A 41,794-nucleotide genomic window follows, 5' to 3' on the forward strand; every position below is an offset into this window, starting at 1 on the left:
CAGGGAAGTATGGCGGAGCGGGGCTTGGCCTGTCCGTCTGTAAACAATTCGCTGAATTAATGGGGGCATTTTATGGCTTAAAGAGTTCAGTCCCATGGGCAGACGGTTTGTCTTTAATATTTCCAGCGTTGCACCCTCCGTCCATGCGAAAATTTGAATGATGAATATATTATTCTATCTGAAAAAGATAGGAGGTATATACGTTGACACAATTTCTGGATGCAAGATCATCGCAAAATGCTGCGTTGTTTAATTCTATTTCCATACCGATTCCAGTGATTAACACGCCTCAATTATTCGGCCAGATTGGTCTGCAAACGGCTGGAGCCGGAACCAATCTGAGGGTCTCCCTAAAAGGAACCATAACAGTACAATTACCTCTTGCTCTATTTCAAGTGAGAATTATTATTGTAAGAGGCACCGTTGCTACTGATCCGATCGTTTACTCTGCTAACTTCACGTATGGTTTAAGTGGTCTCCTTAACCCCGAAGTTATCATGTTCTCTGCCAACGACTATAATCCACCGATCTCTGCTCAAATAACGTACACTGCATTTATCAGTAGCAACCTGCTCGGAACGGTTCGGGTCGGCCCTGAGAGTTTCGACGGATTTATCGTTTCGAATTAGAATGAATACGTCCACCCCCGTATTTTATCCTGTTTTTACATAGGATTAAGGTAAGGGGGTGTTTCATTTAATTTAAATTAGTTTCCAAAATAAACATCCAGCTTACCCGTGGGTGGCGTTGTCGCCATCCAGACAGCTGCCAGATTATCTGGACTAACTGTAGCCGCAGTAATATAGTCTCCAATGAGTACTGTGGGCATCGGAGAGTTGCCATTCGGATTAAAAGATGTAGTTGTGATGCGACGATTAGTGAAGCTCGCACCTCCATTAAACGATTCTGCAACAAAAACGTCCAGCAGGAACCCGTTAATTTGATTGCTGTAATATATGACGCGGATCGTCCCGGCAAACGGCGATACGCTTATCGACGGGAAAAAATTCTGTGTACCCGTTGGCGCGCCTGTGATACTGATGGGGTCTGACCATAAAAGGCCATCCGGAGATTCGCAGAGTAAAACATCGGTATATCCGGCACGTGCATCATTCCAGACGGCATATAACGTACCACTGTTGGTTCCATTTGATATATCCGCCCCCATGCTTAAGTTAGTCTGTACTCGAAAGGCATAGTTTGGTACAGGTAAAGGCGAAGGTGCCGGTACAACGGATGAAATAAACGTTGCTTGTCTCTCCAGAGGAGGTTGATAGGTAATGCCCCCATCGTACGAAATACGCAATAACGCAGATGGACTGGCAGGGCCCGTAATGATATAACCCGCATAGACTTGACCTGAGAATCCAACAGCCAGCGCAGCCCGATCGTGTATTCCTCGGGGATTGGACTGCCGATCAGGAGGCTCCCAGGAGATCCCTTGGGTGAGCGACCTTTGCGTAAATATAGCGGAAGAAGCAGTAGCAAGCGGAGTATATCCTACATATGCATTGCCTCGATAAGGGCTACCTGGAGAACGATCAACAGCTATGTAAGGCTCATCATTATGAACAATAGTACCGAACCCCGCTTGGACGATAACCGGTGGCTGCCACGTGAGTCCATCATCAAAAGAAGTATAACTCGCAATCGTCCCATCATTGATCCCGTTAAACAAATGTACGGTAACGATAAAGGTATTCGGAAACGTATAGTCTATCGTAGGCGCCTCTGCTCCTGCATACCCTGCCGGTTGAGGAAGCACAGTGGTGGTCCAGGTACTGCCTCCATTAATGGAACGATAGAAACCAGTCAATGTTGGCCCGGTACTGGTATCCACAGCTACCACGCACATAATATTCGGGTTCAGCGTATTAACTGCAATTGAAGGTTCAAATTGACTGCCTGCCAAAGCCCCGGTAATATTCACAACTACCATCTGCTCACCTCGATTCCTTTAAGGGATATTTGTGAATCGGTCAATTAATGTCATCTCCGATTGAAGCACACGCTGGATGATCTGACCTGTAGAATTAACACCGTATACATGGATGACCGTACTTGTAGCACTAAAATAATCGCTCTGCACCTCGTAAAAAGCAGCATTGATCAATGGATAGATTAAGCTTCTGGTCGCTTGAGGTAGTAATTCAAATAGATCATGAGCAATGGGTATACGTGCAGCCTGGGTAGTGTCCCATCTGAATACCTCAAGCTCAACATTGACAGGCACATTAAGGGAATCATTAATGCAAGTCACGATAAGCTGAGTGGATTGGGTCTCACCCGAAGTTGGATTGTAAATAAAGCCTGTAGAGTTTGGCAAAAAGGACACTCCTTCCGCAATATATAGTAAAGTATATTACGATTCCTGCTGCCAGTATGACTAAACTTCGACTCTTATATTGGTACTATATTAAATTTTTTTGTGATACATATGCTAGATTACTAGATATAGTTATAAAACATGATTCTATTATTATTTTTAAGCGTAACATACGCCTCTGCTAGCCGACTTGGCCTAAAAGATTATTGGATGTATGATAGTCATCCGATAGTTAACGGAACAAGCTACACCAATTTGGGTACGGGGAACAACTTCTAGCAAGAATAAGTTGAAGTTGAATTTGCAGCAGTTTGCCCGAAGTATGAATACTAAAGAAGCTACAGCTGCGGCAAAAGAACTTGGATACACTAAGACAAAATTTACATCTCATGAACACCTGTCTTTAAAAAGGGGAATAAATACATTACCCCTGATGTTGATGGTCATAACGGGGGGATTTGGAAAATGGCTAGTTCAGTGAAGAATCTAGGCAGTAAGGGTACCAGAACGGGTACTTATGATAAAAATTTAAAAAGGATTGGAGATTAAAAAGAATGCATTGTTGGAGAGTTACAAAGTATAACCCCGTTTATCGCGATAATGAAGGAAACTTTAAAAAAGAAGATTGGACATCATATTATGATATCGGGAAAGTTTATGAAGGAAAAGAATTCACACTGTCAGACTATCTATCTTTTGAGAGTAGATATATTGATGCAATAGTAACTCTAATGCAATGTATGAACGTTTCTTCGTTTAAAATTACAAACGTAGAAAAATACGATGATAATGTTACTCAGAATCTTTCTATCTCGAGTAAAATGGCTGATTTGTTTGCAACCGTAAAAGATGGTGATACCATTGATAATTCAAATTTATCCGATATATGTAAACTAATTCTCCGAGAACATTTATGGGGGAAACTGTCCGTGTCATCCATGTTTGTTCATTTCGGTAATGACTACTATATGTACATTGGACTACAAGAAGAATGTGTGGGAAATCTAAATGAAATCAGGAATTCAGGGTTGTTTGTTGAAACATATACTTCTCCGTATCAAAGCTAGATTGATAATGTCTAAGTCGATATGACGCGGGACAAGAACATTGTTCCATTCAAAGTCGCAATTTTAGAGGTTTTTCGAATTATCAGGTCAGCCATTAAATACTGGTTGGCCTTTTTTTATATTCGTTTAACGGTTGGGTTAGCAGAAAGATCGTAGCGGTTTAATGGGTCAGTGCCTCGAAACAAAACAGTTCTCTCACGACCTCCAAAAGACTACGTTTAGGCTATAGAATTTAATGTATACGTTTTTGTATTAAAGCTTATGCTAAGAATGGGAAACTCAAGCACAGGAGGGTACACATGAAAAAGAAAATGCTTCTAGTTCTAAGTATTATATGGTTATTGGCCACTATGTCTCCAGTAAGTGCAGGGCCATTAAATGTGGAAGAAATAAATCCCAAGATTAAATCAAAGGAAATTAGCCCACTGTATGCCACTATTCCTGGAAACTTTGAAGTTGTTACTAAAAAGATTAATGGTTCATTTGTAATTTTCTACTTGTCAGAGAATGACTCCGTACTGAGTATTTCTGAGAGCTATTATCAGGGACAAGAAATCAATCAATCGGATAAAACCGAGATCATAATTAAAGGGGATGTTAAGTACTTTTATAGCCCATTCATTAACAGATCTGGAGGAAGCATAGCTTGGATTAAAGACGATATCCTGTTTGAAATGAATAGTGTGTACTTTGATAAAAACACAATGTTAAATTATGCAACCACACTTAAGTTGTCGAGGGACAAGAACATGGTCCCATTGAAGTCGCTATTTTAGCGGCTTTTTTATTTTATCGGTACAAGTTCTTGTCCCGAGCCAAGGACAAGAACTTGTACCGATTGCCGGAATGGACAAGAACATAGTCCGATTACCGATTATATGTATATCTAAACATTGATAACATGCACTTAGAGCTTTATTAAGTACCATAACACATGAAAATGTTCACAATGTTGTGTGACAACTGACAAGATGGGAGGTTAAACACGTTTGCTAGGTATTAAAAAAGCGAAATATCAGACTGAAACTGGCAGTTGAGGACAAGAACTTGTACCGATTGCCGAGAGGGACAAGAACATGTTCCTATTTCCGATTAGGCGTTTTTGCATATAATTTTCTCCAGACGGAATTGTGTCTGTGCCACTGCACGTTCCACCTTAGCTTTGTGCATGAGCAAAAATTGTTTTCTGGCATCGAGAGGAGGATATCCTTGTCGAATCAGTTCTGTGTAAGCCTTAATATCCTCAATAGACATGCCCGTATCTTTCAAAGCGATAACCAACTCCAGCCACTCTAGGACTTCGTTCGAATATTCTCTTCTACCTGAAGCATTACGTTCCACATGAGGTAAGCTGTCTTCTTGCTCATAATAGCGCAGGGTGGAGGGACGTAAACCTGTAATTTTCTCAATTTCACTAATACTGTACATGCCAAACGATCCTTTCATAGTTAAAGTTAACTCGAAGTGAATTGCACACTAGTAACGTGTTATATGCCGAATCAAAGACTGGTCACAGTCAGCAGTAAAATATAAACGACAACGAAATGACTTATGCATGCTGATGTTATGAAGTTTTAAAGCATAGAATCCTCATTTTAGATAGTTACTTACATTGTTCTTAAAATCTCGTGGTGTCATGCCGTAAATAGCCTGGAACACCCGATTGAACGTACGCTGGCTATCGAATCCTGCATTCATCCACACCGTTGTTAGAGACGCATCTGTGGTACGAATTAACATGGAAGCATACTCAACCCGAAGCATCGATAGATAGTTTCGCAGGTTCATTTTGAATCGCTTGGAGAAGATGCGAGAAATATAATATTTACTTACGTTAAACTCGGAGGCAAGAGTGTCTAAGGTGATGGGCTCGGTGAAATGTGTTGCTAAGTATTCCATCAGCTTCTTGGATAAATCCTGTACTGGAAGTTGCTGTACTTGTTCAAATTCAATTTCGCGCAATAGATGCGCGATGATGATGTGAATCCAACCAAGCTTAATGGCATAATCATCATCCCGTTTCACTTTCTCAAATGCAACTGCAACGTCTTCATGAACATATGGTTTAGTAATAGTTGGATTCTTAAGATGGAAGCGAGTCAGATCAGGAAACAGACCGCCTAAGAGCTTGGGATGGATAATAATTAACACCTCCCTCGTATAGGAATCCCCAGTTGTTTCGTAACGGTGAACCATATCAGGGAATATCATTGCTGCGTCACCTTCGTGCAAATCATACGTTTGATCATTCACTTCAATCCGTTGAGACCCTGAAATGACATATAGAATTTCAAGATATCCATGCATATGTGGAGGGAAAGAAATCTCCTTCAAATTCCGGATAACCGATAATTCATCCTTACGAATCTCATAAAAAGGTAACATCCGTCTTAACCTCCAGTGCAATTTTTGGCTAGTTTTATATTCTTTATGTCTATATTCTTGTTCATTGCCATGATAAACTCTAGTGTGACGAGATCTACAACGGCTCAACATTTTTATAGTACGGCAAAATGCAAGCGATTACATGACTGCCGTGAAGGGTTTCATGACAAATGGACTCAAGATGTACCAATTCAAACAGATGGAGGAGCAGGACATGCGAAAGAGTAAAACGTTTACGAATATCTTTGTCTCGATCCTACTCCTTAGCATTGGACTCGTTGTAGGTTTTGGGAGTTATATCTATGTTTCAACTACAAAATCGGTAATAGAGCGTGTAAGCGAGGGGCACCAAAGCTTAATTCTGCAGGTGAGAAATACACTGGAACAAAAAATTCAAACCATTGAATATGCTTTTGCCACGTACAGTACGACGCCATCGTTTCGTAAGGTCATTAACAGTCCATTAAGCGGGCAAGATTATGAAGCATATCGCGAACTGAATTCCCAGCTAGGTTATATTGCAACGATGGGGCTTGATGGCGTGCAGTATTCGCTTGTGAGTCTGAAGCAGAATTGGAGCCTGTCTAACGGATCGTTATCACGAATTACAGATGAAGAGAAGCAACAGATGCAAGCCTTATTCGCTGATCCGGAAGGCAATAACCTCTATTGGACCAAAACAAAGGAAGGTCTTCGATTACTGCATGCGTTACCGATGTATTCGAAGGACAAAGAAGCCATTGCGATGTCGGACATTTCTTTGCGAACACTGAATCAATCCCTACAGACGCAATCCGATGCTCCTATCTACATTTTGAACAAACAGGGTGAATTGCTTTATGCAGCTCTAACCGAACAAAGCCCTATATCTGCTGAGCAAATGAACTTAATCAGCAAACAAATAGTTAATGAGCCTCCTTCAGGACAGATTACAATTCCTGCTGCATCGGGTGATTCAATTATGTGCTTGTACGCCCGTTCTACTTATAATGGATGGACTTATATCACACTTCCGAATCAAAAAGAAGTCAGCCAAGCCCTATCATCGACCCGTTTGGGTTTAATTGTAATGGGTGCCGTCATTATGGCTCTGATGATCATTCTTGCATACATTATAGCTTTACGGCTTGCTAGGCCTGTTCTTCAAATTCAGCATAGTCTTGGCGGACGTGCTGAGAGAACGGTCAGGGACGAGGTCGGTTGGATCATTCAGTCGATCCATTCTATTGTTTCAGAAAAACAACATCTCGAACAGCTTATCCATCTTGAAAAGCCCAAACTTGAAACACAATTTGTTCTAAATGTACTACAGAATAGGTTAACCAGGGAAGAGATCCATAGCTATCTTGAACGATTCGCATATACGAAGATGCACAACGAGATGTATGCAACGATGTTGATTCAGATTGACCGTCCCGGGAAAGGCTCGCTGGCTGATAAAGATACACTGCTGTTGGCCGTTAATCAGTTAGTGCAAGAGATCATTCCTCCGTCCCAACGGATGTTACCCGTCGTTTTAAATGAACGGACACAAGCAACGATATTATCCTTTGCTGGCAGTTCTTCAAACAATCGAGAAGTGATGTTGCAATATGCCAAAAGGGTTATTCAATTGTCTCGCGAATATTGGTCCGCTTCAGTCAGTGTGGGCTTCAGTGGTCAATATGAAGACCTGACGAATACCCGGGAAGCCTGTGATATGAGTCTTGAAGCATTGTACCAGCGTCTTAAGCTAGGCAAAGAGTCCGTTATTTTCTATGAGGATATCATACGCGGTAGCAGCGGACCTACCTTACTTCACTACCCTACAGAATTGGAGAGTCGGCTGTTCGATGCCATACGTCTTGGTGACAAAGAAGAGGTGACACGTACGTTATACCCGCTGTTAGCAGATATGATGAAGCACAACCTTAATCCAATGAATCTGGAGATCACATTGATTCGATTCGTGAACAATTTGATTCAGTTGGAGCAGCTCATTGGTACGGACGTGTTGCTTACACAGAGTAACGGCACATTGTATCATCGACTGCTGCATACGCTGAATCCGGAAGAAGTTGAACACATTCTTGTTCACGAAGTCATCTATCCTATGGTAGATAGTATGCAGGAGAGAGCGAGCCAACAGTTTCGCACACTTGCAGATCGTATGGCCTCTATTGTACGCACAGAATACGATCAGGACTTGTCACTGGAATCCATAAGTGAACGATTGCATTATACGCCGAACTATCTAAGTAGCATTTTCCGTAAAGAGTACAATATGACCTTTAGCGAGTACTTAATGAATATCAGACTAGATGTAGCAAGGAAATGGTTGGTGGACACGAACATGCCCATTAAAGATATAGCCGAACGGCTGGGATACCAGAATTCCCAGAACTTTATACGTACTTTTCGAAAAAAAGAGAACCTCACCCCTGGTGCATATCGAAGGTTGCGAATGGATAGCTGAGCATCCCAGTATATGTTAGCAGTATCCGATAATCCGTAAGCACCTTCGAAATTCAACTCCACTCCATGTAAGCGTAAATCCCCTCAGGTTGATCCCGAGGGGATTGTTATTTTCCATATGTGCCTCATCTCAACCTTTCACTGAACCAAGTAAAGCGCCTTTGGTAAAGTGCTTCTGCACGAAAGGATACGCGAGCAGCATCGGTACAGTAGCCACAACGATGACACTCATCTTAATGGTCTGTGATGGAGGGACAATGTCTACAACCGAGCTGTTGCCATCCATGCCACTGGAGACAATGACAATCTGGCGGAGCAATACTTGTAGTGGCCACATCGTGGACTCGTTGAGATATAGGATCGCATTCATATACGTGTTCCAATAGGATACGCCATAGAACAGGGATAAGGTAGCAATGGAAGGAAGAGCCAGTGGGATCATAATTTGTAGCAGAATCCGAAAGTCGTTGGCACCATCAATTTTGGCAGATTCCTCTAGACTATCCGGTAGCGCCTGGAAGAAATTGCGCATGATGATCAGATTGAATGCATTGATCGCAGTAGGGATAATCATGGACCAGTACGAGTCGATTAATCCAACCGCTTTCACAACTAGGAAGGTAGGAATCATACCCCCGCTGAACAACATCGAGAAGACGACCAAGAAATTGATAAAGTTCCGTCCTAAGAGATATCTTCTGGATAACCCGTAAGCCATAAGTGCCGTCAGCGTCATACTGACAATGGTTCCTGCCAGCGTGATGAAGATGGATACGCCGAGTCCTTTGAAGATGGTAGGTGTAGAGAAGATGTAACGATAGGCATCAAGCGAGAAGGATGTCGGAAACAGAATAAACTTCTTCTGTACAATCTCCTGCGTGGAAGCGAAGGAACTGGCAACGACGTTTACGAAGGGTAATAGGCAGGCCAGGGAGAAAAGAAGCAAGAACGTATAATTTATTACATTGAATATGACGCCACCAAGTTGTTCCTTTTTAACATTGTGTTTGGACATCTGATATGTTCCTCCTTGTTAAGTAGTGATTCTCCCTTACCATAACAAGCGAAGAATATTACGTACATAATCCTGACCTACTGACTTAAAATGGAACGTTAAAGTGATGCAAAAGCATTGAAATACCATGATAATCCATAGTACCAATAATAATCATGATCTACGATCTACATCTGTTCATCTGGCCTTAAGCCGCGCTGGACGTGGAATCCTTCAACTACAATAGCTAATGATTATGTACGGAATCGCTTACATCTCATATGCTTAGGAAGCATTCAACTACACCATCCCAAACAAGGAGGTCAGCAAGCAGTGAGAGAATCTGAGCCATCAGTCGTTTCGTTGCAACACAAAGCATATCGGAATACAGGATTAGGTCACTTTTTGAGAAACGCTGCATCCAACAAGCTTCTTTATTTAATGATTCTTCCCGGTTTTATCTACTTTGTGATCTTCAAGTATTTTCCGATGGGCGGACTTATTATTTCATTTCAGGATTATCAGCCGTATCTAGGAATTAAAGATAGTCCATGGGTGGGCTTCAAACATTTTGTCCGTCTGTTCACGGAACCAACCTTCGCCATGCTACTTAGTAATACATTGATCTTGTTCGCGCTTGAATTAGTGATTTTCTTCCCGATTCCGATCATCCTTGCACTCATGATGAATGAAGTACGACACAGATTATTCCGAAACTCCATTCAAACGATCGTATATATCCCACATTTCATGTCATGGGTGATTATCGTCTCCATTACGTACGTGTTTCTTAGTGTGGATGGGGGCGTCGTCAATGAAATTATAGCTGCATTGGGTGGTAGCAAGATCAGCTTCTTAACCTCACCTGAATGGCTTCGTCCGATGTATATTTTGCAGATTATATGGAAGGAAGCCGGTTGGTCAACGATCATCTACCTCGCAGCAATTACCGTTGTAGATACCCAGCTGTATGAAGCTGCCGAGATGGACGGTGCGTCTAGATTGCGCAAAATGTGGCACGTAACTTTACCCGCAATTCGCCCGGTCATTATTACATTGTTGATTCTCAAAATCGGAAACACGCTGGAACTAGGCTTTGAACATATGTACTTGTTACTGAATTCGCTTAACCGGGAGGTCGGTGAGATATTTGATACGTATATCTTCACGGCAGGTTTGAAGAATGGACAATTGAGCTTTAGTACAACGGTTGGGTTGTTCAAAGGTCTGGTAGGTTTGGTGCTGGTTATGTTCGCTAATCGTCTCGCCAAAAAATTAGGAGAAGACGGCGTATACTAGTAGCAATCCCGAATGACAACAAGGATGTACTGGTAGAATCTAATATTGCTGAAAAGGGGATTGAACGATGAGATATAGAACTGCCAAATTGTTAGCGCTTACGTTAAGTGGAGCCTTAATGTTATCTGCCTGTGCGGGAGGAAGTGGGGATTCAGGAACCAATGCTGATGGCAAAACAACGATTAGTTGGTTGAATATTATGCATACCGCTTCACCACCTACGGATACCGTACTTAATAAAATCGAAGAGATTACGGATGTGGATATACAGTTTTCCTGGATTCCGGATGCTTCTAAAGAAGAACGGCTTAATACTTCACTTGCTTCCGGTTCTCTCGCTGACATCGTATCCTTGACGATTCTGGAGAATTCTTCGGTTCGCAATGCGCTCAAAGCAGGCGTCTTCTGGGAGGTTGGTCCGTATCTTGATGAATTCCCGAACCTGAAAGGCATATCTCAGGATATGCGTAATTCCGCATCCATTGAGGGGAAGTTGTACGGTATACCCATGCAAAAACAGGTTGCACGTAACGGTGTCATTCTTCGCAAAGACTGGCTCGATCATGTTGGATTACCTGTACCCAAAACAACTGCCGAATTAATGGAAGTTGCCAAAGCCTTCACGGAACAAGACCCTGATGGCAATGGAACTAACGATACGACAGGATTCATTGATCGAAGCGACTTGGTATTTGGTGCGTTTAAGACCCTGGGATCATACTTTGGTACACCCAGTGGTTGGGCGATTAGTGAGGATGGCAAAGTGACACCTGAGTTTGAGTCCGAAGGTTACATTCAGGCGATGGATTATATGAAAGAGCTGTACACCAATGGATACATTAATCAGGATTTTGCAGTAACAGCCAAGAAGGATCAGCAGGAAGGCTTCGCACAGGGCAAGGCAGGGATCTATGTGGGTGCTCTATTTGATAGTAAGGGGCTGTTCAATCTTGCCCAAGGTGTTCAAGATGATATGGAGCTTGTCATGGTCAATGACATTACATCCACAGGCAATGAAAGTGATCGAGCGATCTGGTCCACATCCAATGGCGTAGGTGGGTTGCTTGCTTTTCCTAAATCGGAGGTTAAGGACGAAGCTGAATTGAAACGTAATCTGAAGTTTATGGATGATCTAATGAGTGAAGAGGTATTTACCTTGATGACATATGGAATCAAAGATGTGCACTATAGCCTCGACGAGAACAATGGTGCCACCATAATTAATACCAAGTTATGGGAGCAAGAGGTACAGCCATTTTCATCTTCCCGCCCTAACGAGAACGGATATGCCATTGTGGATGCTGACCCACTCCGTATTGAATCCACACGGTTAATTGAGGAAAACACAACCTTTGCCGTGCTGAACCCAGTGTATTCACTGGAATCACCAACGTTCTCAGAACAAGGCTCTGAGTTGCAGAAGATCATCACGGATGCAACATACAAGTATATGCTGGGCAAGATGGATCGTGTCGGCTTCCAGAATGCTATTGATACTTGGAGAAAATCAGGTGGAGACAAAATCATTACCGAATATGAGGCAGCGCACCAAGCCGTATTAAACAATAAATAAATAGCAAATATGTACCGAGGAGGAACTCTACAGATGCTTGAAACAAAATCTGCTATGGATCTATGGGCAGCCAAAACAGCCGCATCCATCATGGAGCGAACCCCTGAGTTGTATGAAGAGAACGGGCATCACGGCAAGTGGTCTTATGATTATGGCGTAGTGCTAAAAGGGTTTGAACGATTATGGCAAGCGACAGGTGATGAGCAATATGCACAATATATCCAGCATAATATGGATTATTTTATTCAAGGTGATGGATCGATTCGGGGATACCGGATGGAAGAACATAATATTGATCATTTGAATAACGGCAAGTTGATGTTCGGCCTGTATGACAGGACAGGGCAAATAAAATATAAGCTTGCGGCTGGATTGCTACGTGAACAACTTGTTACTCACCCACGCACATCAGAGGGAGCTTTCTGGCACAAGCAAGTATATCCTTATCAGATCTGGTTGGACGGTCTCTATATGGGCGCGCCGTTCTATCTGGAATACTTGCTTCGTTGGGAGCCAGAAGAGGGCTTGTTGAACGATGTGACTAAGCAATTTATATTGTGTGCCCAACATACCCGAGACGATGCTACAGGACTGCTCTATCACGCTTGGGATGAACAACGCGTTCAGCCTTGGAGCCATTCAGTAACAGGACAATCACCAAACTTCTGGGGCAGATCTATCGGCTGGTTTGTTATGGCTTTAGTGGATGTTCTGGAGTTATTACCAAGCCATCATCCCGATTATAGCAAGTTGGTTGATATTTTCACAGATACGATGACTGCGCTGCGCACCTATCAGGATACAGCTAGCGGGGTATGGTATCAAGTGGTGAATGAGGGAGATCGCAAAGGAAATTATCTGGAAGCTTCAGCATCCAGCATGATTGTCTATGCCATGGCCAAAGGGATTCGGCTAGGATGGTTACCGCGGGAATGGGAACTGATATTGAACCATGCTTATGCAGGATTAATCTCTGAATTCGTAATGGAGACCAATCAGGGTTGGGTGAATCTCTACAAAAACTGCCAGGTTGCAGGGCTCGGTGGAGATGCAAGGCGTGACGGAAGTTACGCGTATTATATAAGTGAACCGATTATAACGAATGATCAAAAAGGAATGGGAGCTTTCTTGCTCGCATGTACCGAATACGAGTACTTGCTACATGCCAAAGTTTAACGATCTATGACGAGACCCGTTGGATAGGAAACCTAGAACGTGATCGCAGAAGTGTACGGATAGGTTTCAGATTACAACGGGTTTTCGTATCCTTTTACTGATAACGCTTACATTATGTTGAGGAGGTGATGCCAGATTAGAGAAAGGTTTATCGCATGAGCATCTGGCTCTCAGTGAGGTAACATTCTGTACAATTACATGTAAACCGGAGGAGGAAGATTCGTTGAAAAGAATGGTATCATTCGTATTGGTCGTTGCGATGTTATTCAGTTTGCTACCAGGTATGGTTGCTGCAGAAGATGAAGCTACTCCATTATTGCCCGCATTTCCCGGTGCTGAAGGCGGCGGTAAGTACGTGACAGGTGGTAGGGGAGGGTCAGTGTATGAAGTGACCACCCTCGCCGATTCCGGCCCTGGATCACTTCGAGATGCTGTTAGTCAGAGTGATACCACCGTAGTATTCAGAGTGGGAGGAACGATTCATCTAGAATCCCCTCTGGCGATTACCGGTTCTAATATCACGATTGCTGGACAGACAGCTCCAGGAGAAGGAATCACTGTATCCGATTATTGGACCACATTCCAAGCGGACAACATTATCGTCAGGCATATGCGCTTCCGGCTTGGGGATAAGCACCCTAGTGAGGATGACGTATTTGGTGGACGATACCACAAAAACATTATGATCGACCACTCGTCGTTTACCTGGTCAGTTGACGAAGTACTGAGTATGTACGCCAACGAGAATACAACTGTGCAGTGGTCTGTTATCGCTGAGAGCATGCTGATGACTACGCATCAGAAGGGGCGGCATGGATATGCAGGTATCTGGGGAGGGAACAACACCTCCTTCCATCACAACATCATTGCTCATAACGTGAGCCGTAACCCGAGATTTGCAGGGGCTCCTGGTTTTAATACCGAGTCTTACAACAATATTGTCTACAATTGGGGGTTCTTCTCTGCTTATGGCGGTGAGGAGGGCAACTATAACCTCATGAATAACTACTATAAATACGGACCGAATACGTATCGAAATGCCCGGGATCAGATTTTCCTTGATGTTGCACCTGATACACGATTACATGTGAGTGGCAATGTCGTGGACAGTTATCCCGATGTCACAGCGGACAACTGGTTAGGTGTGGGAGAACTTGCGAATCCAGATTCCAAACTACTCGCTCCTGTGCAGATGGCTAATCCCACATCCATGGACGATGCAGAAACAGCCTATGAGCAAGTTCTTGCAAAAGCAGGTGCAAGTCTGCCTAGACGGGACGCCATCGATGCTCGAATTGTAAATGATGTGAGAAACCGCACCGGACAACATATTAATTCACAAAAGGAAGTTGGCGGTTACCTTGAGTTCGAGGAGACAGCTTCAGCTCTGGTTGACTCTGATCATGACGGTATGCCCGACGAATGGGAGATCAGTATGGGACTCGATCCGAATGATCCTGCTGACCGTAACGAGATACATGAATCAGGTTATACCTATCTGGAGACATACCTGAACGGCATTGCTGGCAACGGATCTATGAATCCTACGGTTACAATTCAATCACCTGCCAACCATACCGTTCAGACTGAAGGGTCTTCCGTTGAGATCACGGCTTCTGCGTCAGATATAGACGGCAGCATTGCCAAAGTGGAATTTTATCAAAATGATGTGAAACTGGGGGAAGATGATACAGCGCCTTACACGTTTACATGGGAAGATGTGCAGGATGGCACTCATTATCTCACCGTCCGAGCGATTGATGACTCAGGTACTTCAACGCAGTCCAACAATGTCACGGTACATGTTCACAAGCAGAACAGTATTGCCCCTTGGTCATCAACCGATATTGGAGAACCGGGCATTACGGGTCATACCCAATTGGGAGCTAGTGATACTGACGTTACGGTAAAATCAGCTGGAGATATCCATGGAGAGACGGATCATTTCCACTATGCTTACCAAATCTTAGAAGGAAATGGTGAGATTGTAGCTAGAGTTGATCAGGTGACAGCTACCGACGATGGAGCCGAAGCAGGTGTTATGATTCGTAAAAGTCTGGATGCGTCATCCCCGTTTATTGCGGCCATGGTCACTTATGTAAAGGGTGGACAACAAGCGGTTAGCCTTGTTCGTGATGGAGCGGGCACCGAAGTTGTGCATCAGGAAAAAGGCAGCATGGTCACACTCCCGTATTGGGTTAAGCTTGTACGACTTGGGGATCAAGTGACTTCACTTGTATCCAAAGACGGTAACGATTGGTTTGTTATCGATTCACAATCATTCCCAGCAGACGAAACGGTCTACATCGGATTGGCAGCCGATGCTTCCAAACCGGATGATGAAGTTGATAAGCTCAATGCATCTGTTTTCTCCAATGCATCCGTTCAGGAGTTGTCTGCTGATTTCCCGACAGCACCTACTGAACTTGAAGCTGAGCCGGACCTCAAGTCCATTCACTTACATTGGGATGAAGTGCAAAGCGCTGACTCTTATTCAATGTATAGAGCAGATATACCTGGTAGGCCATACACGTTGCAGCAAGAGGGGATTACGACCACGAGCTACACAGATCCCAATCTTACTGTAGGTAAAACCTATTATTACGCAGTGAAGGCTACGAATGATCATGGCACAAGCTTCTATTCCAATGAGGCTAGTGCTGCAGCGGAAGGAGAGCCCGAGACCATCTATTACGTGAATGATGACTTTGAGGATATCGAGATCAATACGACACCAGCAAGTTATACTGTACTACCTGATCCACAGACGAACGATCTTAAAGTTGTTGTTACCCAGATTCCCACAGGAACAACAGAAAACGCTTCTACTAAAGCGCTCATGCTATATGACAATGGGGCTGGGATCGCCCAATTCGTAAGATCATTTCCACCACAACAGGGAAGTTTTGTGTTTGAGGCTGATATCATGTCTCAAGGCTGGCCTGGCACATCAACCGTTCTGCAATTGCAAAATGGCACCGGCAGTCGTGCTGCACTCTCCATCGAGCTACGCAAACCTTCTGCTCCGGCAGCGGAGGATCAGTATACGCTAATATACAAAAAAGACGGCAAAGATCACAAATTAATGGATGCACCGGTCAATAATCAATGGTACAACTTCAAGATTGTTGGCAATGTAGCCTCGCAAAAAGCGGATATATACGTTGATGATGTGCGCGTCGCAGATGATATACCGTTCCAGGCCGATGTGACTGCCGATGGTGTTGCACGAATGTTTGCCAGAACACCAGGCACGGGTAAAGGCACGTTGTTCTATGACAATGTCAAACTTTATGTTGAACCGGTTAGTTCTCCTAAAGGGCTTCGTACCGAACCAGGCAATGGTATGGTGAGATTACATTGGGAGGAAGCGGACGGGGCTTCTACGTACAATGTAAAGCGTAGTATTCAGTCCGCGAACGACTATGAGTTGATTTCTTCTGAGTTAACTGAGACAACTTACATTGACGAAGAGGTCACCAATGCAACGACTTACACATATGTCGTCACGGCCGTTGGTCCATTGGGCGAGAGCGGCAATTCCAACACGTCTTCAGTGACACCCTCGGAGGATGCTGTACTACCAGAAATGCCTGAGAATCTGAAGGCTGTTGCGAGAAACGCACAAGCAGATTTAACGTGGGATGAAGTCGAAGCAACTAACTACTACACTGTAAAACGTAGTTTGCAGGCTGAAGGCCCGTATACAACTGTGGCGTCTCGTACGTCTGTTCCTACGTTTCGGGATGGGGGACTGGATAATGGAACGACCTACTATTACGTCGTATCTGCCACTGGTATTGGAGGAGAGGGAGGAGATTCTGCCCCTGTTGCTGTAACACCGACCATGGCTCTATCTACTCCCAAAGTTACAGTAGAGTCTCTTCCCGAATCCGTTTCTATTACGTGGGAAGCGATAGAAGGCGCTTCGACTTATGTGATCAAGCGTGCAATGTCCGTGACTGGAACTTATGATGTCATTGCTGATCAGGAATCAGGAACTTCCTATGTGGATACAGGACTCTTAAACGGTAAGCCCTATTATTACAAAGTGACCGCACTGGCTCAAGGTACACGAAGCCTTGACTCCGCAGCCGTTGGTACACGGCCAGCAGTGGATGATGGTAGACCTCAAGCTCCATCAGAGATTCGTGCTGAGCCAGGTGAAAGTACAATCACTCTTACTTGGCAAGAAGCCGAGGGGGCTGAGGAATATGCAGTGAAACGAGGTGAATCACCCGAAGGGCTATTCGTTACTGTAGCCTCCAATGTAAATGATACTTCGTTCTCTGATACACAGTTAATCAATGGCACAGCCTATTATTATGTCATTACGGCATTGAATGAAGTTGGCGAGAGTATGTCGTCCGCTCCAATATCTGAAATTCCTGCACCAATTCTAACCGTCTCATCTGATGGAAGTGCACAATATGAACAGGTTCAGGAAGCTATACATGCTGTTCCGGACAATAGCACGCTCCCTACCATCATACGAATTAAGGATGGAATTTACCGTGAGAAGCTGGACGTACCGTCCAGCAAAAAGCATCTGCGAATTATTGGAGAGAGCCGGGAGGGCACTGTGCTGATCTATGGTGATTCTGCCAGCACATTGGATTCATCCGGCAATGCACTCGGTACCTCAGGTAGCTATAGCTTCCGGGTGCAGACAAACGATTTTACGGCTGAGCATCTGACGATACAAAATGATGCGGGCGACAATGCAGGTCAAGCGGTTGCTCTGCTCGCTCGTGGTGATCGTCTGGTATTCCGTGACGTTAGCCTGAAGGGGTGGCAGGACACGCTTTATGTGAATGATGGAAGGCAATATTATGTGGACAGTTATATTGAAGGTGATGTCGACTTTATCTTTGGCAATGCAACGGCATTGTTTGAGAACAGCGTCATTCACAGTTTAAGCAATGGTTACGTTACTGCAGCATCCACCGCGGAGGAGAAGTCTGGTTATGTATTCCTGAATAGCCGCATTACTGGCGATTCTAGTCTTGCTGGAACTATACCTCTTGGCAGACCGTGGAGACCTTATGCCAATGTAGTCTATATCAACAGCTATATGGATAATCACATTAGTGCATCTGGATGGAATAACTGGAGTAACCCGGATAATGAACGTACAGCACGTTTTGCCGAATTTGCCAGTTACGGGCCTGGAGCGAATCCCAAAGCACGTTTTAACTGGACGACTCAGTTGACGACGGAAGAGGCAGAGAAATATTTGCCTGCCCAGCTCTTTGCCGGAGCGGATAATTGGAATCCGGCCGCAGAACTTTCACTCGTGCAAGAGAGCGCTGATTAATAATCCATAACATTTGAATGAAGGAGAACTTCACGTGAAAACATTTCGCAACCCCGTGTTGCCGGGATTCCATCCAGATCCGTCGGCCATTCGTGTAGGAGAAGACTATTATCTCGTTACGTCCAGTTTCGAATATTTTCCCGGCGTACCGTTATTCCACAGTAAAGATCTGGTTCATTGGCAGCAGCTAGGTCATGTTCTTGACCGTGCTTCACAGCTTAATTTGGATGGGATTATGCCTTCTCGGGGCATTTGGGCTCCAACAATTCGGTATCATAAGGGCACTTTCTATATGATTACTACATTCGTTGATAACGAAAAGAAGGAACATAACTTCTATGTAACCACTACTGATCCGTCAGGTGATTGGTCTGATCCGGTGTGGCTGGATGATGCGCCAGGTATTGATCCGTCCCTTTTCTTTGACGAAGACGGGCGAACCTATTACACCGGGAATCGAATCCCACCGGCAGGACAGGACTATCCCAAACATATGGATATCTGGCTCCAGGAAATTGATTTGAAACAGGGCAAGCTTGTTAATGAAAAATTGAGCATATGGCAGGGGGCGCTCAAAGTTGCCCATGCTCAGGAAGGACCTCACATCTATAGAAAAGATGACTGGTATTACCTGTTAATTGCAGAAGGAGGAACCGGCCATACACATGCGGTAACGATTGCACGAAGCCGCAACATCACAGGTCCCTTTGAAGGTCACCGTGCCAACCCAATTCTCACACATCGGCATCTCGGTAGAGATTATCCGATCGTGAATGTAGGCCATGCCGAATTAATTGAGACCCAGCAAGGAGACTGGTGGTTGTTTTGCCTTGCTTCCAGAACAGCTGGTGGATATTATCGGAACCTGGGTCGGGAAACATTCCTGACTCCTGTTCGATGGGAAGAGGAGTGGCCTGTTGTCAGTCCGGGTGTTGGCAGACTGGAACTGGAAACAATATCGCCTGACTTGCCTGAAATGAAGTGGCCAAGTACGCCTGTTAGAGAGGATTTCGACGAGGACCGTCTGTCTCCAGAGTGGAATTTCCTGCGAACTCCACGCGGCGAGTTTTGGAGCTTAACTCAGCGACCGGGACATTTGCGATTAAGATTGAAATGCGACCATCTGACGGATTCAGGAAACCCGGCATTTGTGGGACGCCGTCAACAACATTTGTGCTTTTACGCAGCAACACAAATGGAATTCAAACCGCAACATGAAGGAGAAGTAGCCGGTCTTACTCTTTTTCATAATGCGGATCATCATTTTCGATTAGAATTGACTTTAAAACAAGGAGAGCTTGTGATTCAACTTGTGGAGCGCGAAGATGGTGAGGAAAGGCTGCTCGGTTCAATACCTTGGAACACCAGTAGCATCCAGTTAAAAGTAGAGGCGCAACAACAGCAATACAGTTTTTATTATCGTTTAGCCGATATGCATGAATGGGAAGTATTAGTCGAATATGTGGATGGTCGGTTGCTCAGTACGGATCGTGCTGGTGGATTTACGGGAACATACATCGGCATGTATGCGTGCAGACAAACTACTATAAATTCAGTAAACAGCATTGATAAATTATACTATGATATCAAAAATTCTTCTTTTGTTGATTTTGATTGGTTTGATTACAAAGGAGATTGAGGTTTTAACTGAATGCTATTTTAAAAATAACAAAGTCCAGCAATGATTCTGCTGGACTTTAAGTTATATATAAATACTTTTCAACTACGTCAGATTGTTACACTGAATCAGATCGTTACTCATATTCCAAACTCGTTCATTTTTTATTATTGGTGTATTTGTTTATAAATTCCACCATTGCTTCATAGCTATCTTTAGCAGCCTCAGGATCGTTCTTCAAGTTTGACATATAACCATGTTTTGTTTTTCCGTATTTATTAATGTCTGGATAAAAGTACAGATTATCAACGCCAGCTTCTGTCAGTTTATCAGACATGTGCTGCATATCCTTAGGAAAACCATCATCAGTCCCTGCCGTAAGAAATGTCGCTGGATAATCGCTGTTAATATAGTTAATTGCATTATACTGATTGGCTATCTCTTTATTATTAAAGAACACAGAATCATCCAAATAATTTCCTATGAGTACTTTAATTGAAAAATTATCAAAAGAAGGAATATCAAGCGGTGCATCATCAACAACAAGCGCTTTAACATCATCTGTAGTTAATTTAGGCGATTCTGCGAAGTTAAAAGTTTTCGCGTAGTCAGAATTAGATAGGATGGCACCATACTGTGCTGTCATAATTGCCCCAGCAGAACCTCCCATGATGACAACATTATGCATATTGAGTCCAAATTCTTCAGCATGGTCGACTAGATAATTGATTGCCTGATTCATTTGAATGACTGGCACAGGAAAATTGTGATCTGGAACTAGTGCATAATCTACATTCACCAAATTATATCCTTCTAATACAAGCTTATCATATAGATAATTAGAATCATTGTTCGCTGCCAATGGATCTCCCATTGATTTTGAACCTGCAAAATATCCTCCGCCGTGGAAATAAATAAGGGTTGGTCGATCTATGGTCTTATCCTCATTTGGATAAGATATATCAAGAAAACTATTGGGATATACATCAGCATATTTCAAATCACTTACATAATACACTCCATTTTCTTTAGTTGTTTCAATAGGTTCCTGCAATGGTTCAAAGGAATTAATTGGAGAATTTCCATACCATAATTTCTGTATGCCGCCAACTATAATTCCTGGATTATAACTAACATACAGAAACAAGGATCCAAATAGTACAACTATAGTAAGTAGAGTTATACCCATAATCTTAAATAAATTTTTCCTTTTTCTTTTCTTAGGTTTAATCATCTTTCTGTTCATTTCATTTGACACGCTATCAATTGGATTTTTCATGTTAATTCCTCCTGTAAATCTTGTTAGTTTTGACGCATATTCAGCTACTAGAATCACGATACACTTGACCAGAAACGTTCCTTATGTTTTGCATGACCTGAGTATAGCTGTATAAAATAAACTCAAAATCAACTAGAGTTGTTTTTATCTCTCAGTTTACGATCTCATCAGAATAGACAACTGTGGGGGCTTTCGCATGATAAACATTATTGGTTTTTCAGAAACAATACAAATCAAAAAAAATGCTAAAAAAACCATCAGTTTTTACCGATGGTTTTCTTGTATTATGAGGTTCGCATTCATAGAAGCCCCATTTTAAGGGGATTTTTTATTTTATCGAAACACGTTCTTCTCCCAAACGAAGGACAATAAACGTTTTCGGATTTCCGTTTTCACAGTATGAAACGCTCATTAAATTATAGAACTTTTAATCTTGGTAATCCGCATCAAGTGTTGTTTCTTTCCATTCTTCCATGCTTTCAAGCAGGGTAGTAAATTTGTGTTTGGCAGCTTGATAAGCTTGTTGCCCAAGGAGCAAACGGAGAGGGGGCGCGGGAGTTTCAACAATTTTAATGAGTGCCTCAGCTAATTTAACAGGATCGCCGGCTTCATGACCTGCCCCAAGTTGAATCCCTTGCAACATTTGACCGACCATGGATTCTTTGTATTCAGGTATGGTTGTCTCGGTCTTCGTAGAAGAGCGACCGCCCCAATCTGTACGGAAGCCACTTGGCTCAATCAAAGACACATGAATATTAAAAGGAGCAAGTTCTTGCGCAAGACTCTCCGAAATCCCTTCGACTGCGTATTTTGTAGCGTGATAATAGCCAAGGGTAGGGAATGAAGTCAGACCGCCGATAGAAGAAAAGTTGATAATATGTCCGCTTTTTTGATTGCGCATGTAAGGAAGTACGGCATTTGTTACATGCATGAGTCCCCAAAAGTTGATTTCGAACATGCGGCGAGTCTCCGCTTCCACACTTTCTTCTACTGAACTGAAATATCCGATGCCCGCGTTGTTCACCAAGACATCAATACGATTAAACTTTTCAATCGTTTGATCTATAGCCGTACGAATCTGATCTGGAATGGTCACATCCAACGGGAGCGTGAGCGTACTTTCTTCATGACCTTCAGTAATATCTGTGATCTGCTCCACATTACGAGCAGTTACGACCACTTTATATCCAGCACGAATCGCTTGTTCAGCGATCTGACGTCCAAACCCTGTTGAGCATCCAGTAATAAACCAAACCTTATCTTGTTGAGACAATAAAATCACTCCTTCAAGTTGATAACCATACTTTAAATGTTAAAGTTAACTTGAAGTCAATACTTTTTTTACAAAGCTTCTATTTCATCTTTTTAAACATTAATACATCGTAGATCGCGATCTTGCGAATGATCTTTTCCAAATGGAATTGCGTCTGTGCTACAGACCGTTCGACCTTGGCCTTGTGCTCCAACAAGAAATACTTTCTGGCATCCAGCGATACATCACCTTGCCGAATCAACTCTGTGTAAGCCTTGATATCATCGATCGACATTCCAGTGTCTTTCAGAGCAATGACCAACTCAAGCCATTCGAGTACCTCATCCGAATATTCTCTCCTACCTGAAGTACCTCTCTTTACATGAGGCAATATACCTTCCTGTTCATAATAGCGAAGAGTAGAAGGCCGAAGGCCAGTAATTCTTTCGATCTCGCTGATACTATACATGATTGAATATCCTTTCGTTTTTAGAGTTCCCTTTATATTTAGCTCACCAAAAATCCCGTTAAAGAAAAAAAGTCTAATAAGAAGAAATACTCCCTCTTCAGAAGAAAGGAGTATTTGGAAGCGTGATGCTTTATGAAAGACAGCGTAGACTTATTATCCTAATGTTTCACAAAATGGGACTATTGTCTAGTGTCAAATAAAGTTTTTGAAATTTTTTGGGTTAAATATTCGATATGAGGAACGATGAGATTATCATCCACCAAATCGAGCTTTTCGGGTTTAAATAACTGTACCTTTTTTAATTTGTAAAAATCATAAAGTACTTGTTCGATAGTCAAACCATTCATTAACAGATATTTAGTATCTAACATCGTATTTAATAATTGATCCTGCAGAATTAGTACTTGTCCATTTAATTCATTGAATACACTATTTCTCATACCTTCTTGATAAAAGGTGAGCAATTGTTTTTCCCTTTCTTGTGTGACGACTAACAATTGTTCGTAAATTTCTGGATAAACACTAAAAAGATCATGTTTATACTCCTCAGTAACAAACATCGTTAACGAAACAGATTGTTCAAATAGCTGCTGAAAGCGCACAGCATATAAACTTTCTTCTTCTGGTGGTTCCCCAATGACCACCTCTTTAAAGTAATCAATAATGGTATTGGTAACGATCTGAATAATCTCTTCTTTTGTTGAGAAATACTTATATAAAGTAACTCTACTAATATTCATGATCTTTGCTATCTCATCCATACTCAAAGAATGAAATCCACTCTTTCGTATAAATGGTAATAATCTGAAAAGTAATTTTTCCTGGGTTTGAAGAAACTTCTGCATTTTTTTTTGCTCATCCTTCAAATTAGTCACCCCCTTATTTGAATAGTATAACTGAAAATAAACATTTTATAAACATTACTTAGTTAACACTAAATATAAAAGTTGTAAAGTTTGTTTGATGGTGATATGCTTATCTCGATTCCACACACAAAGGAGAGAGTGCATTGAAAACAAGAAAATTAGGCAATAGTGATATTACAGTTTCTTCCATAGGTTTAGGTCTTATGGGTATGTCCGGAGTATATGGTCAGAGTAATGATGATCAATCAATCAAAACGATTGAAAGAGCATTGGATCTGGGTGTTACATTGTTAGACACTGCGGATGTATATGGAAATGGGCACAATGAGGAATTGCTCGGAAGAGCACTAAAAGGTCGTCGAGATCAAGCGGTTGTTGCTACTAAGTTCGCAATTGGCCCTAATTTTCAAGGAGTGAATGGGCATCCCGACTATGTAAGAAAAGCGGTAGAGGATAGTCTGCAAAGACTTGATCTCGATTATATTGATCTCTACTATCAACATCGCGTGGATCCGAATGTTCCAATCGAAGAAACAGTTGGAGCTATGGCAGAGTTAGTTAAGGAAGGGAAAGTTCGTTCTCTCGGGTTATCCGAAGCATCAGCACAAACGATAAGACGTGCTCATTCAGTCCATCCTATTTCTGCTCTACAGACGGAATACTCTTTATGGAGCAGAGAAGTAGAGAACGAAATTCTGCCAGTTGTCAATGAACTAGGTATTACGTTTGTTGCTTACAGCCCTTTAAGTCGTGGATTTATTTCAGGAGACTTACGTAAATTTGAGGATCTCGCTGCCGACGATGTTCGTAGATATTTACCGAGGTTTCAACCAGATAATTTTCAGAAGAATGTTGACATTGTAGATGAGATTATAACAATTGCTAAGGAAAAAGGGTGTACTCCTTCACAGCTGGCATTGGCTTGGTCAATCGCTAAAGGTGCACTGCCTATTCCGGGTACAAGACGTGTCCATTATTTAGAGGAGAATGCCGGTGCTGCGGATATCACGTTGACATCAGATGACTTGGCACGAATTGAAGCTGTTAGCCCTGAATCAGCCGTTCAAGGGGGAAGATACGATGTGGATAGTATGAAAGGTATTAATCTTTAATATTTGAAATTTCGTATTAGACGAGAACATAATGAACTTTAAATAGAGTTTTGCTATCCAAGTTAAATAAAATGAATGAACAACATTTAGCCGTTTCCCAGTTAATCTGGGAACGGTTATTTAATTTCTACCCATAATAACAATGGCTTGATTCATTTGAATGATAAGGCACCGGAAACTTATACTCAGGCACTAAATATAACTGAGTTTAATCAGATCGCATCCATTTTCCACAACTATCGAATAGCATATTGGCATCATCTTTTACTGCCATTGGGTTTTCATTGTCTTGCCTACTGCAAAATAACCCCCACCATGAAAGGGAACGATCGTCGGTCTTTTTAATTGAGCTATCTATATTAGGATATTCCTCAGCATACTTGTGTAATACACATTGAGTATGCTAATGATTTTTATTCTTCTTCAAGGTGGATTAAAAGGTTCATAGGAATTAATCGGTTGCTCGTTGTATAATGCATCTTGAATGAAGCCTATAATAATTTCTGGATGTGAACGTACATAAAAAAACATGCTGCTACATATTAACGCTACGATAATAGAACGATACCCATTATTCTCAGTGTCTTGTGCTTTTTTCTGGTAGAATTTAAATCATTTGATTTTTTCATTTGCTTCCTCCTGTTTTCTTGTCAGTAAACGCTACAATGGCTCTAATGTACCTTTACAAAATAAACTGAAAATCAATTGATTTAAACGATATTGTTTATGTTCAATTTACCTTTTAACGATAAAATGAGATAACTTATTAGTAATTGAAGGAGATATTTATATGTTAAATATATTAGTGGTAGAGGATGACGAAAGTACCAGAAAGTTAATGTGTGTGGTCTTACAAACGAGAGGATTCAAAACATACTGGGCCGAAGACGGGATAAAAGCGCTTGAGATCATTGAGAGGCAACATATAGATTTAGTGGTACTTGATTTAATGATGCCGAAGATGGACGGTTACGAATTGACACGGCAACTTCGGGTATTATCGGAACACCTCCCGATCTTGATGGTTACAGCCAAACAGGAACCGAAAGATAAAAGGCAGGGATTTCTTGCTGGCACCGATGACTATATGACAAAACCGGTAGATGAAGAGGAACTGGTTCTCCGGATTAAAGCCCTCCTTCGCAGAGCGCGGATTGCCAGTGAACACAAGCTAACCATCGGGAACGTTGTACTCGACTATGATACGCTGGCAGTAACACGCGAAGAAGAAGTTAACATCCTTCCAGCAAAAGAATTTTACCTGTTATTTAAATTACTTTCATATCCAAACATGATATTCACCCGTTTGCAGCTTATGGATGAAATTTGGGGTATGGAATCGGAAACAGATGACCACACACTAACAGTCCATATCAATCGCTTGCGTAACCGTTTTCGAGAATGGAGAGAGTTTGAGATTATCGCGGTTAGAGGACTCGGTTATAAGGCGGTGCTCCAAACCAAATGAAAGAATTTTTTCGCAAACGAATAAGTCTTACGATCACGTTGGTCATGTTTGTTTTCGGTGTGTTGGTGGCTACATTGCTACTGTTAATCGGCTTTAGCATTCTCCTGCAAAATCTGGATATTATTTCGCTTGCTCCTTCTCCGAGCCAAGGATTAGGTGAACGTCTGTTTTCAATTCTTTTCCTTTTCGGCCTATGCGTATTGATAGGAACTTCACTTACTGCATTTCTCAGCAAAAAAGCATTGAATCCTATACGCAAGGTCATTGACTCCATCCATAGGGTTGCAGATGGCGACTTTAGCGTAAAGGTGAATTTGAAAGGAATTGGAGAATTAGAAGAATTGTCAGAAAGCTTTAATAAAATGACGAAAGAACTTGCGAGTATTGAGACGCTAAGAAGTGATTTCATCAATAACTTTTCCCATGAATTTAAAACGCCTATTGTTTCGGTTCGTGGTTTTGCCAAAATTCTAAAAGAGAATCCTTTATCTGAGGAAGAAAGGCAAGAATATCTTGATATTATCATCAAGGAATCTGAGCGTTTAGCTACGCTCTCCACCAATGTGCTTACTTTGGCGAAATATGAGAATCTTGAAATTCTAATGGATAAAAATCCGTTTAGATTAGATGAACAGATCAGAAGAACCATCATATTAATGGAACCTAAGTGGTCAGCTAAGGATATAACCATTAATTTGCAATTAGACAAAGTCGTTTACAGTGGAAATGAAGAAGTGATCCAGCAGATTTGGATCAATCTTTTGGATAATGCCATTAAATTTTCCCATACAGATGGTTTGATTGAAATCACCCTTGCCATCTTTAATGAAGAGATTCATTTTAGTATCCAGGATCACGGGATTGGCATGGATGAACATACGCAAGCTCATCTTTTTGATAAGTTCTTTCAGGGCGATTCTTCTCATGCTAAAAAAGGATACGGGCTTGGACTTCCTCTTGTAAAACGTATAATAGAACTGTGCAATGGCGATATTATCGTACAAAGCGAGCAGGGAAGAGGCAGTAAATTTAGCGTAGTCTTCTATAGATAAACTGGATGTATTTAACGTAAAAACAGCTGGTAACCGGACAATTCCGGCGTCAGCTGTTTTTTTGCATTTGAGCATTTCCAGCTGTATTCTCCTCATATTCGTAATAGGCTACTGGGTTGAGCCAATCACTTAAGTCACATTAAGAATGCGATACATATGATTGAATTCCTCTATATATTCGTCAAAATGCGCTCACCTATAATAAAGAGTGTAGCCGCCATAAATGATTCCTGATCATTGAGTGGTGTGCTTCAGCCTAAATTAGCTGTATATAGTGACAAAGTTAAACAGATCACCAAATAAAGGAGAACGATGATATTGGAGTTATATCCCTATGAATTGGAGCATATTGAGACCTTGCGGCGTCATGCATCAGAATGTATGGTTCTGTTGAAGGCAAATGGCGATTTCCCACTTAGCAAAAACGGCGAAATCGCTCTCTACGGCAGTGGCTCGCGCCAGACGATCAAAGGCGGTACCGGCTCAGGTGACGTAAACTCTCGGTTCTATGTCACAGTGGAGCAAGGTTTGGAGAAAGCTGGGTTTAACATCACCACCAAGGACTGGATGGATCGTTACGATCGTGTGCAGGAGCTGGCACATCAGGAGTTTGTCGCTGGCATCAAGTTCAAAGCTCAAGCCACCGGCGTTCCAGCGATCATGCTGGGAATGGGCGCCGTGATGCCTGAACCGGAATATGAACTGCCGATTGAAGGAGCGGGCGATACTGCGATCTACGTGCTTTCTCGTAATTCGGGAGAAGGATCTGACCGTAATGTCGTAGGCGGTGACGTGTTGCTGACAGAAACCGAAATCCGCGACATTAGGGCAATTGCCAATACCTACAAACAATTCATGCTGGTCCTGAATGTTGGCGGTGTGGTTGACCTTACCCCGGTAATAGAAGTACCGAATATCCTAATTTTATCCCAACTTGGTGTGGTCACCGGCGATGCATTAGCTGACGTGCTTCTTGGCAAAAACTGTCCTTCCGGCAAGCTGACGACCACTTGGGCCGCCTGGGAAGATTATTCTCCAATCGGAGACTTCGGCCTTGAGGACGACACCCGCTATCGAGAAGGAGTCTATGTCGGTTACCGCTATTTTGACAGTGTATCCCAAACTCCGCTGTTCCCCTTCGGTTTCGGGCTTAGCTATACGAAATTCAGTATTGTTGAGTCTGTTGCCTCACTGGATGGTAGCCGTGTCAACGTAAACGTAACTGTGAAAAACGTGGGCTCTACTTCTGGCAAGGAAGTTGTTCAGTTGTACGTCTCGGTTCCCTCCGGGAAGCTGGATCAACCATTCCAGACGCTCGTAGCATTTGCCAAGACCGAAGAGTTAGACGCAGGACAGGGACAACAAATAATGCTGAGCTTTGCAATGGAAGAACTCACTTCTTACGACACAGAGCGTACGGTTGATGTGCTGGAAGCAGGAGATTATCTGCTGCGTGTGGGCAGTAGCAGCCGGGACACCCAGATTTGCGGCATCGTTCGCATGAACCAGGAGGTAATTACGCGGCAACTATCCCACGCAGGCGGCACGCCGGATTTCGAGGACTGGAAGCCGGAAGCTCAGCAATGGACTTATGCCGGGGAATCCGATAAAAGAGCCAATGCTCCGGTATTGATTCTTAGTGCCGATGACTTTGTTGCAGGGGTGAATCCTGCGGTACCGGAAATCGACTCTGCTGTAAGGAATATGGTCGAAGGTCTGTCAGACAGTGAATTGGCCTGGCTCTGTATAGGGAATTACCGCTCCGGCAATGAAAGCGGCAGCGTTATCGGCAACGCAGCCTTCACGGTGGCCGGCGCGGCCGGTGAGACCACTACGCGGCTAAAAGAAAAGGGCATTCCTTCTTTGGTCATGTCAGACGGACCAGCCGGTCTGCGGCTCAGCCGCCAGTACGGTATTGATGAGTTGGGTGTTTACGCCGTGGGAGAATCCATTCCACCGACGCTTGTTGACTTTATGGATGATACGGTGATGGCGGCTCTTGGATTTCAGAAATCGGGAGGAGTGGAGCGCAGCGGCAGGATTTTTGACCAGTATTGTACCGCGCTGCCAATCGGCACGGCTCTGGCTCAAAGCTGGAATCTGGATTTCTGCCGGGCTTGCGGCGATATCGTAGGTGATGAGATGGAGCGATTCGGTGTGCATCTGTGGCTTGCCCCTGCATTTAATATTCATCGTAGCCCGCTGTGCGGCCGGAATTATGAATACTTCTCCGAAGATCCGCTCATCAGCGGCAGAGTGGCCGCAGCCATTACGCGTGGTGTGCAGAGTCATCCCGGGTGTGGCGTAACTATCAAGCATTACGTAGCTAACAATCAGGAAACCAACCGTTTCCGCTCCAACAGTGTCGTCAGCGAGCGAGCCCTACGGGACATTTATCTGCGCGGGTTCAAAATCTGTATTGAAGAATCGCAGCCCTACGCCTTGATGACCTCCTACAATCTGCTTAACGGGGTGCACACCTCAGAGCGTAAGGACATTATCACCGGTATTTTGCGCGAGGAATGGGGCTTTGACGGCATAGTCATGTCAGACTGGGTCGTTAACGGTGTTCAGCATGGGATAAAAAAGTATCCTTATGCTACGGCAGCAAAGAGCATTAAGGCTGGCAACGATGTGATGATGCCCGGCGGCGAAGCGGATCACACGGATGTGCTGACGGCCCTTGCCGGTACCAACAAAGCTGTCACATTGACGCGGGATGAAGTCCAGGGCAGTGCCGCACGTATTATCCATATAGTACTTAGACTGGCGGGGGTCAAGACACGACCATCTATTATTATAGAAAAGGGAGTCTGAGAACATATGAAGACACATGAAATAATTTTAAATGAAACAAGAAATGTGAAGTTTTCGGCTTGGATACAAAACGTGGGCGGTGAATTCGGCAAGCTGGAGAAGCGCCCCGCCATTCTGATTCTGCCAGGCGGCGGATACAGCTTCTGCTCCGACCGGGAAGCAGAGGTTGTCGCTGCTCCTTATCTGAAGGCTGGGTTTCAGGCCTTCATTCTCCGTTATTCAACAGGGGAGCACAAAGATTGGCCTAATCCACTGAATGATTACGAGCAGGCCATGGATCTAATCCTGAACAGGGCGGATGAATGGCATGTGCAGACGGACAAAATTGCGGTTCTCGGGTTTTCGGCCGGTGGACATCTGGCCGCTTGTGCAACTACTAAAGGAAAACACAGACCTAATGCGGCGATCCTTGGCTATGCAGCTTTGTCGCAGGAAACGGCCGATATGTGCCAACCAGGTATGCCTTCGCCGATTAATGATGTCGACAAAGATACTTGTCCGGTTTTCTTGTTTGCTACCCGAGATGACAATATCGTGTCTGTTCAAGACACGGTGGACTTTGAGAAGGCGCTGCTTGCTAACGGCATCATGTTTGAGTCTCACATCTATGCTTATGGTATGCATGGATTTAGCACCGGCGAAAGCTATCTCAATCCCAATAAAAACTGCAGCCGTGTTTCCCATTGGGTACAGGACAGCATCGAGTGGCTGGCAGAAGTGTTCGGCACGCTGCAATCGGAGGGCTTCAGTTCCCCTGCTTATTCCAGTAGGGTCAACGGAGACTGGGATACAATGTTGTCTGCAGACTGCACCATGGCTCATTTGCGTAAGCAGCCGGAGGCGGTGCAGCAGTTACTTGCAGAGGTCATTGCGGTTATAAGCGCGATTGTGGCGCAGAAAACGGGAAAAGGGTTGAGTATGACCCCATTTTTTAAGATGATCAAGCTTCGGGATCTAATGACAATGATCGGCCAGCCGGAAAGCGCCATTGAGCGGATTGATGCTTCATTAAGGCAGTTCTCTAACATAAGGTGATCAGCAGTAAATAAGAAACGTTTGGGTCTCACGGTCCGGTATCTTTATATGTTCTCCATCATGGATGGTATGTTGGCGATCTCCAGTGTACTAAGCGAGAAATGGCAAGGAACTCCAGGAAAACTATTATACAGCGGTTGTTTAAGGACGAGATAACTAGGCCGTGAGCACATATCAAGGATAAACAAGCATGTTGGTTGGCTTTGATTTGGCCTCAGGGTTTTGCTCAACGATAGACAAGAAGTGGCTCCTTGGGCTTCTTCTCAAAATATATGATCTGAAATGCTGACTTAATAGACCAAACTCGCTTTGTTCGAAATTTTCTGAATTCTTTGTTTCATACAGTTAAATGCTTAGAACAGACTAGCGTCGTGTTTGTATCGACACTAGGGGTGTTAGTTCGTTTATTTATTCATACCAATGCCTTCCTAAATATTAAACTGAATCCCCTCATTTCAATACCACTGTAAACCACTATACTAATTCAGATTCCCGGTAATCTCTTTCCCACATGTGTTTGTAAGCACGTTGATGGAAAACAAGAAAAAACGCTCAAATTCCCCAATGCTAATGTCAAAGTAGTTTTGCCTTTCTTCCGCAGTTAAAAGGATCAATGCTTTTATTGCTGAAATAAACTTATCAGTTGATCTTCAGTTTATTTTATACTGCTACGCTAGAGCCATTGCAGCATATAGAGTCTACTTGCAAGGAAAAGAGGAAGGGGTAAGTTTAAACCACCATATGCAGGTACTTTTATATTTATTTTAAACTGGAGAAGTAGATTTTTACTTTCACCAGAAAGTCAAGGAGGCAATTATGACAGTTAGGAATTCAAAAAAGAGAAAACATAGAGGACTGAAAATAGCAGGTACACTTTTGCTGGTAATTATTGCAATAGGCGTTAGTGGATTCATTGCCCTCAAACATTATATAACAGCTGAATTTCCAGAAATAATGGATAATCCGAAGGTTGGAAAATGGTATAACATTTATCCAAAAGGAGCATTGTCCGCTTTGGGTGAACAGTGGCACGGCAATATTAAAATCGGAAAAGAAAATAAAGTCTTAATTAAGTTCTATGGTGGCGGAGTTAGTATAGATGATTACACAGAAGAAAGACCAAATATAAAAGGTATTAAAGATGGCTTTTATAATGTAGCTAACGTAGGCGGTGATAACTTAGCCAAAAGGGGAATTAGTGGAGCTCAAAGTAAAAATCCATTTAAAGATTGGACTGTAATTACAGTACCCTATTCAACAGGAGACTTTCATGCTGGAGCTGGAGCCTATGAATATGTAAAAGAAGACGGTACAGAAGATGTAAAATATCATTATGGCTATATTAACTATACCAAAATGCTCGATGAGGCATTGAAGTACATCGATAATGATCCGGAAGCTTTAGTAATCACAGGTTCTTCTGCTGGTGGATTTGGCACAGCAATTCTTGCTGATGATATCATTGGTCATTTTCCAAACACTGAAAATATTACAGTTGCTGTAGATAGTTCACTTCTTTTATATGACAAATGGCATGAGACTGCGGAGAATATATGGCATGCTCCACAAAAAATATCTAATAGATTAACAACGGACAATATAACACTAGATAGCTTAGTTGCTTTAAAAGAAAATTATAATGATAGAGTCAAAATTTTATTTGATTGTTCTGTAAGAGACTCATTGCTTTCTAAATATCAAGGCTATATAACTGATGGAACTTATACAACATCTAGGGAAAGAGGAGATATTTTTCAAAGTGATTTAAAAGAAATGGTTAATGATCTTCAAGAAAAAATACCAGGTGTTGGAGTATTTATTTTCGAAGGATCGATCAACAAAGATACACATTTAACTCAACATACCATATCAGTTGGGTCTCAAGTATTTAAAAAATTTACAGATGATAAAAGTATTGCTGAATGGATGGATGACGCTGTAAATGGTAATGTGAAAACTTATGGGTTAAATCTATTAAATAAAAAATATTAGTTTGATATTTCGTTATGCAGCACTCTGTTAACATACAACAGGTGCTGCATTTTTACGGTGTTGCTTTATTGTTAGTTCAATTGCTTCTAGAGTATTGGCCAGGGCAAATGAGTGACTCATTCATGCTGCCGAACTTGAAATGCGATATGTATGTTTATATTCCTTTATATCATCGACTAATTAAGTGGACCTATAATTAAATTGAAAAGCGCACAGGAGAGCACTTATGATGCACTTTTAAATTATAAACCGGCGAAAGTCGGATGCTCCATGACTAAGAAATGAGGGAACTTTATGCCAAACGACGGAACATTTGAGTTACTTGCTGGATTGCATGACGACAACCAGGCAGCTATGTCTTTTCTCCAAAAGCCTGTGTACAATCTTGACGAAATGGATCGCCGGGAGTCTATGATCTCCTTAGTCTATTCTGGCTGTTTCTGTATCAAATCTTCCAAGCACATCGATCCTCAGCAGCCCGGGATGGTCTATATCGATAGCAAGGCCACGGAAGCCCCACTGATCGAAAAGCCTACGGCGATGTTCGGGCAGCTGGTCGGTATCATTGTCCGGAAATACCTGTTGGAATACAACAAGGAATATGAGGTCCGCTATGCCGGCGCCTATGACACCGATGGTATGGAGATTCCGGAATTCACCTTCAAGCTGAAGACTCTGCCCCGGATTGAGCCCGGGGTCAAATACCCGGAGCACGACGCCATCGTGCTGCAGGCAGCCCGTGAAGGCGCAGTATTGCTGAAGAATGATAATACGCTTCCCCTGTCATCCGGAAGCTGTGTGAACGTCTTAGGCGCTGCCGCCGTGGTCTTCCGTCTGGGCTGTCTGGGTGCTGGTAAAATTAATCCCCGTTATGGCATCCGGGTCAAGGAGGGCATTGAGAAGTACTCATCTCTGGAGCTTAACCAGGAGCTGTATGAATTTTATACCGAAGAGAAGAATGTCTTTCCGCCGGAGGATGTGGTTGCACGCGCCAAGGACCGCAGCGGCACCGCTGTTGTATTTATCACCCGCGGCAGCAGTGAAGCCCATGACGCTCCAAAGGACAAGGGTGGATATTACCTGACCGATGAGGAGCGAGGGCTAATTCAGAGAGTCACCACTGCCTTTGAAAAAACGGTTGCCATTCTGAATGTGGCCCATCCTATTGAAACTACATGGATTGAGGAATATGGTGTGAATGCAGTTCTGCTGACTGGGCTTTCAGGCATGGCTGGCGGTCGCGCCCTGGCCGAAATTCTTGAAGGCACCGTCAATCCCTCCGGCAAGCTGCCCAACACCTGGGCCTACGACTATGACGATTATCCAAGTGCTCCTAACTTTCTGACCAAGGATCAAATCGCCAATAAATCCGGAAAAGCCCCATTTCAATACGCAACCACAGTATATGAAGAAGGGCTGTATGTCGGGTACCGCTACTTCGATACCTTCCAAAAACCTGCAGCCTACCTGTTTGGTCATGGTCTTAGTTATACGACCTTTGATACCGAGCTGAAGTCAGTCGTCAAAACGGATGTATGTAGTACGCAGATGGACGTTGAAGTCAGAAATACCGGAACCAGAGCGGGCAAGGAAGTCGTTTTGCTCTATGCTCACTTTGACGGCGGAGAACTGGAGCAACCGGACAAGCGTCTGGTGGCCTTCGCCAAGACTAAGGAATTGCTCCCCGGCGAGGTTCAGATTTTATCCCTGGAGGTCAGCGATAAGCGTCTGAAATCCTACAGCGAAGCTGAGGCAGCATGGATCATCGAACCGGGAAAAATTAGCTTTCTTCTTGGAGGTGCGCCCAATAGGGCGAAAAAGGTCTGGTCCGTGAACGTTGCCGACAAGATCGTTGTAGCTCAGGTAAAGAATAGGGTGACACCTCCATTCCTGGTCAAGGAGCTGTCCGCCAAGGACCTTGCCGGGACGTATCCTCAAGGTGAAATGACCAAAGCTTATACTGCGGAGGAGTGCGAGGGAAAGCTTCCTTTCAAAAACAGCCGTACCGCTATTGGCAACGATGATGTCCCCCTTGAGCATACCACAGACCGTCTAATCCGCTTTCCGGATCTGGCGAAGAATCCTGCGCTGGTGGAACAGTTCGTGGCCCAGATGACCGACTATGAGTTAGCCCGGATGAGTGTAGGCGGACAGACTGGATGGGGCATCGAGGATAACGGGTATGCGGGAACTTTTTTTAATGAAAAGGCCTTGGATAAATATGAGATTCCGGACTATTTCTTTGCCGACGGAAACAATGGTCTCAACATGTTTGAGGTCAACATTGGCTTCCCCGTCTCCACTACGGTATGCGCCAGCTTCAACGAGGAGCTATCCTATGCCGAGGGTACAGCCATTGCCCGTGAAGCCAAAGACATGAATCTGCACTGTCTGCTGGCTCCGGCTCTCAATCTGCAGCGGAATCCACTTTGCGGACGGCATACGGAGTATTTCAGTGAAGATCCGTTCCTCGCTGGTCGTATGGCTGGCCAGGAAAGCCGTGGCTTCGAAGAGTCCGGTGTCTCCAGCTGCATGAAACATTTTTTTGCTAACAACGCCGAGACCATGCGCAACACCAACCACAGCATTATGAGCGAACGCACTGCACGGGAGTTATATCTGGCAGCATTTGAAACCGCTTTTGAAGTAAATAAGCCGGATACGGTGATGACCGGATACAACGCGGCAAATGGTGCTTACTGTTCAAATGATGAGGAGCTGCTCCGCGGCATCCTGCGGGAGGAGCTTGGCTTCACGGGCTATGTCATGACAGACTGGAACGGCTATGGTGATGAAGGAATGTCAGCTCCACTCGCCGCCGGGGTAAGCTGGCTGGCACCTGGGAATCCCGATGATACACTGGTTACGCCAATTGAAGCAGCGCTGAGGTCCGGGGATTTGCCACGGGCACGGGTGCAAAAGAACCTGGTTGATCTGATCAAGGTCGTCCTCAAGTATCAAGAGGCATGACAGGTCTGCCGGTATGTGTGTTCCTTTAACAATTCTCAGGAGTGTGGGTATCATGACAAAAAGTCTAGAAGAATGGATTAAGTTGGCCAAAGAACGTCAAGTCGAGGATTTAGAGGGAGAACCAGAGGAAGGACAATGGTATAGAATTCCGGTTCCTGGTGCAGTTTGCGCAGGAGGCTCACCTTACTGGGGCTACCTGCGTAAAGGTACTGAACCGAACCTCATTGTCTGCTTTTCTGGCGGAGGGGTATCCATTAATGAATATACTGCGGCTAGGCCTAACCGCTTAGGTGTAACAGGGGAAACGTTTTACTCTTCTGAAGATACCATGCTTATCAACGATCTGATCTTGGGCATCGGTATATTTAATGATGAACCGGATAATCCATTTCGAAATTGGAGCCGAATCTTTGTGAGCTACTCTACGGGTGATTTTCATGTAGGGAATGGAGATTACCATTATGCATCACCTGACGGATCTCCCGCTGTACTTCACCATCATGGTTACCGCAACTACCGGGGATTAATGGATCAGGCAGTCAAGCACCTATCCCCTCCGGCGAAGCTGTTGATTACTGGCGCGAGTGCAGGTGCCTTCGGTGCTTCGGCATTGGCTTCGGATGTCATGAGTTATTTTCCAGATTGCCATGATGTGACTTGCTGTCCGGACAGTTCGTTACTTCTCTACGATCAATGGCAGTCAGTCGCTCGGAATATTTGGCAGGCGGAGGAACGGATATGGAAATCCTTGCATAGCTTCGATATCTGTCTTGACTGGATGCGCAACCTCTACGCCGAGAAGGGCAATAATATAAAGTATCTTTATACTTGCTCCATTCGGGATGCAATGCTGTCCCAGTATCAACACTTTATTGATTACGGTACACTAGAGCTGACTCGGGAGCAGTGTTTGCAATTTGAGAAGGATCTCAAGGGGATGATCGATGTTCTGAAGGCAGAGCTCCCAGGTATTGGCCTCTTCCTGACCGACAGTCCCGCAGCGGGGATGGCGCCGGAAGTTCCAGGTACTCAGCATACGAGGATTCTAGACTTCAATTTTCCTCTTTCTGACATACATGGTGTCAGTCTTCGGGACTGGATGTGGAGTGGTGTGAATGGGACCGTTTACGATGCGGGTCTGGAACTTTTAAACAGGGAGGAATCTTAAGGACCGAAACTCTATCAAGCTGTTGGACAGTGTTAAAGAGATTCCCCAGTGAGCAATGTTTTACAGCATGAGATTGGAAGATAGAAAGGCAGGAGACGATCTGGATCGTCAAACAACCAGATCGTCTCCTGCCTTTCCTCTGTTATTTCTCAATAGGTACTTTGAAAAAGATTAGTGAAGCCAAAAAAAGTCTAACCGGCTTCCGGGAACTTCGTTTATAGTTAAAATAAGTTGATAACTTTGTTTCATTTTGTTAAGTATCAATTATATAGCTGTCCTAAGCTTGTTCAAAACAATAATTTCTTTAAAGTTCTAGATGAAATGAGAACTTTATTCTTCCAGTTCACTGCTTTTATCCCAGACCAGCTCCATGCGAATTCCGCCGTGTTTACTCTGAGTGATATTTAAACTCGCTTTGGAGCCAAGCTGAATAAGCATCCGTTGCCGTATGTTCCATAACGCACAGCCCATCGTATCATCCAATGGTTGTTCAATGCGATGCAGCAGGCTCCGAATCTCTTCCGGATCCATGCCTTTCCCGTCGTCTTCTACTACCAGAGAGAACCGATCTCCTTCATCAGTTCCTGATATGCGTATGAGCCCGGCACTTTGCTTTTTCTCAATTCCGTGGATTACGCTATTCTCGACCAACGGTTGAATAAGCAGCTTAGGAACAAGCAGGGACATCATGGATTCCGGAATATTAATTTGCGTATGCAGGCGGTTGATACGCAAACTCTGGATGTTAAGATAATTACGGACAACACCAATTTCTTTCTCAAGTGTGGTTAGCGGATCGTTGATCCGCGTTGTATATCGGAAATATTCAGCCAGATTCTGAGTCATGGCATTCACAGCTTCGTCATTTCCCATTCGGTTCATATTGTTGATAAAGAACAGGCAATTGTACAAAAAATGCGGGTTAATCTGCGCCTGCAGTTGTTTAACCAATGCTTCTCTTGAAATGATTTTTTCTTTGTATACATTTTCAATCAAATCCTCGATTTGCTGTGCCATATTATTAAAATTGTGATACAGAATAGCAAACTCAGTATTGGACGTTCTGCTGATCCGGTGCGAGAAGTCGCCCTTTTGAAGATGACGGACACCTTTCAACAATGTAAGAATCGGGACTTGCACTTTTCGATAGAAAAATATCAGGGTTATTACTCCAGACAAAAATAACAGAACACAGGTGATGTAAAAGAAGAATTGAGTCCTTACAATGGGTTGAAGTGCTTTGTCCAGAGGTACATAATCCACCATATACCATCCTAATGTCTGCGCTTTCAAAAAACTGACCATATAATCCTTATTGCCGATTGTTATTAACTCGGTTCCTTCGCTTTTATCCATCATCATTGGAGATATTTTGGAAACCAGTTCCTGGACCAGGCTATTCTGATAGGAACGGTTTGCAATGATGACGGAATCAAAGTAATAGAAGAAGGGATCATTATTTTCTATCTTGGCTGAGTCCAGCATATTTTCCAGATTAGCTTTCGGAAAAGTTACCCGAACCGTATACTGATCATATTTCCTGTACATGGAAAATAACTTTTGTTGCCCTTCCAATACCCATTGCCCTTCTGCCAAGTCAGCTGAAGGGGATGTCTCGTTTTGGGATGAACCTACCCATTTATTCAGCAGAGTTGAATAAATGTCAATTTGGACATTCCAACCTTGTGTAAAGCTCTGCAGCTTTATTTTTTCCGAGAGATCCAGTATAAGCTGGTCCTGTTCGTAATTATCCATCATGTCCACAGATTTCAGTAATCCCATTTTAGATTCCGCATTTAGAGCAACAGACAACATGTTAAGCTGTTCAACATTGAAATCTAAAGAGTTAACCAAGATACGAAGTCGGTTCAGGTTGTTCGTTTGAATATCCTTTTTCACTGTATCTAAACTGGTCTCCACGGTATACGAATACATCATCAAGACTACTATTGTTGATAATAAAATAATAATTACCGCGCTGAGAAAGGTCCGGTATTGCTTTAACATGACAACAAATCCTTTATAAAGAGGTAACCCCATTATAAGAATTCGTGCTATGACTGGCAATGCGTATCGTATGAAAACTAAATAAAACTTTAGAATGCGATATCTATGTTTATATTACTATATTAGATCTGTTTAGAATGAGATATGGAATGTTCGGAATACGTTATTTAACAGCAGGAAGCATTTTTCTATAATTAAAGACGTATTCAATAACATCATCAGGGGGTTCTGTATGAACATGAAAAACAGAGTGCTGACCGTAGCACTTGCCGCTGCAATGCTGACATTGGGAGTGCTCGGTTGCAGCAATACCAATAATCAGAGCAGCAGCGAGAATGACAAGGTCAACAAAGAAACCAAAGTGCTGAATATTGTGAACGGGAAAATTGAACCGACCGCGACGTTTACGACGATTAGGTTAGATAATCCGGCCGTTAAGTTTAGAGACGGAGAATCGATTTCAGACAATGTGTTTACTCGCTGGGTTGATAATTCGCTTGGGGTAAAGATTAAAACCTTGTGGACGGGCGGTGCTACGGACGGCTCGTTTACCACGAAGTTGAAGCTCATGCTCTCCTCGGGAGAAGAAATGCCGGATATCGTCAATTTGGGAGATCCCAACTCTATTAATCTTTTAATTGAGTCAGGCAAGTTTATGGACGTAGAAGATGTGTTTGAGAAATACGCATCACCCGTCTATAAAGAGGCGGTTGCTGCAAAAGAAGATGCGTGGCTACCGTTCATCCGTGACGGCAAGAAAATGGCAATTCCTTCAGCCGATGAAGATTTTGGTCAAGCACAATCGGTGTTATGGATTCGCCAAGATTGGCTGGACAAGCTGAATTTGAGAGCCCCTACTACGATCGAAGAACTGGAAACAGTTATGGATGCGTTCGTCAACCAAGACCCAAATGGTAATGGAATCAAGGACACGTTTGCCCTAGATTTTGCCATGAAGGAAAGGTTGAGCGGAGCAGCCATTGGAGATGCCTCCTGGATCTTCGGGCTATTCGGATCCGTACCAGAAAGATGGTATCCGGGAGAAGACGGTAAACTCCAATACGGGTCCGTTCAGCCTGGTATCAAGCAAGGGTTGGCAAAGCTGAACGAGTGGAAGAGTAAAGGGTATATTGCCAGTGATATCGCCTTGCATGATACCAACACGATTGTGCAAGCGGTCACATCAGATAAGGTTGGCATTGTTGCTGCTCCCGCATTTTTCATGGGATATCCGGGTTCCCTTCTGCAAGCTAGCAATCCCAACGCACTATATGTACCGTATCCGCTTCCTGTTGGGATTAACGGTCAGAATATGCGCACCAATTTGAATATCGTCGGTGCAACGTTAATTAATAAAGATATTTCAGATGAAGCGCTGCAAGCCTTTTTCCATTATATAAACTCGATGTATGACGGTTCTAAATCGGGGGACCCGTTTTACTTCCGAGGATACCAGGAAGGGTATGATTATATCGTCAAAGACGGAAAAATTGTAACGGAAGAGAAAGAAATTCCAGGCGGAAAGATTGATACAAGTGTCTATGTCTTTATATCTTCGGGTATAAGTCCAAAACAAAATCAAGAACTGTATGACAAGATCGCCAACCGAGAAGAACTTACGGACGAAGACCGTGCCTTAATGATCAATTCAGGGACAAAAGATGGTGCCACCCCAATACAAAGATCGGTCTACGATGCATACCTGGTAAGCAAGAAGCAAGCTTCGGCGAACGTAAAGCAATATTATATGGGGCCGACGACCTCCACAATGTCGTCCCGAAACGAGTTGCTGCAAAAAATGCAAATGGAAGCCTTCACAAAAATTATTTATGGTGAAGCCACAGTGGACACGTTTGATCAATTTGTGGAGAAATGGAACTCCATGGGCGGAGACAAAATTACAGACGAAGTGAATGAATGGTATGATTCTGTGAAATAAATCTTGATCAACAGGGGGCTTGATGCAGGTAACTGTATTAAGCCCCCTGTTTTTTTAGTGCCAACCTGTTATCAATTTTAATATTTAAAATGCGTTATTAGTATTTGTATTGCTTTATATCAAGCCGAAATCGCTGAAATTATAATGAACATAGATGAT

General features: G+C 43.3%; 28 protein-coding genes and 1 pseudogene. 19 read left to right on the top strand and 10 right to left on the bottom strand.

Annotated features, from left to right (window positions below; genetic code table 11):
• The first annotated feature begins 203 nt into the window (after window positions 1–203).
• Window positions 204–629, top strand: coding sequence for a hypothetical protein (locus tag PPA03S_RS30975; RefSeq protein ID WP_062329837.1), 426 nt, complete (start codon window positions 204–206; stop codon window positions 627–629).
• 77 nt (window positions 630–706) lie between these two features.
• On the opposite strand, the gene PPA03S_RS30980 is transcribed toward PPA03S_RS30975, so the two are convergent.
• A complete protein-coding gene (locus tag PPA03S_RS30980; protein WP_062329839.1) occupies window positions 707–1,939 on the bottom strand; it encodes a beta propeller repeat protein in 1,233 nt (410 codons plus the stop codon).
• 18 nt (window positions 1,940–1,957) lie between these two features.
• The gene (locus PPA03S_RS30985) at window positions 1,958–2,326 is read right to left on the bottom strand and encodes a hypothetical protein (protein WP_062329841.1); all 369 of its coding nucleotides are present in this window, start codon (window positions 2,324–2,326) and stop codon (window positions 1,958–1,960) included.
• Between the two features lie 337 nt (window positions 2,327–2,663).
• Between PPA03S_RS30985 and PPA03S_RS32665 the strand changes: the two are divergent.
• The 3 genes and pseudogenes from PPA03S_RS32665 to PPA03S_RS30995 all read left to right on the top strand — a co-directional run.
• Window positions 2,664–2,875, top strand: a pseudogene (locus tag PPA03S_RS32665) (toxin C-terminal domain-containing protein); the annotation flags it as partial.
• 5 nt (window positions 2,876–2,880) lie between these two features.
• Complete coding sequence (locus tag PPA03S_RS30990; protein ID WP_062329843.1) at window positions 2,881–3,393, top strand: hypothetical protein; 513 nt, start codon at window positions 2,881–2,883, stop codon at window positions 3,391–3,393.
• Window positions 3,394–3,692: 299 nt separating this feature from the next.
• Complete coding sequence (locus PPA03S_RS30995) at window positions 3,693–4,169, top strand: hypothetical protein (RefSeq protein ID WP_062329845.1); 477 nt, start codon at window positions 3,693–3,695, stop codon at window positions 4,167–4,169.
• Window positions 4,170–4,485: 316 nt separating this feature from the next.
• Here PPA03S_RS30995 and PPA03S_RS31000 read toward each other — a convergent pair whose 3' ends face one another.
• Together PPA03S_RS31000 and PPA03S_RS31005 are read right to left on the bottom strand one after the other, a co-directional pair.
• On the bottom strand, window positions 4,486–4,821 hold the full coding sequence (locus tag PPA03S_RS31000; protein WP_062329847.1) for a MerR family transcriptional regulator: 336 nt from the start codon (window positions 4,819–4,821) through the stop codon (window positions 4,486–4,488).
• A gap of 162 nt (window positions 4,822–4,983) precedes the next feature.
• Window positions 4,984–5,778, bottom strand: coding sequence for a helix-turn-helix transcriptional regulator (locus PPA03S_RS31005; protein WP_062329849.1), 795 nt, complete (start codon window positions 5,776–5,778; stop codon window positions 4,984–4,986).
• 214 nt (window positions 5,779–5,992) lie between these two features.
• Here PPA03S_RS31005 and PPA03S_RS31010 point away from each other — a divergent pair, with 214 nt between their 5' ends.
• Window positions 5,993–8,233, top strand: a complete 2,241-nt coding sequence (locus tag PPA03S_RS31010; RefSeq protein ID WP_062329877.1) for a helix-turn-helix domain-containing protein — start codon at window positions 5,993–5,995, stop codon at window positions 8,231–8,233.
• 129 nt (window positions 8,234–8,362) lie between these two features.
• On the opposite strand, the gene PPA03S_RS31015 is transcribed toward PPA03S_RS31010, so the two are convergent.
• The gene (locus PPA03S_RS31015) at window positions 8,363–9,247 is read right to left on the bottom strand and encodes a carbohydrate ABC transporter permease (RefSeq protein ID WP_062329851.1); all 885 of its coding nucleotides are present in this window, start codon (window positions 9,245–9,247) and stop codon (window positions 8,363–8,365) included.
• Between the two features lie 420 nt (window positions 9,248–9,667).
• Here PPA03S_RS31015 and PPA03S_RS31020 point away from each other — a divergent pair, with 420 nt between their 5' ends.
• The 5 genes from PPA03S_RS31020 to PPA03S_RS31040 all read left to right on the top strand — a co-directional run bounded on the left by PPA03S_RS31020 (window position 9,668) and on the right by PPA03S_RS31040 (window position 20,230).
• On the top strand, window positions 9,668–10,525 hold the full coding sequence (locus PPA03S_RS31020) for an ABC transporter permease (protein WP_082704376.1): 858 nt from the start codon (window positions 9,668–9,670) through the stop codon (window positions 10,523–10,525).
• A gap of 67 nt (window positions 10,526–10,592) precedes the next feature.
• The gene (locus PPA03S_RS31025; protein WP_062329853.1) at window positions 10,593–12,098 is read left to right on the top strand and encodes an extracellular solute-binding protein; all 1,506 of its coding nucleotides are present in this window, start codon (window positions 10,593–10,595) and stop codon (window positions 12,096–12,098) included.
• 33 nt (window positions 12,099–12,131) lie between these two features.
• The gene (locus tag PPA03S_RS31030) at window positions 12,132–13,274 is read left to right on the top strand and encodes a glycoside hydrolase family 88/105 protein (protein ID WP_217998981.1); all 1,143 of its coding nucleotides are present in this window, start codon (window positions 12,132–12,134) and stop codon (window positions 13,272–13,274) included.
• 259 nt (window positions 13,275–13,533) lie between these two features.
• Window positions 13,534–18,591 carry a pectinesterase family protein gene (locus PPA03S_RS32100; protein ID WP_439955836.1) on the top strand — a complete coding sequence of 1,686 codons (5,058 nt, stop codon included), beginning with the start codon at window positions 13,534–13,536 and terminating at the stop codon, window positions 18,589–18,591.
• 34 nt (window positions 18,592–18,625) lie between these two features.
• Window positions 18,626–20,230, top strand: a complete 1,605-nt coding sequence (locus PPA03S_RS31040) for a glycoside hydrolase family 43 protein (protein ID WP_062329854.1) — start codon at window positions 18,626–18,628, stop codon at window positions 20,228–20,230.
• Window positions 20,231–20,366: 136 nt separating this feature from the next.
• On the opposite strand, the gene PPA03S_RS31045 is transcribed toward PPA03S_RS31040, so the two are convergent.
• The 4 genes from PPA03S_RS31045 to PPA03S_RS31060 all read right to left on the bottom strand — a co-directional run bounded on the left by PPA03S_RS31045 (window position 20,367) and on the right by PPA03S_RS31060 (window position 24,075).
• Entirely contained in the window at window positions 20,367–21,488 is a 1,122-nt protein-coding gene (locus PPA03S_RS31045; protein WP_062329855.1) for an alpha/beta hydrolase, read from the bottom strand.
• Window positions 21,489–21,915: 427 nt separating this feature from the next.
• Window positions 21,916–22,761 carry an oxidoreductase gene (locus PPA03S_RS31050; RefSeq protein ID WP_062329856.1) on the bottom strand — a complete coding sequence of 282 codons (846 nt, stop codon included), beginning with the start codon at window positions 22,759–22,761 and terminating at the stop codon, window positions 21,916–21,918.
• Window positions 22,762–22,840: 79 nt separating this feature from the next.
• Window positions 22,841–23,209: a MerR family transcriptional regulator gene (locus PPA03S_RS31055; protein WP_062329858.1), complete on the bottom strand. Its 369-nt coding sequence runs from the start codon at window positions 23,207–23,209 to the stop codon at window positions 22,841–22,843.
• Window positions 23,210–23,388: 179 nt separating this feature from the next.
• Complete coding sequence (locus PPA03S_RS31060) at window positions 23,389–24,075, bottom strand: TetR/AcrR family transcriptional regulator (protein WP_245683780.1); 687 nt, start codon at window positions 24,073–24,075, stop codon at window positions 23,389–23,391.
• 143 nt (window positions 24,076–24,218) lie between these two features.
• Between PPA03S_RS31060 and PPA03S_RS31065 the strand changes: the two genes are divergently transcribed.
• The 8 genes from PPA03S_RS31065 to PPA03S_RS31100 all read left to right on the top strand — a co-directional run bounded on the left by PPA03S_RS31065 (window position 24,219) and on the right by PPA03S_RS31100 (window position 37,689).
• On the top strand, window positions 24,219–25,187 hold the full coding sequence (locus tag PPA03S_RS31065) for an aldo/keto reductase (protein ID WP_062329860.1): 969 nt from the start codon (window positions 24,219–24,221) through the stop codon (window positions 25,185–25,187).
• A gap of 790 nt (window positions 25,188–25,977) precedes the next feature.
• Window positions 25,978–26,655: a response regulator transcription factor gene (locus tag PPA03S_RS31070; RefSeq protein ID WP_062329862.1), complete on the top strand. Its 678-nt coding sequence runs from the start codon at window positions 25,978–25,980 to the stop codon at window positions 26,653–26,655.
• Window positions 26,652–27,707 carry a HAMP domain-containing sensor histidine kinase gene (locus tag PPA03S_RS31075; RefSeq protein ID WP_062329864.1) on the top strand — a complete coding sequence of 352 codons (1,056 nt, stop codon included), beginning with the start codon at window positions 26,652–26,654 and terminating at the stop codon, window positions 27,705–27,707. The genes PPA03S_RS31070 and PPA03S_RS31075 overlap by 4 nt, the downstream gene beginning before the upstream one ends.
• A gap of 312 nt (window positions 27,708–28,019) precedes the next feature.
• On the top strand, window positions 28,020–30,524 hold the full coding sequence (locus PPA03S_RS31080) for a glycoside hydrolase family 3 protein (protein WP_217998982.1): 2,505 nt from the start codon (window positions 28,020–28,022) through the stop codon (window positions 30,522–30,524).
• A gap of 6 nt (window positions 30,525–30,530) precedes the next feature.
• Window positions 30,531–31,559: an alpha/beta hydrolase gene (locus tag PPA03S_RS31085; RefSeq protein ID WP_062329865.1), complete on the top strand. Its 1,029-nt coding sequence runs from the start codon at window positions 30,531–30,533 to the stop codon at window positions 31,557–31,559.
• A gap of 816 nt (window positions 31,560–32,375) precedes the next feature.
• Window positions 32,376–33,551: a pectin acetylesterase-family hydrolase gene (locus tag PPA03S_RS31090; RefSeq protein WP_062329867.1), complete on the top strand. Its 1,176-nt coding sequence runs from the start codon at window positions 32,376–32,378 to the stop codon at window positions 33,549–33,551.
• Between the two features lie 294 nt (window positions 33,552–33,845).
• Entirely contained in the window at window positions 33,846–36,521 is a 2,676-nt protein-coding gene (locus PPA03S_RS31095) for a glycoside hydrolase family 3 protein (protein WP_062329869.1), read from the top strand.
• 52 nt (window positions 36,522–36,573) lie between these two features.
• The gene (locus tag PPA03S_RS31100) at window positions 36,574–37,689 is read left to right on the top strand and encodes a pectin acetylesterase-family hydrolase (RefSeq protein WP_062329872.1); all 1,116 of its coding nucleotides are present in this window, start codon (window positions 36,574–36,576) and stop codon (window positions 37,687–37,689) included.
• 330 nt (window positions 37,690–38,019) lie between these two features.
• On the opposite strand, the gene PPA03S_RS31105 is transcribed toward PPA03S_RS31100, so the two are convergent.
• Complete coding sequence (locus PPA03S_RS31105) at window positions 38,020–39,588, bottom strand: sensor histidine kinase (RefSeq protein ID WP_217998983.1); 1,569 nt, start codon at window positions 39,586–39,588, stop codon at window positions 38,020–38,022.
• A 340-nt stretch (window positions 39,589–39,928) separates the two neighbouring features.
• Here PPA03S_RS31105 and PPA03S_RS31110 point away from each other — a divergent pair, with 340 nt between their 5' ends.
• Window positions 39,929–41,635 (top strand): extracellular solute-binding protein, encoded by a 1,707-nt coding sequence (locus tag PPA03S_RS31110; protein ID WP_062329875.1) that lies wholly within the window; start codon window positions 39,929–39,931, stop codon window positions 41,633–41,635.
• Window positions 41,636–41,794 lie beyond the last annotated feature (159 nt).

This window comes from Paenibacillus pabuli NBRC 13638 (assembly GCF_001514495.1).
Taxonomy (GTDB): domain Bacteria; phylum Bacillota; class Bacilli; order Paenibacillales; family Paenibacillaceae; genus Paenibacillus; species Paenibacillus pabuli.

Coding starts and splice junctions, on each gene's coding strand:
- PPA03S_RS31070 (WP_062329862.1), top strand. CDS start 25,978: ATGTTAAATATATTAGTGGTAGAGGATGACGAAAGTACCAGAAAGTTA.
- PPA03S_RS31030 (WP_217998981.1), top strand. CDS start 12,132: ATGCTTGAAACAAAATCTGCTATGGATCTATGGGCAGCCAAAACAGCC.
- PPA03S_RS31075 (WP_062329864.1), top strand. CDS start 26,652: ATGAAAGAATTTTTTCGCAAACGAATAAGTCTTACGATCACGTTGGTC.
- PPA03S_RS31005 (WP_062329849.1), bottom strand. CDS start 5,778: ATGTTACCTTTTTATGAGATTCGTAAGGATGAATTATCGGTTATCCGG.
- PPA03S_RS31080 (WP_217998982.1), top strand. CDS start 28,020: ATGATATTGGAGTTATATCCCTATGAATTGGAGCATATTGAGACCTTG.
- PPA03S_RS31025 (WP_062329853.1), top strand. CDS start 10,593: ATGAGATATAGAACTGCCAAATTGTTAGCGCTTACGTTAAGTGGAGCC.
- PPA03S_RS31100 (WP_062329872.1), top strand. CDS start 36,574: ATGACAAAAAGTCTAGAAGAATGGATTAAGTTGGCCAAAGAACGTCAA.
- PPA03S_RS31020 (WP_082704376.1), top strand. CDS start 9,668: ATGATTCTTCCCGGTTTTATCTACTTTGTGATCTTCAAGTATTTTCCG.
- PPA03S_RS31095 (WP_062329869.1), top strand. CDS start 33,846: ATGCCAAACGACGGAACATTTGAGTTACTTGCTGGATTGCATGACGAC.
- PPA03S_RS30990 (WP_062329843.1), top strand. CDS start 2,881: ATGCATTGTTGGAGAGTTACAAAGTATAACCCCGTTTATCGCGATAAT.
- PPA03S_RS30995 (WP_062329845.1), top strand. CDS start 3,693: ATGAAAAAGAAAATGCTTCTAGTTCTAAGTATTATATGGTTATTGGCC.
- PPA03S_RS32100 (WP_439955836.1), top strand. CDS start 13,534: ATGTTATTCAGTTTGCTACCAGGTATGGTTGCTGCAGAAGATGAAGCT.
- PPA03S_RS31045 (WP_062329855.1), bottom strand. CDS start 21,488: ATGAAAAATCCAATTGATAGCGTGTCAAATGAAATGAACAGAAAGATG.
- PPA03S_RS31055 (WP_062329858.1), bottom strand. CDS start 23,209: ATGTATAGTATCAGCGAGATCGAAAGAATTACTGGCCTTCGGCCTTCT.
- PPA03S_RS31000 (WP_062329847.1), bottom strand. CDS start 4,821: ATGTACAGTATTAGTGAAATTGAGAAAATTACAGGTTTACGTCCCTCC.
- PPA03S_RS30980 (WP_062329839.1), bottom strand. CDS start 1,939: ATGGTAGTTGTGAATATTACCGGGGCTTTGGCAGGCAGTCAATTTGAA.
- PPA03S_RS31110 (WP_062329875.1), top strand. CDS start 39,929: ATGAACATGAAAAACAGAGTGCTGACCGTAGCACTTGCCGCTGCAATG.
- PPA03S_RS31090 (WP_062329867.1), top strand. CDS start 32,376: ATGACAGTTAGGAATTCAAAAAAGAGAAAACATAGAGGACTGAAAATA.
- PPA03S_RS31010 (WP_062329877.1), top strand. CDS start 5,993: ATGCGAAAGAGTAAAACGTTTACGAATATCTTTGTCTCGATCCTACTC.
- PPA03S_RS31085 (WP_062329865.1), top strand. CDS start 30,531: ATGAAGACACATGAAATAATTTTAAATGAAACAAGAAATGTGAAGTTT.
- PPA03S_RS31015 (WP_062329851.1), bottom strand. CDS start 9,247: ATGTCCAAACACAATGTTAAAAAGGAACAACTTGGTGGCGTCATATTC.